Annotated in this window: 39 protein-coding genes; 26 read left to right on the top strand and 13 right to left on the bottom strand. The window is 60.6% G+C overall.

Translation table 11 applies throughout. From position 1 onward, the window contains the following. From FNA46_RS14600 to FNA46_RS14640, 9 genes are all read left to right on the top strand, one after another. Positions 1-998, top strand: a 998-nt coding sequence (locus FNA46_RS14600; protein WP_143125950.1) for an ABC transporter substrate-binding protein, incomplete at its 5' end; no start/stop codon positions are given. Next, the gene (locus FNA46_RS14605) at positions 941-1,984 is read left to right on the top strand and encodes an ABC transporter permease (RefSeq protein ID WP_246103092.1); all 1,044 of its coding nucleotides are present in this window, start codon (positions 941-943) and stop codon (positions 1,982-1,984) included. The genes FNA46_RS14600 and FNA46_RS14605, both read left to right, overlap by 58 nt. After that, entirely contained in the window at positions 1,984-2,844 is an 861-nt protein-coding gene (locus FNA46_RS14610) for an ABC transporter permease (RefSeq protein WP_143125951.1), read from the top strand. Before FNA46_RS14605 ends, FNA46_RS14610 begins: the two co-directional genes overlap by 1 nt. A 10-nt stretch (positions 2,845-2,854) precedes the next feature. Beyond that, positions 2,855-3,643, top strand: a complete 789-nt coding sequence (locus tag FNA46_RS14615; protein WP_143125952.1) for an SDR family NAD(P)-dependent oxidoreductase — start codon at positions 2,855-2,857, stop codon at positions 3,641-3,643. Between the two features lie 14 nt (positions 3,644-3,657). Beyond that, a complete protein-coding gene (locus FNA46_RS14620) occupies positions 3,658-4,569 on the top strand; it encodes a polysaccharide deacetylase family protein (RefSeq protein WP_143125953.1) in 912 nt (303 codons plus the stop codon). Positions 4,570-4,579: 10 nt separating this feature from the next. Beyond that, positions 4,580-6,106 (top strand): gamma-glutamyltransferase family protein, encoded by a 1,527-nt coding sequence (locus FNA46_RS14625; protein ID WP_246103098.1) that lies wholly within the window; start codon positions 4,580-4,582, stop codon positions 6,104-6,106. Next, entirely contained in the window at positions 6,103-7,074 is a 972-nt protein-coding gene (locus tag FNA46_RS14630; protein WP_143125955.1) for an ABC transporter ATP-binding protein, read from the top strand. The genes FNA46_RS14625 and FNA46_RS14630 overlap by 4 nt, the downstream gene beginning before the upstream one ends. After that, a complete protein-coding gene (locus FNA46_RS14635; RefSeq protein ID WP_143125956.1) occupies positions 7,074-8,048 on the top strand; it encodes an ABC transporter ATP-binding protein in 975 nt (324 codons plus the stop codon). Before FNA46_RS14630 ends, FNA46_RS14635 begins: the two co-directional genes overlap by 1 nt. A 393-nt stretch (positions 8,049-8,441) precedes the next feature. Next, positions 8,442-9,350: a TCP-1/cpn60 chaperonin family protein gene (locus FNA46_RS14640; RefSeq protein ID WP_143125957.1), complete on the top strand. Its 909-nt coding sequence runs from the start codon at positions 8,442-8,444 to the stop codon at positions 9,348-9,350. A 176-nt stretch (positions 9,351-9,526) separates the two neighbouring features. On the opposite strand, the gene FNA46_RS14645 is transcribed toward FNA46_RS14640, so the two are convergent. The 8 genes from FNA46_RS14645 to FNA46_RS14675 form a co-directional block, all read right to left on the bottom strand. After that, a complete protein-coding gene (locus FNA46_RS14645; RefSeq protein WP_143125958.1) occupies positions 9,527-10,318 on the bottom strand; it encodes an ABC transporter ATP-binding protein in 792 nt (263 codons plus the stop codon). Beyond that, positions 10,303-10,716: an ABC transporter permease gene (locus FNA46_RS14650; RefSeq protein ID WP_246103106.1), complete on the bottom strand. Its 414-nt coding sequence runs from the start codon at positions 10,714-10,716 to the stop codon at positions 10,303-10,305. Before FNA46_RS14650 ends, FNA46_RS14645 begins: the two co-directional genes overlap by 16 nt. 26 nt (positions 10,717-10,742) lie before the next feature. Beyond that, entirely contained in the window at positions 10,743-10,919 is a 177-nt protein-coding gene (locus FNA46_RS26085) for a hypothetical protein (protein ID WP_185969866.1), read from the bottom strand. Positions 10,920-10,943: 24 nt separating this feature from the next. Beyond that, positions 10,944-12,533, bottom strand: a complete 1,590-nt coding sequence (locus FNA46_RS14655) for an ABC transporter substrate-binding protein (protein ID WP_143125960.1) — start codon at positions 12,531-12,533, stop codon at positions 10,944-10,946. A 153-nt stretch (positions 12,534-12,686) separates the two neighbouring features. Then, complete coding sequence (locus FNA46_RS14660; RefSeq protein WP_143125961.1) at positions 12,687-13,238, bottom strand: OsmC family protein; 552 nt, start codon at positions 13,236-13,238, stop codon at positions 12,687-12,689. Next, complete coding sequence (locus tag FNA46_RS14665; RefSeq protein ID WP_143125962.1) at positions 13,235-13,465, bottom strand: hypothetical protein; 231 nt, start codon at positions 13,463-13,465, stop codon at positions 13,235-13,237. The genes FNA46_RS14660 and FNA46_RS14665 overlap by 4 nt, the downstream gene beginning before the upstream one ends. A 685-nt stretch (positions 13,466-14,150) precedes the next feature. Then, positions 14,151-16,460: a molybdopterin-dependent oxidoreductase gene (locus FNA46_RS14670; RefSeq protein ID WP_143125963.1), complete on the bottom strand. Its 2,310-nt coding sequence runs from the start codon at positions 16,458-16,460 to the stop codon at positions 14,151-14,153. Beyond that, positions 16,457-17,149: an FCD domain-containing protein gene (locus tag FNA46_RS14675; protein WP_210245885.1), complete on the bottom strand. Its 693-nt coding sequence runs from the start codon at positions 17,147-17,149 to the stop codon at positions 16,457-16,459. Before FNA46_RS14675 ends, FNA46_RS14670 begins: the two co-directional genes overlap by 4 nt. A gap of 209 nt (positions 17,150-17,358) precedes the next feature. Here FNA46_RS14675 and FNA46_RS14680 point away from each other — a divergent pair, with 209 nt between their 5' ends. Genes FNA46_RS14680 through FNA46_RS14705 form a run of 6 tightly spaced genes read left to right on the top strand, consistent with a single transcriptional unit; the run spans position 17,359 to position 23,745 of the window. Further along, positions 17,359-18,810 (top strand): ABC transporter substrate-binding protein, encoded by a 1,452-nt coding sequence (locus tag FNA46_RS14680; RefSeq protein ID WP_246103100.1) that lies wholly within the window; start codon positions 17,359-17,361, stop codon positions 18,808-18,810. A gap of 7 nt (positions 18,811-18,817) precedes the next feature. Next, positions 18,818-19,657: an ABC transporter permease gene (locus FNA46_RS14685; RefSeq protein WP_143125965.1), complete on the top strand. Its 840-nt coding sequence runs from the start codon at positions 18,818-18,820 to the stop codon at positions 19,655-19,657. Positions 19,658-19,660: 3 nt separating this feature from the next. After that, the gene (locus FNA46_RS14690; protein ID WP_143125966.1) at positions 19,661-20,581 is read left to right on the top strand and encodes an ABC transporter permease; all 921 of its coding nucleotides are present in this window, start codon (positions 19,661-19,663) and stop codon (positions 20,579-20,581) included. Continuing rightward, positions 20,578-21,927 carry a M20 family metallopeptidase gene (locus tag FNA46_RS14695; RefSeq protein WP_143125967.1) on the top strand — a complete coding sequence of 450 codons (1,350 nt, stop codon included), beginning with the start codon at positions 20,578-20,580 and terminating at the stop codon, positions 21,925-21,927. Before FNA46_RS14690 ends, FNA46_RS14695 begins: the two co-directional genes overlap by 4 nt. Then, positions 21,924-22,910: an ornithine cyclodeaminase gene (locus tag FNA46_RS14700; RefSeq protein ID WP_143125968.1), complete on the top strand. Its 987-nt coding sequence runs from the start codon at positions 21,924-21,926 to the stop codon at positions 22,908-22,910. The genes FNA46_RS14695 and FNA46_RS14700 overlap by 4 nt, the downstream gene beginning before the upstream one ends. Before the next feature lie 25 nt (positions 22,911-22,935). Then, the gene (locus FNA46_RS14705; protein ID WP_143125969.1) at positions 22,936-23,745 is read left to right on the top strand and encodes a sulfurtransferase; all 810 of its coding nucleotides are present in this window, start codon (positions 22,936-22,938) and stop codon (positions 23,743-23,745) included. Here FNA46_RS14705 and FNA46_RS14710 read toward each other — a convergent pair whose 3' ends face one another. From FNA46_RS14710 to FNA46_RS14720, 3 genes are read right to left on the bottom strand one after another with little or no spacing between them, the layout of a single operon-like run. Beyond that, positions 23,746-25,095 carry an NAD(P)/FAD-dependent oxidoreductase gene (locus FNA46_RS14710; RefSeq protein WP_246103102.1) on the bottom strand — a complete coding sequence of 450 codons (1,350 nt, stop codon included), beginning with the start codon at positions 25,093-25,095 and terminating at the stop codon, positions 23,746-23,748. Between the two features lies 1 nt (position 25,096). Continuing rightward, complete coding sequence (locus FNA46_RS14715) at positions 25,097-25,798, bottom strand: SDR family NAD(P)-dependent oxidoreductase (protein WP_143125970.1); 702 nt, start codon at positions 25,796-25,798, stop codon at positions 25,097-25,099. A gap of 23 nt (positions 25,799-25,821) precedes the next feature. After that, a complete protein-coding gene (locus tag FNA46_RS14720; protein ID WP_143125971.1) occupies positions 25,822-27,666 on the bottom strand; it encodes an ABC transporter ATP-binding protein in 1,845 nt (614 codons plus the stop codon). Positions 27,667-27,833: 167 nt separating this feature from the next. Between FNA46_RS14720 and FNA46_RS14725 the strand changes: the two genes are divergently transcribed. The 5 genes from FNA46_RS14725 (at position 27,834) to FNA46_RS14745 (ending at position 35,481) form a co-directional block, all read left to right on the top strand. After that, positions 27,834-28,850: a 1-aminocyclopropane-1-carboxylate deaminase/D-cysteine desulfhydrase gene (locus FNA46_RS14725; RefSeq protein ID WP_143125972.1), complete on the top strand. Its 1,017-nt coding sequence runs from the start codon at positions 27,834-27,836 to the stop codon at positions 28,848-28,850. Between the two features lie 3 nt (positions 28,851-28,853). Next, entirely contained in the window at positions 28,854-30,884 is a 2,031-nt protein-coding gene (locus FNA46_RS14730) for a hydantoinase/oxoprolinase family protein (protein WP_143125973.1), read from the top strand. Then, entirely contained in the window at positions 30,881-32,467 is a 1,587-nt protein-coding gene (locus tag FNA46_RS14735) for a hydantoinase B/oxoprolinase family protein (RefSeq protein ID WP_143125974.1), read from the top strand. The genes FNA46_RS14730 and FNA46_RS14735 overlap by 4 nt, the downstream gene beginning before the upstream one ends. Before the next feature lie 741 nt (positions 32,468-33,208). Next, a complete protein-coding gene (locus FNA46_RS14740; protein ID WP_143125975.1) occupies positions 33,209-34,774 on the top strand; it encodes an FAD-dependent monooxygenase in 1,566 nt (521 codons plus the stop codon). A gap of 506 nt (positions 34,775-35,280) precedes the next feature. Then, on the top strand, positions 35,281-35,481 hold the full coding sequence (locus tag FNA46_RS14745) for a hypothetical protein (protein WP_143125976.1): 201 nt from the start codon (positions 35,281-35,283) through the stop codon (positions 35,479-35,481). Between the two features lie 242 nt (positions 35,482-35,723). Here FNA46_RS14745 and FNA46_RS14750 read toward each other — a convergent pair whose 3' ends face one another. Beyond that, on the bottom strand, positions 35,724-36,272 hold the full coding sequence (locus FNA46_RS14750; protein WP_143125977.1) for a TetR/AcrR family transcriptional regulator: 549 nt from the start codon (positions 36,270-36,272) through the stop codon (positions 35,724-35,726). A gap of 113 nt (positions 36,273-36,385) precedes the next feature. Between FNA46_RS14750 and FNA46_RS14755 the strand changes: the two genes are divergently transcribed. The 5 genes from FNA46_RS14755 (at position 36,386) to FNA46_RS14775 (ending at position 41,213) form a co-directional block, all read left to right on the top strand. Next, the gene (locus FNA46_RS14755) at positions 36,386-37,174 is read left to right on the top strand and encodes an SDR family NAD(P)-dependent oxidoreductase (protein WP_143125978.1); all 789 of its coding nucleotides are present in this window, start codon (positions 36,386-36,388) and stop codon (positions 37,172-37,174) included. Positions 37,175-37,228: 54 nt separating this feature from the next. Beyond that, positions 37,229-38,323 (top strand): alkene reductase, encoded by a 1,095-nt coding sequence (locus FNA46_RS14760; protein ID WP_143125979.1) that lies wholly within the window; start codon positions 37,229-37,231, stop codon positions 38,321-38,323. 114 nt (positions 38,324-38,437) lie between these two features. Next, positions 38,438-39,262, top strand: coding sequence for an oxidoreductase (locus FNA46_RS14765; RefSeq protein ID WP_143125980.1), 825 nt, complete (start codon positions 38,438-38,440; stop codon positions 39,260-39,262). A 66-nt stretch (positions 39,263-39,328) separates the two neighbouring features. Then, a complete protein-coding gene (locus FNA46_RS14770) occupies positions 39,329-40,177 on the top strand; it encodes an alpha/beta fold hydrolase (protein WP_425468762.1) in 849 nt (282 codons plus the stop codon). A 31-nt stretch (positions 40,178-40,208) separates the two neighbouring features. Beyond that, positions 40,209-41,213 (top strand): NADP-dependent oxidoreductase, encoded by a 1,005-nt coding sequence (locus FNA46_RS14775; protein ID WP_143125982.1) that lies wholly within the window; start codon positions 40,209-40,211, stop codon positions 41,211-41,213. 168 nt (positions 41,214-41,381) lie between these two features. On the opposite strand, the gene FNA46_RS14780 is transcribed toward FNA46_RS14775, so the two are convergent. After that, positions 41,382-41,864, bottom strand: coding sequence for an SDR family NAD(P)-dependent oxidoreductase (locus FNA46_RS14780; RefSeq protein ID WP_246103104.1), 483 nt, complete (start codon positions 41,862-41,864; stop codon positions 41,382-41,384). Between the two features lie 116 nt (positions 41,865-41,980). Between FNA46_RS14780 and FNA46_RS14785 the strand changes: the two genes are divergently transcribed. Beyond that, the gene (locus tag FNA46_RS14785; RefSeq protein WP_210245886.1) at positions 41,981-43,045 is read left to right on the top strand and encodes a GlxA family transcriptional regulator; all 1,065 of its coding nucleotides are present in this window, start codon (positions 41,981-41,983) and stop codon (positions 43,043-43,045) included. Positions 43,046-43,454 lie beyond the last annotated feature (409 nt).

Below are 43,454 nucleotides of genomic sequence, written 5' to 3' on the forward strand. Positions count from 1 at the left end.
TCGAGGCCAAGGGCAACGACGCCTTCAATGCAGCGCCAGTCGGATCCGGTCCCTACAAGTTCGTGTCATGGCAAAAGGGTGTTTCCGTAGCTCTCTCTCGCAATGACGACTACTGGGGCAAGAAGGGTCCGTTTGCGAAGGCGGAGTTCCGGGCCGTGCCGGATGCGGCCACCCGCCTTGCCAATCTTCAGGCGGGCACCACCGATCTGGCGGTTGGTCTTGATGTCGATCTTGCCGCGCAGCTGAAATCCTCGGCAACCGCCAAGCCGCTTTCGGTCCTAACCGAGCGCGTCGGCTATGTGAAACTGAACCCAAACGTTGCGCCCTTCAACGACAAGCGCGTCCGCGAAGCCGTCGCCCGCTCGATCGACAAGGAAGGGATTGTCAACGGCCTGCTAGGTGGTGTCGACAAGCCAGTCGCTCAAATGGTGACCACCTCGCATTTCGGCTATGTCGATGGCGTCGAAGGCTATGCCTTCGATCCGGCCAAGGCCAAGCAACTGGTGAAGGAGGCGGGAGCCGCAGGCAAGGCCGTGACCTTTGCCACGGCACCGGCATTCGACCAGCGGATCGTGCAGGCCATTGCCCAGATGATCGGCGAGACCGGGCTGACAGTTAACATCGAAATGACGGATATGGCGACCTATCTGAAGCGCGCCCAGAGCGAGCCCGCCGCGCAGCCCTCCATCGCGTTTGGCCGCTGGTCCTGCGCTTGCCAGGATGCCGATGGCGTTCTGTTCCCGCTGCTCCACTCATCCAGCTCGTGGTCATCCGTCTCCAACCCGGAGATCAACAAGCTTCTTGAGGACGCCCGCAACACGCTGGACGAAAAGCGCCGCGTCGAAGACTACAAGACCGTCAGCACCTGGATGGCCAAGGAAGCACCGATCGTTCCGGTCTATCAGGCGGCCATCGTTTATGGCGCGGCCAAGAAGCTCGAATGGCAGCCGACAGCAAACGAAAGCCTGTTCCTCAACCGGATGACCTGGAAGGACTGACGGAATTGCAGGCAGGCCGCATCCTCGGCCTGCCTCCCAAACCAGAAACGGAATTCCCGGTGCCGGCCTTTTTCCTCAAGCGCATTTTTCAGGCCTTTATTGCCATTCTCGGCGTGGTCACCCTTATCTTCTTCCTGCAAAGGATGACGGGTGATCCGGTGCTTCTGCTCGTGCCGCAGAATGCGACCCGCGAAGATATAGAGGCCATGCGCTCGGCACTCGGTTTCGACCGGCCGCTCATCACACAATATTGGGATTATCTTTCCGGCATCCTGTTGCTCGATTTCGGACGCTCCTACGTGCAGAACGAACCGGTTTGGACGCTGATTGCCAGCCGCCTGCCCTATACGCTGATGCTGGCGGGCGGAGCGCTCACCGTAGCCTTCGGGCTCGGCATTCCGCTTGGGGTGACCATGGCGGTGCGGCGGGGACGCGCCGAGGCCAAAGCCATGATGGGGCTTGTGCTGGCGGGTCAATCCATGCCGACCTTCTGGAGCGCCATTCTGATGATTATGGTCTTTGCAGTCTGGCTTGGCTGGCTGCCGCCCTCAGGCGCACGCGACTGGCAGAGCCTGATCATGCCCTCGATCGTGCTCGGGCTACTCTCTATGGCAACCTTTGCCCGCGTTTCGCGGACCGCCGTCCTGGACGAACTGGAAAAGGACTATGTGCGCACCGGCCGCGCCAAGGGCCTGCCCATGCTGCGTATTGTGATGCGCCATCTGCTGCGCAATGCGGCGATCCCCGTCGTGACAGTCGCGGCGCTGGAAATCGCCAATCTTCTGGCTGGCGCGGTGATCGTTGAGACGGTGTTTGCCTGGCCGGGTCTGGGGCAGTTGACGGTGCAAGCAATCAGCGCGCGCGATTTCATGCTGGTTCAGGGCGTCGTTCTGCTGGGAGCAACTACCGCCATCGTCCTCAACCTGATTGCCGATATTCTCTATAGTCTCATTGATCCGCGCATCCGCATGGAAGGAAGCGCCTGATGGCAGCGACGACCGCCACAACGCCTCGCCCTACCAAGCGCTCCATTCCGTGGACGGTACTGCCGTTTGCAGCCATTCTGGTCGCCTTGCTGTTGATCGCGATCTTGGCTCCACTGGTTGCGCCGATGGACCCCAACACGCAGAACCTTTTGGCGCGGCTGAAAGCACCGGGGTTCCAGGCACGCGGCATGACCTATTTCCTCGGTTCTGACGAACTGGGCCGTGATGTGCTGAGCCGCCTGATTTATGGTGCACGGGTTTCGCTGCTGGTCGCTTTCGCCTCCGTGACCCTATCAGGCATTTTCGGCACCGTCGTCGGCATGATCGCCGCCTTCTATCGCGGCTGGACTGAAACGCTCATCATGCGGCTGGTGGATATTGTCCTGTCGGTTCCGGCGATCCTGCTTGCCATCATCACGGTTGCGGTGCTGGGACCGAGCTTTGCAAATGTCGTGATCGTGCTTTCCATGACCCGTTGGCCCCGCTATGCGCGTGTCGCCTATGGGCAAACGCTTTCCGTCGCCAATATGCCCTATGTGCGCCTATCCCGCTTCATGGGGGCGGGGTGGCTGCGGCTTCTCTCACGCCACATCCTGCCCAACATTGCCGGTGCGCTGATCGTTGTCGCGACGCTGGAGTTCGGCCTGATGGTTCTGTTCGAAGCGGGCCTGTCCTTCCTCGGTCTCGGCGTGCAACCGCCAACCGCAAGCTGGGGTGCCATGCTGGCGACCGGCCGCAATTACGTGGCGACCGCCTGGTGGATCGCCACATTCCCCGGACTGGCGCTGTTCCTGCTGGTTCTTTCCATCAATCTCATCGGCGACCACATCCGTGACCGCCTCGATCCCCGCGGCAGGTAGGAGTTAGTCCATGAATTTCGTCAATGAGTTTCAGGGTAAGAAGGTTATCGTCACCGGCGCTGGCGGCATTATCGGCGGGTGGATCGCGGAAGCCTTTGCAAGGGAAGGTGCGCTCGTCTGCCTGACGGATCGCAGTCTGGAGCGGATTGAAAACCGCAAGGCCTCACTTGACGGCAAGGGACATCTGGCGCTGGCCGCCGACCTCACGGATGCGGCTTCGCTCATTGCATTTGCCGATCACGTGGCCAAGGCCTGGGGTGCGCCGGATATTCTCGTCAACAATGCCGGTATCTACCCCTCCGGCTTCCTGCTCGATATCTCGTTCGACGACTGGGACGCGATCTTCGACATCAATCTGCGCGCACCCTTCATTCTGTCGCAGCTTTTCGCCAAGCAAATGATTGCCGCCGGCAAGGGCGGATCGATCGTCAACATCTCTTCGGGTGCCGCCCGCAAGATGCGCACCACCGTCGTCCCCTATTGCACGTCGAAGACGGCCCTCGACCGGCTGACGAAGGGCTTTGCGATCGAGCTTGCGGAATATGGCATCCGGGTGAATGCGGTGGAGCCGGGCTTTGCCGCCGGCAGTGATGTCAGCGCTCTGACGCAGGATCACGTCTCCAACGTAACCGCCTCCATTCCGCTCGGACGCGCCTCCTCTGCCGCCGATGTCGGTGCCGCCGTGCTCTACGTTAGCTCCGAGGCCGCAGCCTACATGACCGGTGCCACGATCACCGTCGATGGCGGCAATTCCATCGGTTCGCAGGTGGTTTTCCAGGCGAAGAAAAAAGCGCTTTGACAGGGAGTTGAATTGTGTCCGATCCACTCTCGACCAAATTCCCCTGGCCTGCCTATCAGTGGCCTGAGGGCAAACAATCCGCCGTCCTGCTGTCGGTCGATGTCGATGCGCATGTGCCCTACATGTGGGCGCATCGCGATGGCGTACCCGACCGGCTCGGCACGCTGGAAATCCGCCGCTTCGGGCCGCGCACCGGGATCTACCGTTTGCTTGATCTGTTTGCGCGCTATGATGTGCGCGCGAGCTTCTATGTGCCCGCCCTGACCGCCGAGGCCTATCCCGAAATGCTCCCGGCCATTCTCGAGGGCGGCCACGAGATTGGCCTGCATGGCTATTTCCACGAGATCGTTGCCGATGCCAGCGACGCGGAATTCACCGGCGCGCTCGAGGCCAGTCTCGAGTTGTTCCGCAGAGAGATCGGTCGCGCACCGGTCGGCTTCCGCTCCCCGGCCTGGGAGATGACGCCGCATATGCTCTCCGAAATCCGCGGAGTGGGCTTGGCCTACGATTCCTCGCTGTCCGGCTTCGACCATCCTTACGAGATCGATGGCATGGTGGAAATCCCGGTCCAGTGGGCGCTGGATGACGCCATCTTCTTCAAGTTCGAGGGCGGTGGCCGCGACAAGTGGCCCTATCAGTCCGGGCAGGCGGTCCTTCAGGATTGGATCAGCGAATGGCAGGCCCTGCACCGGTTCGGCGGCCTTTTCACCTTGACGGTTCACGACTGGATTTCCGGTCGCGGCCAGCGCATCGCGCTTCTTGAAAAGCTGCTCGACACGATCACCGCCGCCCCGGACAGCTGGATTGCGACGGCTGAGGAGATCGCAGCCCATCACGCCTCTTCGACCAATGTCAGAAAACATGCAGTTGGCCCAGAGATACCGGCAGCCATCGGAAACCGGAGGTTCGGGCAGAGCCATGGCTGAGGAGTGGAACGTGAGCAAGCAGGCGAGCCGCAGCACCGGAGGCCTGGTCGCCTGTCAAAACTGGCTGGCCTCCGAAGCGGGTGCGGCGGTGCTTCGGCGCGGCGGCAATGCCATGGACGCGGCCGTGACCACGGCCCTGACGCTGAGCGTGGTGGAGCCATGGTTGTCAGGCATTGGCGGTGGCGGTTTTCTGCTGCGGGCGGATGGTGCAACGGGAGAGGTGGACGCCCTCGACTTCAATGTCCGGTCCTCCCGCAATCTCGATCCCAAAGATTATCCGCTCGCCTCCGGGCGCGATGGAGACTGGTTCAACTGGCCGCAGGTGCAAGGGGACCGGAACCTGATCGGCTATGGTTCGATCTGTGTCCCCGGTGCCATTGCCGGCCTTTCGGAAGCCTTGGCCAAATTCGGCACGATCAGCTTTGCCGAGGCGCTGCAGCCCGCCATCGAGCACGCTGAAAAGGGGCTGGTCATCGACTGGTTCACCAGTCTCTGTCTTGCCATCGATGCCGAAGGTCTTGCGCGTTTTCCGGCATCGGCTTCTCTTTTTCTCGATAATGGCAGGGCACCCCGCGTGCCGGAAACAGGCAAGAGCCGGACGATCCCCATGCCGCGCAAGGCCACTATGCTGGAGCGGCTGGCGCAATACGGTGCACGCGACTTCTACGAGGGCGAAACAGCCCACATGATCGTGTCAGACCTTCAGGCCGGGGGATCACCGATTGATCTGGGCGAGATGCGCAATTACAAGCCCCACTGGTCCAAGCCATTAGCGATTGACTTCCATGGCCTGAGGGTCAATGCCATGCCGGGACTATCCGGTGGTCCAACGCTGGTCGCGGCCTTGGCCGAGCTCAACAAGACCCTGCCGGATCAGGATGCGCTTTCCAGCAGCACGGCGCTGGCCTTTGCCCGCGCGATCCGACGCGCCTCGGAGCACCGGCTGAAGACGCTGGGGCATGGCAGCGCTGGCGAAAGCTGCACGACCCATATCAGCGTCGTGGACAGCCAAGGCACCATGGTGTCGCTCACCAACACGCTTCTCTCCCGTTTCGGGTCGAAGGTGGTGCTACCCTCTCTGGACCTGTTGATGAACAACGGCATGATGTGGTTCGACCCTCGCCCCGGCCAGCCCAATTCCATCGCGCCCGGCGTGCAGCCGCTCGCCAATATGTGTCCCATCATCGCCACCGAAAACGGCCGGCCGAAACTGGCTCTCGGGGCCGCGGGCGGGCGTCAGATCATGCCCGCAGTGGCACAGATCCTCTCTTATGTCGCAGCCTATGGTCACTCGCTGGAGGAGGCCTTCCATATGCCACGTCTCGATGCGAGTGGTGTCACTCTGCGAGTGAATGAAATCGCTCGGCACGATATCGCAGCCCGGCTCGGCAAGGAGTTCCCGGTCGAGATCATTGCCGACACGCTTTATCCGGTGAACTTCGCCATTCCCTCTGCCGTCATGCGGGAGGGGGAGGAGAATATCGGCATGGCGCATCCGCGCCATCCTTGGGCTGCGGTGGGAAGGCAAGAGGCATGAGCCATCCCCTTCTCAGCGTAGACGAACTGCGGGTGACGATTGGCGGCCAGCCGGTGGTGGATGGCATCAGCTTTGACATTGCTCAGGGCGAGATCCTTTCGCTCGTCGGCGAATCCGGTTGCGGCAAGTCTATGACGGCGTTTTCCGTCATGGGACTTTTGCCGCGCGCGGCGCGTCTTTCAGGCGGTCGGGTGATGCTGGACGGCACGGAACTGAGCGCACTGACGGAAACCGAGCTTCAGGCATTGCGCGGCAACGAACTCGCCATGATCTTTCAGGAGCCCGTCGCCTCGCTGAACCCGCTGATGAAGATCGGTCGCCAGATCGAGGAAAGCCTTATCGTCCACCGCGGTCTCGAAGGGCGCGAAGCCAGACGTGCCGCGATCGACATGCTGGCGGAAGTGGGCATTCCCGAGCCGGAGATCCGCGCCGGGCAATATCCGTTCGAACTCTCGGGCGGCATGTGTCAGCGTGCCATGATCGCCATGGCGCTGATCTGTCGTCCGCGCCTGCTGATTGCCGACGAGCCGACGACGGCGCTGGATGTGACCATCCAGGCGCAGATCCTGGATCTGATGAAGAAGCTGCGCGACGAGACGGGCACGGCCATTCTTCTGATTACCCATGACATGGGCGTGGTGGCCGAGATGGCTGACCGCGTGGCTGTGATGTATGCTGGTCGCGTGATCGAGACCGCCCCGGTCGACGCGCTCTTTGCTCGGCAGGAACATCCTTATACCCGGCTGCTTCTGAAGACCATTCCGCGGCTCGATGGTGAGCCGAAGGAGACACTGCCTGTCATCGAGGGCCTGGTGCCGGATATCGGTCAATGGCCAGAAGGGTGCCGGTTCAGCCCGCGTTGCCCACTGGCCAACGACGCCTGCCGCAAAGCTGTACCGCCTCTGGCGAGCCGACGGGACATCGGCAGCACGGCCTGCTGGCATGCCGAACAGGTAGGAGCGATCTGATGGTAGAGCCTCTTCTCTCGGTGAGCGACCTGAAAGTGCACTACCCCATCCGCGGTGGTCTGTTCGGTCGACCGGTCGGTTACGTGAAGGCCGTCGACGGCATCGATATCTCGATCGCGCCGGGGGAAAGCGTTGCCCTTGTTGGCGAATCCGGCTGCGGCAAGTCAACTCTCGGTGCCGCAATCCTTGGAATGACCCGGCCGACAGCGGGAGAAATCCGGTTTGACGGCAAGCCGGTGATCCATGGCGAGGCTTCGAGAGCGCGCAACCTGTCGCGCGATATCCAGATCGTCTTCCAGGACCCGGCGTCAGCGCTCAACCCGAAACTTTCGATCGGTGAAAGCATTGCCGAGCCGCTGGCGATCCATGGCGTCGGAACTGCTGCAGAAAGAAAAACGCGCGTCGAGGAATTATTGGGCCTTGTCGGTCTGCATGCCGGCCATGCGACGCGCAAGCCCAATGCCTTTTCCGGCGGGCAGAGGCAGCGCATCGTCATTGCCCGTGCCCTTGCGCTGAACCCCAAACTGTTGATTCTGGATGAGCCTGTGTCGGCGCTTGATGTCTCCATCCGCTCGCAAATCCTGAACCTGCTGCTCGATCTTCAGAAACATTTCGGCCTCTCCTACCTCTTCATCAGTCATGATCTATCGGTGGTGCGGCACTTTGCCGATCGGGTTGCGGTCATGTATCTGGGGCATATCGTTGAAACCGGCGCGACGCAGGATGTCTTCGCCAACCCTGTTCATCCCTACACTGAGGCCCTTCTCTCCGCGGTGCCCTTGCCGGATCCGATGGCACAGCGCACCCGCCGACGCATCATCCTGAAAGGTGATCTGCCGAGTCCAGCCAATCCTCCAAAGGGCTGCAAATTCGTCACCCGCTGTCCGCTGGCGCAATCGGTCTGCCATGAGAGGCAGCCGGAACTGCGTCGGGTTGCGCATGCTCACGCCTCAGCCTGCCATCTGCGCGCATGATAAATCGAGTGTTTTTGATTGAGGCGAGCCAGAAGACGGTGCAGCTTGATTTTGCAAGCAGCGTCAATTGCGATGTGTGGGGTTGGACCAAGAACGGCAGCGACCATGAGTTGCGGGGCTAATTTGCGGCGCATATCTCGCGTTTTATGTAGCGCTTCAAGACCGAAAATGTCGATGGCATTGCATGTTCTTGCGGCGATCGAACCACCGACCCGTTATTCAACAGCAAAGGAACGGCACTGCTTGGTTTCCAGCCTTTCTCCTCTCAAGAGGCCTTGCAGAATCCGATGGCCGGCAAACGGGTAGTCGAGATGCAGTTCGTCGATCATCCTCAAGGAAGCCGACATTCTCGGCATCGTTGCCTGATACTGCGTAGATAAGGGGTGAAGTGAAATGACTGCAAAAGATGGTAAATTTTCTGTCGACGCCCGTCAGCGCCTGCTGCGTGGTGTCGACCTTCTTGCCGACGCGGTCAAGGTGACGCTCGGCCCCAAAGGGCAGAATGTCGTCATCGAGAAGTCGTTCGGCGCACACCGGATCACCAACGACGGCGTATCGGTTGCCAAGGAGATCGAACTGGAAGACAAGTTCGAAAACCTCGGTGCCCAATTGCTGTGCGAGGTCGCCTCCAAGACCAATGACCTGGCCGGAGACGAAACCACCACGGTCGTTGATGGTGGCGGCAGCAAAGCCGAGATCGAAGCCCGCGTGGCCCTGATCAAGGCACAGATCGAAGAAACCTCATCCGATTACGACCGTGAAAAACTGCAGGAGCGGGTCGCAAAGTTGGCCGGCGGCGTGGCGGTCATCCGGGTTGGCGGCTCGACGGAAATCGAGGTCAAGGAACGCAAGGATCGCGTCGATGATGCCCTCAATGCCACGCGGGCAGCGATCGAGGAAGGGATCGTACCGGGCGGCGGTGTCGCCTCGTTCCGGGCGCGGGAAGGCCTGACGGGCCTCAAGAATGAGAATGTGGATATTCAGGCGGGCATCCAGATTGTCATCAAGGCTCTTGAAGCCCCAATCCGCCAGATCGCCGAGAACGCCGGCGTGGAAGGCTCCATCGTCGTGGGCAAGATCGCCGAAAACCCGTCGCCGACCTTCGGGTTCAACGCGCAATCGGAAAAGTTTGTCGATCTGCTGGAGGAAGGCATTGTTGATCCCGCCAAGGTCGTCCGCACGGCCCTGCAGGACGCGGCATCGGTTGCCGGTCTTCTCATCACCACCGAGGCCTTGATCGTCGAATTGCCGAAAGAAAAGTCTGCCGTTCCCGCGGCACCCGGCGGCGGTTACGACTTCTAAATCAAGCTTGGAGGACGACGCCAGACGCATAAATCTGGCGGCGTCCTTTTGTGCTGAGTGCGGACCCACAACGTCATCCGCACGGCTGGGACTGTTTCGAAGCGTATGGTCGCATCCGAGAGCATCGCGCTTTCGAAGCCCGGGCTCTGCTCCACAGCGCAAGATCCGATAGAACCTCACTTACGCTTGGCAAGAAGGTCCGTTATGTCACGACGGGTGGCCACGAAGTCGGCGTCATCGCGATGACGCGGCCGATCGCTGGCAATGTCGAAGATCCTGGAAATTCGGCCCGGACGCGGCTCCATGAGCACGACCCGGTCCGACAGGTAAATCGCCTCTTCAACATCATGCGTCACCATGACGACCGTACTTCTCTCCTTCTGCCAGATCGCCAGCAACTCATCCTGAAGATGACTGCGCGTCAGGGAGTCCAGTGCGCCAAGCGGTTCGTCAAGCAGCAACAGCGGCGGGCGAGGTGCAAGCCCTCGGGCGATCGCGGCCCGCTGCGACATGCCTCCGGAAAGCTCATGCGGCAGGGCTTTTTCAAAGCCGGCAAGACCGACGAGATCGATCAGGTATTGCACCCTTTCCCGCTTTTCCGCCGCAGAGCCCGCGACACTGTGGAGACTGAGCGCAATGTTTTTCTCGACACTGAACCAGGGAAGCAGCCGATGGTCCTGAAAGACGATGCCGCGCTTCAGGCTCGGCCGATCAATGACTTCACCATCGACCTTGATGTGACCGCTATCCGGCCCATCCAGTCCCGCCAGGAAGCGTAACAGCGTCGACTTGCCGCACCCGCTCGGCCCGACAATGCTGATGAACTCGCCAGACCCGATGTCCAACGAGACATTGTCGAGCGCGTGGACAGTGCGGTTTTCGACATGAAAGGTTTTCGAGACGTCGGCAACCCGAACGGAGCCGGCATCAGAAGCCGTCGCACGATAAAGGGTCAAGCTATCCGCCATGATACGAGCCTCCTTGAGAATCCGATGATGAGCCGGTCAAGGGCGAACCCGATGAGGGCCAAGAACAGAACGCCGAGCAGCACCTGGTCCATGCGGGCATATTCGCGGGCCGCGGCGAGATAGGCTCCAAGGCCGTCGCCCATGCCGTTTATGTAACCGGTGCCAATCAGATACTCTGCGCCAAAGGTTCCCAGCCAGGCAATGTTCAGGGACAGTTCCAGGCCCGCGAGGATCGCAGGCAGGGCAGCCGGCAGAACGATCTTCGTCAGCGTCGCGCGGCGATCAAGTTCGAAGACCCTGCCAATCTCGCGAAAGGGTGCCGGCACATTCTGACAGCCGGCCTGGGCGGCCAGCGCCATTGGGAAAAAGGCGCCAAGCGAAATCAATATGATCTTCATCGTCTCGCCATTGCCGAACCAGGCGCTCAGCAACGGAATCCACGCGAGATGATGGTATCCGGCTCATATTCGACAAGTCGGATACAGCGATCGTGGTCGGGTATCTTCAGACCTTCCACAAGTGCGCGCTGCACCGCCTCGATCACCTCAAGACGACGGCCGCCGATCCAGCCCTGCCGCGTTTCAATGCGTGTTGCAGGCATTCGAGCCTCTCCCCCTAGATCAATTCAACCCTTGAACCAGGCGCGAGAAAGATTGCCGCCGAGACCTTCGGCGCCCTGTGCATAGTCGCGAACCCTGACGCTGCCGACGACCGGCTGGATCGGCGAAACCAGATTGATCACCGGAAGATCACGCGCAATGATCACCTGAAAATCCCTGAAATACTGAGCGCGCTTGTCGAGATCCGGCTCCGCCGACGCTGCTTCCAGCAGGCGATCCACCTCCGGGTCTTCGTAGTGGCTGGCATTCGAGAAGGGCAGTCCAATCTTGAAATTCTTGCTCCAGTAGACGCGCTGGACGCCGGCTGTCGGATCAAAAGTATTCGACAGTGACTCGACCGAAAGATCCCAGGCGCGATCGGTGTAGACGACCTTCACATAGGTCGCGAAATCGAACTTCTGGATATCGGGCTCGATGCCGATCTTCGAGAGTGCCTGGGCGATGAAATCGGAATATGTCTGCGGGTTGAAGGGATTGGTCGTAACACGAAGCTTGAACCGCTTGCCGCCCTCCTTGCGCGGGAAACCGGCCTCGTCCAGAAGCTTTTCTGCAAGCTTGGTATCGAAGGTCACAAACGGAATATCCGGGTTGTGAAACTTCGGAAGACCCGGACTGATGGGTGTCGGGGAGGGAATGGCATAACCGTACAGGACGACGTTGATCAGCGCTTTGATATCGATAGCGTGCGCTATGGCCTGGCGGACTTTCAACTCCTTGAGATAGGGGTTTTCCAGATTGATCACCAGCTGGTTCTGCTGCCCGGCATAGGCATAGATCCGATCATCCACGTTGAGGGTCTTGATTGATTTCAGCCTCTCCAGATCAGCCAGCGGAACGGGATTGGGGCCGATGTCCGCTTCGCCGGTTTCGAGCGCGGCGGCGCGTGCACCAGCATCATTGACGAGCCGGATGATGACACGGTCGAGATAAGGGCGCGGCGCATCCCAATAAATGGGGTTCTTTTCCAGGAGAAGATGGCTGCCGGGCACCCACTCCTTCAGAACGAAGGGGCCGCTGCCAATAATCTGATCCGGTTTGGGATTATCGGTGGGCTTGAACGTTTCGAAGATGTGTTTCGGCACGATGGGCGATTCAGATCCCGCCAGCGCGGTGATCAGTCCCGGCGATGGCTTGGCGAGCTTCAACTTGGCAACCAGCGGGTCGGAACTGTCGACCGCGACGACCTGCGCGAAGATCGCACGTCCGCGCGGATGCGCCTCCTTCAGGCGGAAGATGGTGAAGGCGACGTCTGCCGATGTGAGAGGCGTGCCGTCGTGGAATTTGACGCCCTCCCGAAGCCTGAAGACATATTCAAGGCCATCAGGCGAGATCGTCCACTCCTTGGCCAAGGACGGCTTTGGGGTGAGGTCATAATCATAGGTCAGCAAGCCATCGAAAATCTTGGAGCCGATGAACTGCGGGCCACCGGCGCTGGTGTTGATCGCGACAAGCTGGGTTGGCTCCGGAAAATAGACGATCTTCAGGGTGCCGCCGGCAACCGGCGCTTCAGAGGCGGCAAAGCCGCCGCCAGGCATGGCGACGAATGCCCCTGCGGCAAGGGCGATTTTGTGGAAATCACGGCGGGAGAGGGTCAAGATTCAGTCCTTCATGTTGAGGGCAGGAGGTAGCGCAGTTGCAACTGGTCCTTCGGAGGGCGCGTGGCTCACGCGTTCGTTCCGGCCCGAGACGGGCCATCGAATGAAATCGGAGGACGCCCGGTCACAGTTCGACGGACGTCGGAGCAAGGGTCAGGCAGCGTCAGCTGCCGGTGCGGTGGGCTGGTGATGATCCACCGTGCCCACCACGTCCGTGCCACGTTTCAAGAGATTGAGAATGGGGCAGAACTTTTCCACCGCCGCGGTGACCTTTCCGATCTGTTCGGCCGTCGCTGATGAGACGAGTGTCACCGTATAGGCGATGTTATGCGGATAAACCGGGATTGCTTCATGACCCGCCGATCCTCCACGCGGATCGATGACTGCGGAGACGTCCGCTTTCAGCGAATCCAGCGGCACGCCCTGATCTGCCGCATGAATCAAATAGGTATGCGTCAGGCAACTGGAGAGTGCGCCCAGCAGCAATTCCGGAGAGGAAGGACCGAGGTCGTATCCCGCAAAATCGAGAGGGCTATCCGTAATGACCTGAAAATCACGGATGCGAATGCGCCGCACGCCGCTGCGTCCTTCTGCGGTTGCGGCCGCCTTGAGCGTGACAGGACCCGTTTCCCCGCTTGTTATGCGGCTGCGGCGGACACGCACTGCTTCTCTCTTCTGGCTGAGATAGTCATTCAGCGTTGTCACGCATTCTCTCCATTGTCACTGTATACGACATGATGCTTGCGACCGAGAGCGAAGATGATTCCGATCAACCCGGCGGCCAGAAGCAGGGCCTGCAAGGATTGGGGAACCTCAACAGGTGAGAAACCAAGCGCCACAGCCGCACCAAGAAGAAGAACTCCTGCAAGAGTGACCCGGCAGAGCGGCACATAACGGGCCAGTGTTTTCATAGTCGTTTCGGCAATCTGCATATGTCTATCCGTGAAGACCAAAGGCGCGAAAGATCGCGTGGTTCGCCCGGTTCCAGAGCTGATCTGGCACTCGCTTGTCGGCAACGAGCTGGCTGCCTACCGATGATAATTTCGGACAACATGGAGCGTTGTTCAAAGGCGAGAAATGTCCGTTCACAATACCAGCGAAAACGGCTTCCTATTTATCTATCATTTTAATAGAAAATTTGTTCCGCGGCTGAAATATGGGCCAGACGGCAATCATCAGAGACATTCTATGCGCTGGAAATCTAGGCCGAACGACGGTGCAAGGTGATCGTCACCGATCGCAATCAGGGGCACATATTCGTCAAGCACGATCACGCGTCGCCTTCATTCGTCCGCTGACCGCTTCACGAGGCACCGACACCAGCGAAAGATATAGGGGAAGCACAAGATCCAGGCCGCCTGATCAAGTGTGTCCGCTGAGGTCACAGCTTGGATAAGCATAACTCAATGTACACTTTGTCGCGGGTACGAATGTCGTGCTTGCAAGGTCATTGATGCACCGTGGCTCCGGGCCGCCGCACAATGCGCGGCACACTAAAAGACAGCGGTTATCTCGCCTCACGCCGCCTGGCAGGGTCGCATCCCGGCTTTCGCGCGGTGCGATAAATCTATTGCGGCCGCCCTACATCACAAGAGCCGACAACGTCGGGCCCAATTGTCATGCTTGGAATTCCGGGTGTTCGAAAGCCAGGACAGCCCTCGCTTCTGTGGGGTCGAGCCTTCGGATGGCGACGAGGCAAGTTTGGGCGCTGCAGCCTTGCGACAACGACGAAGCCGGAATATCGAGCGTGACAGCGTTGGGATTGCCGTGCCGTTCGATATTGCGGTCCCAATCGATGTCAAGCCAGGCACCGGTGGATAGCCGCGCGACACCTGGCATGATCGCGTTCGAAACCACCGCCACGGAAATCAGTCGACCGCGACCGTTGGAAACCTCGACGAGATCGCCCTCTGCAATACCACGTGCGACGGCATCCAAAGGTTGAATATGGATCGGCTCTCGACCTGCGATCTTGCCGGCCTTGCTGTGCGGACTGGCATCGAGTTGGCTGTGCAGCCGACGCACGGGTTGATCAGAGATCAGATGCAGTGTGGTTGCATCTCTGCCAGACGCCCCCAGCCATTCCGGCGGCTCAAACCATGTAGGATGGCCCGGACAATCGGCCAGGGAAAAGCCTTCAATTGTCTCGGAAAAGATCTCGATGCGCCCCGACGGCGTCGGAACAGGGTGCTCGACGGGCGATCCGCGAAATGCCTCCAGCATGACAACCGGCGCGGCGGAAGACCCAAGATCCAGCAGGCCCGTGTCCCAAAATGCTTCGAAATCCGGCAGAGCGATGTTACTGGCGGCTGCATTTTCTTTCGAGACCGCATAGATACGGCGCAGCCACCCCTTCTCGTCGAGGCCATCGGAAAAATCGATATCCATGCGCCTGGCCAGATCATCGAAGATGTCGAAATCGTTGCGCGACTGGCCGAAAGGGTCCTCCACCTTCTTCATCGCCACGACAAAATCCTCGCCGCTTGCGGCGCCGATGTCGTTGCGTTCCAACGAGGTCGTGACCGGCAGGACGATATCCGCCAGTTTTGCCGTCGCCGTCCAGTAGGGCTCGTTGACGACGATCGTTTCTGGCTTCTCCCAGGCCTTCAGCAACCGGTTGAGATCCTGGTGATGATGGAAGGGGTTGCCGCCCGCCCAGTAGACCAGCCTGATATCGGGATAGCTGTACACCTTGCCGTTATAGGTGAAGCTTTCGCCCGGATTGAGCAGCATATCGGCAATACGTGCGACCGGGATGAAGGTCTTGACCGGGTTTCGGCCTTGCGGGACATCTCCGAACTTGAAGCGGACATTGTCATTGCCGACCGAATTCATCGCACCGTAGCCGAGGCCGAATCCACCTCCCGGTAGGCCGATCTGTCCAAGCATGGCGGCCAGCGTTATGGCCATCCAGAAGGGTTGCTCGCCATGCACGGCGCGCTGCAGCGACCAGGACACGTTGAGCATCGTCCGGCTTCCGGCCATTTCTCTCGCAAGCGTCGCGATACGTTCCACTGGGACGCCACAGATTGCGGATGCCCATGCGGGTGTCTTGGGGTCGCCATCCGTCTCCCCCAGGAGATAGGGTCTGAACCGATCGTAGCCAACACAGTGGCTGTTCAGGAAATTAAGGTCGGCGAGCCGCTCTGTTTCCAGCACGTAAGCCAGGGCCAGCATCAGCGCCACATCGGTATTGGGGCGGATTGCCAGCCATTCGCTCGTCACCGGCATATTGTCGGAGACGGGGCTGATGTTGACGAAGCGCGTGCCGGCCTGCGCCATGCCCCGCATTCCTGCGACGACGCGATGACGGCCGGGGCCACCTTGCGATATCTGGGCGTTTTTGACGGGCACGCCACCAAAGGTGACGAACAACTCCGTCTCCTTTGCCATCACGTCCCAAGACGTGTGCTGATTGAAAAGGCTACTGAAACCGTCGATCACATGCGGCAGGATGACCTTGCCCGCCCCCAGACTGTAACTGTCGACATGGCTGACATAGCCGCCGATCAGGTTCAGGAAGCGGTGGACCTGGCTTTGTGCGTGATGAAAGCGACCGGCGCTTGCCCAGCCGTAAGATCCGCCGAAGATCGCCTCGTTGCCGAATTCTTCGCGGATCCGTTGGAACTCGCCCGCCAGTCGGTCAAGCGCGACATCCCATTCCACCTCGACGAACGGCTCGCGACCGCGAAGATGAGGGTTGGAACCCGGACCGTTCTCCAGCCAGCTCTTGCGGATGGAAGGCTTTGCGATCCGGACCTGCCTGAGATCGTTGGCCGCCATGTGGAGGCCGATTGGTGACGGATCCGGATCTTCCACAGTCCCCGTTATGGACAGGTCACCATTGCCGCTTCGCGCAATGTCGTAAACGCCCCAATGACTGGCAGTGTGGGTCTTGCTGCTGGGTAACCTGTCGGGGAGCTTCACTTCACGGCCACCAACTGCGCTTCGCGCCGGCCAAGGGCTTCGAGGACGATCCGTGCGCCGTCTTCTATCGCGTGCTCGATCGCCGCGCGCGCCTCCTCGGCCTGCCCCTTCTGAAGGGCGTGCATCAGATCATCGTAGTTGTGGTGCTCATTCGATGCCGACTGGGCTTCCGGATAAAGGTAGTTGAAGCCGGGGCCAGCCTTCAGCCACAGCATTTCAATGACGCCGAGCAGCGTCGGCATGCGGGCCGCCGCATAGAGTACGAAGCGAAACTCCTTGTTCAGCGTGAGAGCCAGATGCTGATCCTTGTCGGCCTTGGCCGAGAGATATTTCTTCAACAGCGCCTGCATCTGCCCGATGTCCTGCGCACCGATCTGGGTGGCCGCCTTGAATGCGGCAAGACCCTCGACCGATTTGCGGATCTCGGAAATCTCTGAATACTGGGCGACAGTCATTGTCGGCACACGGAAGGACTGTGCGGGCTCCGCCGTCAGGACACCGGAGGCTGCAAAACGAACAAGCGCCTCCCGCACGGGCGTGATGCTCATACCGAGCGATTCAGCCAGATCCTTCGTGACCAGCCGCGTTCCGGGCTCCAGCCGCCCTTCGATCAGAGCCGCGCGAATTTCCTCTTCAACATGGGTGACAAGGCTCTTTCTCGGGGCTGCATTGAACAAAGCTGTACTCACATCTTCCTCACTTTTGGAAAATTTGCCCGTTTTTTAACACGGATTCAAAATTGCCCATATCTTGCTCAGAAAGAATATATCATATATCGTCATCTCATCAACAGCCCGCCAGCATGAGGCCGGAGGGCGCGACGTGGATATGAGATACAAACCCCAGAGGAAGTGAAGGCCCGATGAGAAAATTTGCCGCTCTCGCTCTTGCAGCGTCAATGCTACTGCCCATCACCGCTGCAATCGCAGAGGCTGCCAACCTGACTGTCGGGCGCGGCGCCTCCACCACCGCCATGGATCCCGGCTTCCTCAAGGAAAGCGCGACGATCGTCGATAACATCTTCGACACGCTCGTCATGCGCGACAAGGAGATGAAACTTGTTCCGGGCCTCGCCACGTCCTGGACCGCCATCGACGACACCACCTGGGAATTCAAGCTGCGTCCCAACGTGAAGTTCCACAATGGCGAGGTGATGGATGCAGAGGCCGTCAAGTTCACCATCGATCGCGTTCTCGATCCGGCCGCAAAGTCACCGACCGTCTCCTATATCCGCACGATCGACAGCGTCTCTGTCGTCGATCCGCTGACGGTCCGCATCAAGACGAAGGGTCCCGATCCGCTCCTGCCAACCCGCATGAGCCGCTATCCGGCCTATATCGTTCCGCCGAAATACGTGAAGGAAGTCGGCAATGACGTCTTCGCCCGCAAGCCGGTCGGCACAGGCCCCTACAAGTTCGTTGAATTCATCCCGGACCAGCATGTCATCCTGGAAGCCAACAAGGACTACTGGCGCGGCGCCCCTTCGATCGACAAGGTCACATGGCGTGCCATTCCAGACGGCACCGCCCGCATCACGGCGCTTCTGACCGGCGAAGTCGATCTGATCGAGAACGTGCCGGTCGATATCGCACCGATGGTCAAGGCAAGCCCGGATGCCGATCTCGTGCAGGTCAAGAACGGTGGCCTCACCATCTATCTCGGCTTGGTGATGAGCGAGAAGCCGCTGGATAACGTCAAGGTCCGCCAGGCGCTCAACATGGCGATCGACCGCCAGTCGATCGTGACCAACATCCTGCAGGGCATGGCCTCGCCGCGCGGCACGCAGGTCGGTGCCGCCGACTTCGGTTACAAGGATGTGCCGGTTACCCCGTATGATCCGAAGAAGGCAAAGGCGCTGCTTGCAGAAGCAGGCTTCCCGAACGGCTTCTCGATCAAGGTGCAGTCGACCCACCGCTACATGAAGGACAGTGAGGTGGCCCAGGCGATTGCCCAGCAATTCGGCGATATCGGCGTCAAGGTCGATCAGGAAGTCCTCGACTGGTCCGTCTATACGCAGCAGGTTCCGCGCAAGGGACCGATCTTCATGCTCGGCTGGGGCTCCACCCAGACGCTGGATGCCGACGCTGCGGTCTATGCCATCTTCAAGACCGGCGAACCCTACTCCACGGCCTCCATTCCGGCATTGGACAAGCTGCTCGATGAAAGCCGCTCGATCGTGGACCCGACCAAGCGGGCGGCAGTTTTCAACCAGATCCAGGATCTGGCCGTCGAACAGGTGCCCGTCATCCCGCTCTACCAGGAAGATGCGCTTTACGCCAAGGCGAAATCGGTGACTTTCGAGGGCCGTCCGGACGCGCGTATCCCGATCTTCGACATCAAGAAGCAGTAAGGTCAGCATGACACGGTTCTGGAATGTCAGGGAAAACGCGGACGCCCTGTTCGCCGGGTTCCTGCTGGTAACGGTTCTGGCGCTCTGCGTCCTCGTGCCACTGCTGTGGCCGATCGATCCGGTGCGCGGCACCCTTACCGCGACATTCAAGCCACCACTCTCCGTCATCGGCGGAGAGTGGCATCCGCTGGGAACTGACCAGCTCGGGCGAGACCTTTTCGCCCGGCTGGGACTTGGCACGGCGATATCGCTGTCCATCGTTCTCGCCGCCTCTGCCATCTCGGTGGTGCTTGGCACGACACTCGGCATGATCGCCGGTTATTACCGCGGCTGGTTCGACATCATCATCATGCGCGCCGTCGACGTCCAGCTTGCCATTCCGTTCATTCTCCTCATCCTGCTGATCGTTGCCGTCATCGGCCCCAGCATGGGCAATCTGGTTGTCGTGCTCGGCGTCACCGGCTGGGCGGTCTTTGCCCGTGTCGCGCGGGCAAAGACGCTCGAAATCCGCGAGCTGGAATATATCGACGCCTCACGCTCCATCGGCCTGTCGGACATGGTCATCATCTTTCGCCATGTCCTGCCCAACATCGTCGGGCCGATCACGGTCCTGATGACACTCGACCTGCCGCGGCTGATCATTCTGGAAGCCTCCGTCGGCTTTCTCGGGCTGGGCGTGCGGCCGCCGACCCCGACGCTTGGCAACCTGATCGGTGAAGGCCGCGCCTTTATCCTGCTCGCCAACTGGCTGGTTCTCTACCCGGGCCTCGTCATCGGCGCGCTGGTGATTGGCTGCAACCTCATCGGCGACTGGCTCGTGCGGCGTGCCGACAGCAGGAATACGTAAGCCATGAAGACCCTGAGCTTCATCACCGGACGCGCACTGCAAGGCCTTGTCGTCATGTTTGGCGTCTCGGCCATCGTCTTCTTCGCCCTGTTTCTGACCGGCGATCCGGCGGCGATGATGATGTCGCCGGACGCTTCGCGCGCAGAACTCGAAGCCTTCCGTCAGGCGATGGGATTCAACGATCCAATCTGGGTCCAGTATGGCCGCTTTCTGGCAAGCGCTTTAACCGGCGAACTGGGAACCTCCTTGCGCTTCCAGCGTCCCGCGCTCGGCCTTTTGATCGAACGCCTGCCGGCGACAGCCCTTCTGGCCATGACGGCGCTGCTGTGGAGCTCGCTGCTGGGGTTCGTGCTCGGCACCATCGCGGCCATTCGCAAGAACAGCGCCATTGATTTTGCCATCCGCATCATCTCGCTGCTCGGCCAGGCCATTCCCGTCTTCTGGCTGGCATTGCTGCTGATCATCTTCTTCTCGCTGAAACTGCGCTGGTTGCCGTCGAGTGGCATCGGCTCGGCTGCGCACCTCATCATGCCGTCGATCGCGCTCGGCGCCTATTATCTCAGCGCCATCACCCGCTTGGTCAGGGCGAGCCTGATCGAGGTTCTGGGAGAAAATTACATCCGCACCGCGCGCGCCAAGGGCATTTCGTCGTGGCGGATCATCGTGCACCATGCGCTGCGCAACGCGCTGATCCCGGTCATCACCGTCCAGGGCATGTATTTTGCCTCGCTGCTGGGGGGCGCTCTGGTGACGGAGATGATTTTTGCCTGGCCTGGCATTGGGCGTCTTGCCGTCGAAGCGATCCAGAACCGTGACTTCCCCGTCGTGCAGGCCGTCGTCTTGTTTGCTGCCGCCGTCTTCGTCATCGTCAACTTTCTCGTTGATCTCGCCTATGTCTGGCTGAACCCGAGGATCAGGCTGTGATTTCAGACGCGACATTCGAGGCCGCCCTCGACCTGACAAGCCAATGGTGCGCCATTCCGTCGGTCAGGGGGGATGAAAAGCAGCTGCGCCGTCAGGCCGACGCCGTCACCGACTGGTTGAAGACGGAGCTCGGCGCATCGATTGTCTCCGCAGCATCCTCGCGCGGTCGCCCGCCGGTGCTTCACGCCCGCCTGGATGTCGGGTCACCGCTGACTGTCATCCTCTACAACATGTATGATGTAATGCCGGCCACGCCGGAGGGCTGGTCCGTCGATCCGTTCCAAGGCGGCATCGTCGCTTTCGACGGCATCGGCGAAAGTTTCGTCGCCCGTGGCGCGGAAAACAACAAGGGGCCTCTCGCCGGCATGCTGCATGCCATCAAGGCGCTGCTGGATAGAGGCAAGCTGCGCGTCAACGTCGAAATCCTTGTCGATGGCGAGGAAGAAAGCGGCAGCGGCGCGATGCGTGACTATCTCGCCGATCCTGACTGCCCCGTCCGCACAAGCGCCTCCGCCATCTTCCCGTCCTTCTGCGAATATGGCGGCGGGGCGCCGCGCGTTTATCTGGGCTTTTCGGGCATTGCCAAGGGCGAAGTGCGCGTCGATGGCGGCCCGTGGGGCGGCCCGAAGGCGGCCATCCATTCCAGCAATGCACCCTGGATCGCCAACCCCGTGAGCCGCCTGCTCGAGGCCTTGTCCCTGATTGGCAAGCCGCCAACCGGGGAACTGGCGAAAATTGCCCTTGATGACGAAGCGATCGGCATCGTCACCACACTGGCGAGGACCTTTGATCCGGTGGCAGAACTGCGCTTTCGCAACACGGAAGCCTTGTCGCTGGACGGCAGTGCGCAAGTGCTGCTCGAGCATGTGCTGTCTACGGCATCGTTTAACCTGTCGAGCCTGGAAAGCCTGCCCTTGCGTGCAGACGGCGTCATCCCCCATGGCGCCCGCGCAAGCTTCGAACTGCGCACGCCACCATCGCTGGACCCCGCCGATTTTCTCGCCGACTACCGCCGGAGGCTGGGTGCCGTCCCTGGCGCGGTTCTCAATGTCGCCGACAGCTATCCGGGCTTTCGCTTTGCCGCCGATGCGCCAGGGGTTGCGGCACTTCTGAAAAGCTACGAGACGACGGCGAATTCCGCGCCGCAGATCTGGCCCTGGGCGATCGGTGCTGCGCCTGCCTATGCCTTTGCGCCGCACGCCCAATCCTTTTTGCTCGCGGGTGCCGGCCGCGGCGGCAATGCGCACGGGATCGACGAATTCATGACGCTCGAAGGCTTTCGCCGCTTCATGCAGTCGATCGCGACTTGGCTCGACCTCATGGGCCGCGAGGCTGAGGCCGCATGAGCACGATCCGGCATCTCTCTCGCGACGATGCCATCAAGGCCGGCGCTCTCGATTGGGCGGCGGCACTCGAGGACGTGCGCGCGACGATCCGGCTCCTGCGCGACGGCAAGGCGGGCATGGTTGCCGAAAGCGTCATGCCGCTCGGGGCCGACCCGCGCAACAAGGCCTATGGCCTGCCCGCCTTCGTCGGCGGCGCGTATGACGCGGCGGGCCTCAAATGGACCGTGCACCGGGCCGAACCGATCGGCGATCTGCCGAGTATCAGCAGCACGACCATCATCAACCGCCTTGCCGATGGGGCACCCATCGGGAGCGTCGAGAGCGCCCTTCTCACCCGCATGCGCACAGCCGCCGTGTCGGCTGCGGCGATACGTGCGTTGAAGCCCGGCGGCCTACGCTCCGCTGCGCTTCTCGGGGCCGGTGCTCACGCGCAGACGCATCTCGACATGCTGTTCTCGCTGTTTCCGAAGATCGAGACGATCCACCTCTGGAACCGCACGCCGGCGCATCTCGACAGGTTGATCGGCAAGGCCAGTTCCCCCTCAGCAACCCGGCTCTTGCCCCACGCCGATCTCGCCGAGGCCGTCGCAGACGCCGATGTCATCATCTGCTGCACATCGGCGCCTCAACCGTTCATCGGCCCGTCAGTAGTCAAGCCCGGCAGGCTGATCATGCAGGTCGGTTTCCACGAAGTGATGTTCGAGACCATCGCGGCGACCGATATCGTCACCGTCGATCTCTGGGGTGATTTTGCGGAAAAGAGCGCCAAGAGCCTTTTCCAGATGTATCGCGCCGGCCAATTTCCGGCCGAGCGCGTGGCGGCGGACCTTCCAGCCATTCTCCTGGATGGCTGGAAGCCACCGGCGGATGCATCGCTCTATTTTTCGAGCTTCGGGCTCAACGTCTTCGACATCGCCTTTGCAGCCCGCATCCTCAGACATGCGCAGGCCCTGAACATCGGAACGCTGCTGCCCTCCATTTGATCAATGCCCATACAAGGAAACGGCCATGCTCATCACTGCCGCCGAACTCATCAGCAAGCTGCCGGAAGGCCGGCTGGTTCCTGTCGATGTCCGCCCGGAAACCGCCTGGCGCGACGCCAGCATTCCCGGCGCGGTAAGCCTCAATGTCTATGACTATTTCATTCCCGAAAGCGACGAAGCGGGCATTGCCGGCATGGCCGCTGGCGCACGCGAGGCTTTTGATCGTCTCGGTCTGGGCAAGGATCGCGTGCCGGTCTTTTTCGAGGAGCAGACGGGAATGATCTCGCCGCGCGGCCTGTGGTTCTACGAACTGGTCGGGCTCGAAGGCGGTCTCATCCTGGATGGCGGCATCGAGGCCTGGAAAGCGGCGGGCGGCGATATCGCTCCGGGTGCGGGCTTACCGGATGCCATCCGGCAATCGGACGGCGATGTCGCCTTTCATCGTGAACTGGCCGCCTCCACCGAAGAGGTTCTCCGGCATGAAGCCGACATCTTCGACGTGCGCCGCCGCACGGAATTCGAAGGCACCTTCCTGCATCCCTGCTGCGCCCGTGCCGGCCGCATCCCGCATTCGCATTTCGCCTTCTACGAAGACATGCTGCGGGACGGGAAATACCGTCCCGCCGACGAGATCCGCGAGATCGCCGAAAGGGCCGGCCTGTCACCGGATCGCGAGATCATCACCTATTGCCACCGCGGCGCCCGTGCGGCGACGGCGCTTTACGGCCTGAAGCTGGCAGGCTTCGACAGGGTGAAGATCTATGTCGGCTCCTGGCACGAATGGGCCGGCAATGCGGCCCTGCCCCTGGAAATCGGGCCGGCCGAGGAAGTCTAGCTAGAGCCAGCTTTGGATCTCGATCGGGCTGCCATCGCTGAAACGTGAGAAGCGGAACGGCGTCGGATCGACGCAGGGCGTTCGGTCCGTCACGATCTCGGACAAGAGGCGCCCCGCCCCCGGACCGATGCCGAAACCATGGCCGGAGAAGCCGGTGCTGATCACAAGGCCCGGCAACGCCTCAACCTTCGAGATCACAGGGATCACATCCGGCATGGTATCGATCATGCCGCCCCATTTCTGCAGGATCGGCACGTCGCGAAAGGCCGGGATGCCGACCTTCAGATGGGCTTCGACCCGTGCCAGCAGGTCCAGATCCGGCGTCGGATCGAGCACCCGGATCGTCTCGTAAATGCTCTCTTTGTCCAGACCGCGATGGCGGTATTCGACCAGCTCGTCGAAAAACGGCCTGCCGAAGCGCAGTTTCAGCGATTTCCGTTCCAGCCGGAAGGCTGGCATGAACTGCCTGAAGAAGCGAAAACTGTCCGGCACGATATCGGCGAGGCTGGTGGCCGAGGACGCGACGGTGAAACCACCATCGAGCCGCTTGCGGATGGCGAAATCCGAAAAGCCCATTGTCGTCTCGATCCCTGCATCGACAGGTGCCGTCCGCAAGACGGAAGAAAGAACTTTCAACTGCGGCAGGCGCACCCCATGCCGCGAGAGGAAATGCGAAGACCAGGCACCGCCGGCAACGATCACCGTCGAGGCTCGTATGCGGCCCTTCTCGGTCACTACGCCGGAAACCCTGCCCGCTTCGATATCGAGACCACGCACGGCGCATTGCTGAAGAAGGATGGCGCCTGCCGCCTGCGCTGCGCAGGCGATGGCGGGTGCGGCAAGCTGTGGCTCGGCCCCTGCATCTTCCAGCACGTGGAGGCCGCCTAACACCGTGCGGTTCAGATCCCGCACGAAGCCCGCGACCTGCGCAGGATCGAGGATTCGCGCATCAATGCCGAATCCGCGTGCAGCCAGCGCCCAGCGCTGATGGCGATCGCGCGCCTCGGGCGTCTTTGCGGCATAGACGATCCCGCGCCTGCGATAGCCCACATCCACCCCGGTTTCCTGGCGCAACGTGTCCCAGATGGCGTGGGACTGCAGCATCAGCGGCAGCTCGCGCAGGTCGCGGCCGGCAAGCCTCACCCAGCCCCAATTGCGGCCGGACTGTTCGCCGCCGATCTCGCCCTTTTCGAGAAGGGCAACGCGAATTCCTTGCCGGGCGAGAAAGAAGGCGGCGGAAACGCCGATGATGCCGCCACCGACGATCGCCACATCGACCACATTGGGATGCGTTTCGGAATCAGCGACGGGGGTCATGGCCGGGCCGCGATGAAGGAGGGGAGCGTTCATGTCAGTAGCAGTCTTCCACGCTGAAATGCACCGGAATTTCGGCAATGCTCGCTGTCCTGGGAAGTTCGAGGACCATATGAACGATCCGGGCTAGATCTTCCGGTTGGGTCAATTCCGTGCTGTCGCGATTGGCGAGGGCATTTCCCATGTCGGTCGCGACAAAGCTCGGACAGATGATCGTCGAGCGAACACCGCTATCCTTGCCGCACTGGCGAAGGCCATGCCCCAAGGCGACCGCTGCAAATTTCGACATGGCATAGAGGCCGGAGCCGGCGGATTTGACCCGCTTGCCGGAGAGAGACGCGACCGTCACCACGCGACCGGCGGCTGCCTTTTCCAGATGCGGCCAGGCGCGTTGAGAAAGCCGCATCGGCGATTTGACATTGACGTTGAAGATCAGGTCGAAGTCGGCGTCTTCTGCTTCCAGCACGGATTTCGGGATCATCATGCCCGCATTGTGCACCAGTCCATCCAGCCTGCCGAAATGGCTGATCGTCTGATCCACCCAGGTCCGCTCGCTTTGCGGATCAAGCGCATCGAAACGGCAGACCAAGGCACTCGGGTTGCCGGCAAAGACGGAGGCTTCGGGCGTGCGCACCCCAAGGCTCACGGCCCAGCCTTCGGCAAGAAGCTTTTCCGCGATGGCAGCGCCGATCCCGCGCGAGGCGCCGCTGATCATCGCAACCCGGTTCTGCGTCGACATGTCTCTATTTCCTTTCCCAAGCATCAGGCCGCGGCTGCCGCATTGCTCAAATCCTCGCCGAAGACCTGCACCAGATGCCCGGGCGACACTTCGCGATAAGCCCGCTTCGGCACGGCATAGGACAAGGGTCTGACGGGGCTCTTGATCTCGTCATTGCTGAGGCCGCGGCGGATGCCACGCCGGCTTGGGTCGGGGATCGGCACCGCTTCCAGAAGGCGCCGCGTGTAGGGGTGCTGAGGATTTTCGAAGATCGAGCGGCGCGGCCCGATCTCGACGATCTCACCCAGATACATGACCGCGACGCGGTGGCTCATCCGCTCGACCACCGCCATGTCATGCGAGATGAACAGATAGGCAAGGCCCATGCTTTCCTGCAGGTCGAGCATCAGGTTGATGACCTGCGCCTTGATCGAGACATCGAGCGCCGACACGGCCTCGTCCGCAACGATGACCTGCGGCGCCATGGCAAGCGCCCGGGCGATACACAGGCGCTGCCGCTGGCCGCCGGAAAACTCGTGCGGGAAGCGACCGGCCATGTCCGGCTGCAGCCCGACCTTGACCATCAGGTCGGCCACCTGTTCGCGGGCGTCCTTCTTGTCCGAGGCAATATGATGGGCAAGCAGCGGCTCTGCAATCGCATCCCCCACCTCGATGCGCGGATTGAGCGACGCGAAGGGATCCTGAAAAATCATCTGGATATGGCGGCGCATGTCGCGCAGTTGCTTGCCGGAGAGATCAAGGATCTCCCTGCCCTCAAGCTTGACCGATCCGGAATTGGCATCGAGCAGGCGCATGATCGCGCGGCCCGTCGTCGATTTGCCGCAGCCGCTCTCGCCGACCAGTGCCAGTGTTTCGCCCGCCTTCAGATCGAAGGAGACGTTCTCTACCGCATGCACCCGGCCCGAAACGGCGCCCAGAAAGCCACCACCGATATCAAACCGGGCGGTGAGATCGCGGACCTCAAGCAGCGGAACCGGTTCTGCCGATACCGTATCTGCAACAGCAGGCATCTCGACAGGATCACCGCTTTCCACGTCGATCAGCGGGAACCGGACCGGGCCGGGCTCGCCAGCCATTGAACCGAGCTTCGGCACCGCGGACAGGAGTGCCCTGGTGTAGGCGCGCTGCGGATCGGCAAAAATGTCTTCCGTCGCCCCGCGCTCGATCGCTTCGCCCTTGTACATGACGATCGTGCGGTCGGCAATTTCGGCGACAACACCCATGTCGTGGGTAATGAAGAGAACGCCCATGCCCTCCTCTTCCTGCAAGAGCTTGATGAGTTCGAGGATCTGCGCCTGGATCGTCACGTCGAGCGCCGTCGTCGGCTCGTCGGCGATCAGGAGGCGCGGACGGCAGGCCAGTGCCATCGCAATCATAATGCGCTGACGCATGCCGCCGGACAGCTGATGCGGATATTCCTCCATGCGCTTTGCCGCAGACGGGATGCGAACCTTCTCCATCAGCGCGAGCGTTTCCTTGACGGCCGCCTTCAGGGACAGGCCGCGATGGGCGACAAGCACTTCGGATATCTGGTCGCTGATCGTCAGCGACGGATTGAGGCTGGTCATCGGCTCCTGAAAGATCATCGCGATGCGATTGCCCCGAATATCGCGCATCCTGCCTTCGGAAAGCTTCAGCAGGTCCTGCCCCTCCAGCCTGACCTCCCCTTCGATGCGGCAGGTCGCGGGCTGATAGAGACGCATGAGCGACATGGCCGTCACGCTTTTGCCCGACCCGCTTTCGCCAACCAGCGCCACCGTCTCTCCGGCAGCGACATCGAAGGACACGTCGCGAACAACCGGCAGCCAGACGCCCTTGCGCCGGAACGAGGTTTTCAGGCTGGACACGCGGATGACGGGCTCTGCCATATCAGCTCCTTTCGAGGTCGTCAGACGGTCGGTGGGTACATCTGCCTCAATCTGTTGCATGCCACAAATAAAAGCACCTTGCCAGTCAGGATACAGGATATATGATATATTTTGATTGCATGCGCCGACACGCCGACAGGCAGTGGTCGAGACACGAGGAGCATTTCATGAAACTTGAAGACATCCCCCGCCTCTCCCTCGGCTTTTTGCCGACACCGATCGAAAAGATGGAGCGCCTGAGCAGCGAGCTCGGCATCTTTCTCTCCGTAAAGCGCGACGATTTCACGGGCTTCGGTGGCGGCGGCAACAAGGTGCGCAAGCTCGAATATCTGATGGCGGATGCGGTTGCGCAGGGCGTGAACGTGTTGATCACCACCGGGGGACATCAGTCCAACCATGCCCGCATGACCGCGGCCGCCGCCCGCAAATTCGGCATGAAGCCGATCCTCGTCCTGCGCGGCAACCGCCCGGATCTGTATCAGGGCAATCTGCTTCTCGATCACCTGTTCGGGGCCGAGATCGATTTCCTCGATCCGGACGCCTATTTTACTGAGATCAATCCGCGCATGGATCATCATGCAGCGGAAGCCGAAGCCCGCGGCGAAAAGGCCTATATCATCCCGCTCGGCGGCGCCTCCGCGCTGGGTGCCATGGGCTATGTGAATGCCGTGAAGGAACTTGCCGAGCAATATGCCGCCACGGGCACCGCGACGCCCGATTATATCGTCGCGCCGGTCGGTTCGGGCGGCACGCTGGCCGGCCTGCATGTCGGTTGCGCCATGTTCATGCCAAAGACGGAAGTGATCGGCATCGCCGTGACCGGGAGTGCCGTTCCCTTCAGCGAGCGTATCGCCGTGATGGCCAATGCTGCAGCCGAGTTTCTCGACGATGACCGGCGCTGGACGGCGGACGAGATCCGCATCGAGAATGACTATATCGGCCCCGGCTATTCCATTCCCTCCGAGGCCGGCAATGCAGCGATCAAGCTCGCCGGCAACAAGGAAGGCGTGCTGCTTGATCCCGTTTATACCGGCAAGGCCTTCGCCGGCATCATGGGCTGCGTCGAGGCAGGGAGCATCGCCAGGGGGAGCTCGGTTCTCTTTATCCATTGCGGCGGCTCGCCCGCGCTCTATCCCTTCGCCGGTCAGCTGACCAGCGATCTCACCACCGCAACGGCAGGCTGAACCATGGTCTACCGCATTGGATGTGACGTCGGCGGCACTTTCACCGACCTTTGCCTCTTCGAAGAGGAAACCGGCAAGACCTTCTTCGTGAAGACGCCAACGACGACCGGTCATCAGGCGACGGCCGTGGTCCATGCCGCCCGCACGGCGCTTGGCATGGCTGGCATCGCCGCAAATGAGCTGTCCGGTTTTGCCCATGGCACGACCGTTGCCACCAATGCGATCCTGGAGCGGCGCGGCGCCCGTACCGCGCTTCTCATCACCCGCGGCTTTCGCGATGTCCTGGCCATCGGCCGCCAGACGCGTGCCCATCTCTACGACCAGTATGCACGCAAGCCGGAGCCGCTCGTGCCCCGCGAATTCGTCTACGAGATCCGCGAGCGGCTCGCGCCTGACGGCACAGTCACTGAAGCTCTCGACGAGGAGACGGTCCGTGACGCCATCAGCGCGATGCTCACCGCCGGCATCGAGACCGTCGCGATCTCGTTCCTGCATTCCTACGCGAATCCGGCGCACGAACGGCGTGCCGCCGAAATCGTTCACGCCATGGCGCCCGAGCTCAAAATCTCGATCTCCTCCGACGTTCTCGCAGAACCTGGCGAGTTCGAGCGCACCTCGACGACGGTCATGAACGCCTATCTGATGCCGCCCCTGAAGGACTATCTCGAGCGCATCGCCAATACGCTGGTTTCCGACGGCGTGACGGTGGAACCCGCGATCATGCAATCGGGCGGCGGCGTCATGCCGATCGAAACCGCAAGCGGCGTCAAGGCCGTTCATACTTGCCTGTCCGGTCCGGCAGCCGGGATGATCGGCGCCCGCCGCTTCGCCGAAGCCGCCGGCTACAAGAATGTCGTGACGATCGACATGGGCGGCACCAGCTTCGATGTCGGCCTGATCGAGGATGGCCAGATCCTCACCCGCTACGAGAGCGAGATCGAGGGCTTTCCGCTGCGCGTGCCGATGTTCGACATCATCACGCTCGGCGCCGGTGGCGGATCGATCGCCCATGTCGATGCCGGCGGCCTCCTGAAGGTCGGTCCGGAAAGCGCCGGCGCAAGACCAGGCCCCGCCGCCTACGGCAAGGGGGGCGAGCGCCCGACCGTGACCGACGCCAATGTCCTTCTCGGTCGCCTGCGACCGGGCCGCGAGATCGGCGGCGGGATCGTCATCGACAGGGAGAGGGCCGCAAGGGCCGTGGAAACCCACGTCGCCGGTCCGCTCGGCATCTCCGTCGAGGAGGCGGCGGTCGGCATCCTGCAGGTGGTCAACGCCGCCATGGTGCGCGGCATGCGGCGCATTACCGTGGAACGCGGGCTTGAGCCGCGGGATTTTGCCGTGATGGCCTTCGGCGGCGCCGGTCCGTTGCATGCGGTCGATCTCTGCGCCGAATTGGATGTCGAGACCGTCATCGTGCCGCCCTCGCCGGGCCTGCTCTGCGGGATCGGCCTCCTGCTTGCGCCGTGGAAGCACGACGAGACATCGATGATCTCCGGCCTGACCGATGGCATGTCCAACTCCGATATCCGCACGGCGATCGAGATACTGGTGAGCAAGATCATCGATCAGGCGAACAGGGACAGGATCGACTTCAAGTCGGTGACGCTGTCTCCCGTCCTGGAAATGCGCTATCGCGGCCAGGGGCACCAGTTGCCGATCCACTGGACCGCGGATGGGCTTGACGCTGCGGTGGAGGCGTTTCACCAGGCCCACCAGCGCAGCTTCGGTTACGCCCGGCGCGGGGAGAGCATCGAGATTTCCATGCTGCGTCTCAGTGCCAGCGCCCCACCACCATCCGACCGACTGCCGGTTCCCACCATCACCGCCAGCGACGACCCGGTGATCGCTCGCTCACCGCTGTGGTTCGAGGGCGCCATGGTCGAGGTTCCTGTCTACGATCGCGCCAAGCTCGCGATCGGAACAGAACTTCAAGGACCGCTGATCATCGAGCAGCATGACACGACGTTGATCGTCGGCGCCCAGACGCTCGTCGTCGATAGCCATGGCAATCTCATCATCAGGATGCAGAAATGAAGAACGACACCATTCTGGCCGAAGTCGTCCGCCACGGTCTGCAGGCGGTTGCGGAAGAAATGGGGGCGGCCCTGATCCGCACCGCCCATTCGATCAACATCCGCGACCGTCGCGACTTTTCCTGCGGCGTGTTCGATGCAAAGGGCCAGCTCATCGCGCAGGCCGAGCACATTCCCGTCCATCTCGGCCTGATTGCCGGCGTCGTCAGTCGCACGATCGAAAACCTCGGCGAAGACATCGCCGCCGCAACGATGGTCGTCACCAATGATCCTTGGCTCACCGGTTCGCACCTGCCCGACGTCGTCGTCATAGCGCCTGTCGATGCCGAAGACGGCCGCCGCCTTGGCTACGTCGCCAACATGGCGCATCAGGTCGACCTCGGCGGCTTCGCGCCGGGAAGCCTGGCGCTCGGCACCGTTGACATCACGCAGGAAGGCCTGCGCGTACCGCCGATGGTGCTGATGCGCAATGGAACGGTGGAGCATTCGACGCTTGCGCTGTTCAAGCTGGCGAGCCGCACGCCCGACATGGTGGCGGGTGATCTTCTGGCCCAGGCCGCCGCCAACACGACCGGTGCGCGTCGTCTCGCCGCCCTCATCGAACGCACAGGAGAGGAGCGGTTTCACACGGCCGTGACGACCTTGCTCGCGACCACCGAAAAGCGACTGGAAAACGCGTTTCGTGCCCTGGAAGGGCGCAAAGGTCAGTTTTCCGATACGCTCGAATGGCATGAGGCCGGGAAAGACGTGGACCTCACGGTCGCGGTCAATCTCACCATCACCGATGGCACCCTGCATGCCGACTTTACCGGCACGTCCGGACAGGTGGCGGGACCGGTCAACGCGCCGGTCTTCCTGACGGCAAGCTGTGTGCTTTACGTGGTCAAGGCCATGCTCGATCCCGACATCCCCTCGAATGCCGGACTGTTTCGCCGGATCGTGCTGAAGACCCCGGAACGATCGATCGTCGATGCCGCCGCGCCCTCGCCCGTCGCGCTCTGCACCTCGATCACCAGCCAGCGCATCACCGATGCCCTGATCGGCGCATTCAACCAGATCCGGCCGGACATGCCCATAGCCGCATCGACCGGCAGCATGAATGCGCTCATCCTCGGTGGAACAGATCCGGCCACCGGCCGCTCCTACTCCTACGTGGAAACCTATGCCGGCGGCCAGGGCGGCCTTACAGGCAAGGCTGGCGCCAGCGGCGTCCACTGCCACATGACCAATACCGCCAATTCACCCGTGGAACTGATCGAGCGGGCATATCCGCTGACGGTCCTCGACTACGGCTTGATCGACGGTAGCGGTGGCGCCGGCGAATTCTGCGGCGGCCTCGGTCTTCGAAGAACCATTCTGGTCAATGCGGATTCGGTTCTCACGGTTCATCTCGACCGCACACGGCACCAACCCTGGGGCGTCATGGGCGGATCGTCGGCTCGTGGATCGCGGATCCGCATTTTGGATGCGGACGGAGAACGCAGTCTGCCGGGCAAGAGTACGACCAGCGTGAAGGCAGGCACGACCATTACGATGGAAACAGCCGGCGGAGGTGGATGGGGAAACGGTAACAAACGAGTATGATGGTGCATCGCTGCCGAACCCCGGAACCTATGACACGCGATCAAAGATAAAGAGCTTACCACTTGGGGAGCCACATTTGAAGGGTGTCCGACAGAATACTTAAAGCGGAAGGTTGTGATAGTCTGGATCAGCTAATCTGTTGTTCCGATACATGCTCTTGAGCGGATTGGAACCGCCGGCCCGCCATTACGTCGGATACATGCCGGCAGATAAACAAGGCATATCAAGAATTTAGTATGGTTGGAACGTCCGGAAAGGTGCCGGGAGCGAACTGTACGATGCTAGAGTCCTGAAGGCGATAGCGGACATCCAGATATCGGGGAATGTCGTCCGAGTTCGGCCCGAAGCGGTCATCACGGGCCGAAGGGATAAGGGCAGCTTCGCGCCTTCTTTTCGGACGTTAAGGTAGATGGGCTAGCCGCCTATAAGCAGCCGGCCTGCTTGCCAAGTCCGCTTAGCGTTGATGTCCGCCATCGAGATCAATTCAGCGACAATCTCTTGACGCCGAGCCTGTTAACGCGTAATCGGCGCTTGTCGAAAATGGTGGACCGGTTTTTTGGTGAGCCCCGGTCAGCTTCTGGTTGATGCCGGAGGCCACAATCCAGCCCTCGGGCCGCGGACCACGACGGAATCCGGACGCGCTACGTCCGCTCCGTTGGCATGTCTGCAACGACACTTCTTCGGAGCATCGCAGCCGTTCTTATCCGCGTGGCTTACAGCTACCTCGACAAGGACACTACAATGCACGACACCCAGGTTATCATCATCGGCGGCAGCCTCGTTGGCCTTTCCGCCGCGACGTTCCTCGCTTGGCGCGGCGTCAAAACAATCGTCATCGAAAAGCATCGTGGAAGCGCGCTGCATCCCCGTGCAACTGGTTTCACTGAACATACGCTCGAATTCTTTCGCGCCATCGGCATCGCCGACCAAATTCCCGTTGTCGATCCAAATTTCCGGCTGCGGCGTGCAACCGTTGAGAGCCTGGTGGGGGCAGTGATAGACGAGGCTGCTTGGACGCCCTCGACAAACACAGCACCAGCCGGTCTAAAGAGGGCTCTGTCGCCCGCAGGCATGGCAGGCTTTGCGCAGGACAAGCTTGAGCCAATCCTTAGGCATCGCGCGACAGAGCTCGGAGCGGAGCTACGTCTCGGCACTGAATTGATTTCCTTTGAAGACACGGGCGAAGGCGTCGCGGCAACTGTGCGCGAGCGGGAAACCGGGCGTAAATACTCGCTGTCGGCTCCATATATGATTGCCGCCGACGGCGCGGAAAGCAAGGTGCGTGAAGCGCTCGGGATCGGACGCCGTGGCGTAGGCCACATCATGAACATCAATTCCGTGTTGTTCAATTGCCCAGCGGCCGACAAATATCTTGATCGTGGTTTCCGTCAGTTCGAGATCGACCAAGAAGACTTCAAGGCTTTCCTGACAACCTACGGCGACGGTCGTTGGGTGTTGATGTTCTACGGCGGCGACCCGAAGCCAGCCGAGGATTATGCCGATGACATTCGACGTGCTCTCGGTGCGGACCTTGATTTCGAGATTATTACCTCTGGTACCTGGGAGATGGCTGGGCGGATCGCTGACATCTATTCGAAAGGTAGGATATTCTTGGCGGGCGATGCGGCTCATCAGCTCCCACCAACGCGCGGAGGGTTCGGGGCAAATACGGGCATAGATGATGTCTGGAATCTAGCCTGGAAACTGGAAATGGTGATGGACGGCATTTCCAAGCCGTCGCTGCTGGGGAGTTATTCTCAAGAGAGGCAGCCTATCGGCTGGCTTCGCCACCAGCAGACGTTCGCACGGCAAGACTATGCCCGCTATGTGGACAATGCCTTTGCGGGCGTAAAACTTTATGGCGACGAGGCGATGGAACTCGGCCAACTCCACCGTTCGGAAATCATCATCGGGACAGATGGCAAGCTGCCTGCCGCGGCACATCCTGACGAATGGAAAGGGCAACCCGGAACGCGGGCACCCCACCTGTGGCTCGACGGAGATAAACGAAAGTCAACTATCGACATGTTCACACGTGGCTTTACCCTGATCACGGAAAGCTTCTTCTGGGCGGCGGCCGCTGAAGCAGCGCGTGCAGAAACCGGCTTTTCGTTTGAAATCGTCCGTTTCGGCGGCCAGATCCACGTCGAAGACGTCCAGTCATTCTCCGAGGCGTTCGGCACTGGTGCCGATGGCGCGGCACTCATTCGTCCGGATGGGCTTATCTGCTGGCGCACCCCGCTCTCCCCGGACATGGCGTCGGAAGATCTGTCGACTATCCTTCGGCAGGTGGCTGCCCTGGCCTAGCAAGGAAAATGGGCGTGGTAGTCCCTTCAAGAGATTCTGCTACCACGTCCGCATTTCACTCCGATATCGACTGATATATCGGCCTAGATCTCGTCGCGGAAACGGGTGGCTGGAAGGCAATTACACCGGGGCAGCCCACTTTCTGATGTATAAAAGTGTATCTGCCTCTGACCACCCCGACTTAGACCAGTTAGCAGTATGCCCGCTTCGGGCCAAACGCGGACCTCATAACCATGTGCGTGGATATCCGCTTTCGCCGTTCGGCAACCTGTCATAGGACAGTCCGCTTACGGCCCCTTCCAGCCTGCACCCTCGAAGCAGTTCGTGTCTCCTATTGGCGCAGAGGAGACGTGACGCCAACAGGGAGTCATGTCTGCTTTTGGCCATCCGAATAGATGACCTCTACGACGGAGATGAAGGCGCGAAGAGGAAGACACCTCTCGGGCCGATAATGTTGAAAAACTAATTTGCATGTTATTGTGCCTCCTCGCGGGAGGAACTGACCCATGATCCTGCTGTTTTCTATTATCGGCATCGTGACCGGCTTAGGTCTTGTGGCCGTCGCCGTTTGGTTCGGGCTTTATCCATCCATAGCCAACCGGAAGTCTTCGCTTCCTGAGCCTAGCGGTAACTCCAATGAGCCAAATTCTACGAACATCCACAGCAATTGCCGGGATGGGAAGCATGTGATTCAATCGTCGCATTGATTTGCGGAGATTGAGCGATGATGGGATGTCAGGAAGCTCCGGCGCAGCCCTCTTATGACTTCTACATTGATGATCACGTCCCCACCGAGCACCTGTTGCGCGGCATAGACCGTCAACTCGAACTCGATAGCCTTTGAGACTTCACTTGGGAGGCCGAGAACGAGCGATAAATCTGTCCGGCCGGAAACGAACCGAAGCAGTTCCATCGCACTTAAGATACGCCAAGATCGGGGATCACGGCCCTAGCCGACATTTGCGTCGATCCAGGCGCGCGTCTGCTCAAGAACCTCGTCTGATAACTGAGGATCATCGACCGACCTGGCTAGGATGACGGCTCCGACCATGGCCGCCCAGCTTCCGATCGCTGCACAGCGGGCGTCGGCTGAGCCTTGGTCTGAGAGCGCCTGTTCAATACGCGCGATCTGGGTGCGCAGCCCCTCTGCTAGGGCAGCTTTGGCTGCGGGCGTCTGGTGGCGAATGGCCGCAGCGAGGCCTGCGGTCGGACACCCATTGCCGGGATTGTCCCGGTGGCGCGGCGCCAGATAGGAGCGGACGAAGTCGCTGAAGGTGCCGTCTTCGAAACTGTCTGCCGCAAGCGCATGCGCCAACGCCTGGGCGACCAGATCGTCCTTTGAGGTGAAGTGGCCATAAAAGCCGCCATGGGTCATGCCAGCTGCCTTCATGACCTCCGCGACACTGACCGCATCGAATCCCTTATCCTTAAACAACCGGCTCGCGACGTCCAGGATCCGGCGCCGGTTCTCCGCCATCTGTTCTCGGCTGACTTTCATTTTCAAAATTCTCCGAGCTGGCCATTGACATTTACATGATGGCCATCATATTTAGATTCAATCATGATGATTGTCATGAATATAGGATCAACCTTAGAAAAGAGCAATCCAAAATGAGTGAGATTCCCGCAGTCCTGATCACCGGCGCCTCAACGGGCATTGGCGCAACCTATGCCGATCGCTTTGCGCGTCGCGGCCATGATCTCGTGCTGGTCGCTCGAGACGTGGTGCGCATGGAGGCGCTTGCGAACCGTCTGCGCCAGGAAACCGGCGTCGCCATCGACATCCTCCCGGCCGATCTCACCAAGGCTGAGGATTTGGCCAAGGTCGAGACCAGGCTGCGTGACGACACCCGCATCGGCATTCTCGTCAACAATGCCGGAACTGCGATCGGCAAAAGCTTTGTCGAGCAGAGCGTCGACGACATGACCCGGCTTATTGCGCTCAATGCCACCGCACTCGTCCGCCTTTCCAGCGCTATTGCGCCCCGTCTTGCCAATGCACGCGAAGGCGCGATCATCAACATCGGTTCGGTCGTCGGACTTGCTCCGGAATTCGGCATGACCGTTTATGGCGCGACCAAGGCCTTTGTGCTGTTCCTGTCACAGGGTCTCGCCCACGAGCTCGGGTCCAAGGGCGTCTATATCCAGGCGGTCCTTCCCGCCACGACCCGCACCGAGATCTGGGATCACGTCGGCGCCGACGTGAACGCCATGAGCAATGTCATGGAAGTGGGCGATCTGGTGGATGCCGCTCTCGTCGGCTTAGACCGCCGCGAACCGGTGACGATCCCGCCGCTGCACGACGGCGGCCAGTGGGACAGGGTCGATGGCGCGCGCAAGTCCATGCTCGGCAATCTCGTCAATGCACTTCCCGCTGAACGCTATCGCACGACAGCTTGAGCTTTCCGACATCAATGAATCCACTCCGATAAATAGAAGTTTCGCAGGTATATCATGACCAAAACCAAGCTTTTCGAGCCATACACTCTCGGCTCTGTTACTCTTTCAAACCGGGTGGTTATGGCGCCCCTCACGCGCAACCGAGCGGGTGCGGGCCTCGTGCCGAGCGAACTTGCTGCTGAGTATTATGGCCAGCGCGCGAGCGCTGGACTCATCATCACCGAAGCTACACAAGTTTCCAGGCAGGCACAGGGCTACCAGGATACGCCCGGGCTCTACACACCGGAGCAGATTGCAGGCTGGAAGAGGGTGACAGACGCGGTTCATGCCAAGGGTGGACGGATATTCGTTCAGCTCTGGCATGTTGGTCGCATCAGCCATGTCGATCTACTTGGCGGTGATGCACCGGTCGCACCCTCAGCGATCCGTGCGGCAACCAAGACGTTTGTGAACAACGGTTTCGCTGATGTGTCCGAGCCGCGTGCCCTTGAGCTTGATGAGCTTCCGGGCATCGTCGACGACTTCCGCAAGGCTGCCGCCAATGCCATCAAGGCTGGTTTCGATGGTGTCGAGGTTCATGGCGCCAACGGTTATCTGCTAGAGCAGTTCGCAAAGGACGGTGCCAATGTCCGCACTGATGCCTATGGCGGATCCGTGGAAAACCGCGCGCGCCTGATGCTTGAAGTGACCGCTGCGGTGGCGCAGGAAATCGGGCCGGAGCGCACCGGGATCCGGATTTCGCCGGTCTCGCCTGCCAATGGGATTTCCAGCAGCGATCCCCAGACGCAGTACGACTATATCGTCGACCAGCTTGATGCGCTCGGAATCGCCTATATCCATCTCGTCGAAGGCGCCACCGGCGGACCGCGCGATGTCGCTCCGTTTGATTATGGCTCGCTGCGCAAGCGGTTTAGCAAGACGTATATCGCCAACAACGGCTATGATCTCGAACTTGCGACCCAGCAGCTTGCCGACGGCAAGGGGGACCTGTTTGCCTTTGGCAAACCGTTCATCGCCAATCCCGATCTGGTAGAACGTCTGCAACTCGGCGCACCTCTGAACCAGATTGATCCTGCCACGATCTATGGTGGTGGCGCTGTGGGTTATACCGACTATCCGCGATTTGCCGACACAACCTCCGACAATTGAGCCATCACGAGGGCCGCGCCTTTGCACGGCCCTATCATGCCGATCGCCACCAATTCCTGACAACTTCACAAGGCTGTGCGGACTGATGTCGCAAGCCAGATCGAGAACACAGCCATGGCAACCTTCGCATCAAAAGGACAGAAGACCGCATTTGTCACCGGTGCCTCAAGCGGCATCGGCAAAGCGGCAGCATTGGCGCTCAGCCGGGCGGGTTACCGGGTGATCGGCACGAGCCGCAAGGCGGCACCCGGCGAGATTAGCGACGGCATACGCATGATCGCTTGCGACGTGACCTCGAACGCTTCCGTTGCTGCCGCGGTGGCGCTGGTCCATGCAGAACTGGGCCGCATCGATCTCCTGGTTAACAATGCCGGCTACGCAGTATCAGGGGCTGCGGAGGAAAGCTCGATCGAGCAGGTTCGTGCGCTGTTTGACACCAATTTCCTGGGCGTGGTGCGGGTGACGAATGCGGTTCTTCCGATGATGCGACAGCAGGGCTATGGACGGATCCTGAATATCGGCTCGGTCGTCGGGCTCATTCCTGGTCCCTTCGGCGCTTACTACACGGCGAGCAAGCATGCGATCGAGGGCTATTCTGAATCCCTGGACCATGAAGTGCGGCCGTTCGGCATCCGGGTTGCGGTCATCGAGCCATGGGCCACCAAGACATCCATCGAAGCCAACTCACCACAAGGCGATCGTCCTGTCGCTGCATACAGCCAGACATTCGCCCGCTACCAGGCCGCGTTCGCTGCAGCGATGGCGGGCGGTGACACGGCGGAGGATGTCGCGGTGACCATCCTTACAGCAGCCCAAGCTCGGAAGCCGCGTCTGCGCTACCCCTCGGGCAAAGATGCCCGACAGACCGCGTTTGCCCGCCGTTTCCTCCCTCGTGCGCTGTTTGATCGCATTTTGCGCAAGCAGTTCAACATCGCCTGAAACCTTGTTCTCACTCCATCGCCCCAAGTGCGGGCAACGAGTAGACCCATCATGACGGACGCATCCATGACGACCGCATCGACACATTGCTACCGCTACTCTCCCAACCTGTTCGTCACCGTGGGCGATATACGCTTTGCCTATCGCGAGCTTGGTCCGCGCGGTGGTGTGCCACTGGTTCTGCTCAATCATTGGGGTGCGGTACTGGACAATTTCGACCCGCGGATTGTCGACGGACTTGCTGTCTGCCATCACATCATCGCGCTGGACTATCGGGGCATCGGCCTTTCCGGCGGAGCGGCTCCCCTGACCATCGATGAGATGGCCCGCGATGTCATCGCCGTCGTCGGTAAACTCGGCTTCTCTACGGTTGATCTCATGGGCTTTTCGCTGGGTGGTTTCGTTGCCCAGGATATTGCGCTGAAAGCACCAGCTCTGGTGCGCAAGCTAATCCTAACGGGAACGGGTCCTGCGGGTGGATCCGGTATTGAACGGGTCGGAGCCGTTTCCTGGCCCCTGATGCTCAAGGGCATGCTCACGTTGCGCGACCCGAAGACCTACCTGTTCTTCACCTCAACCGCCAATGGCCGTCGAGCAGCGAAGGACTTTCTTGACCGGTTGAAAGAGCGCACACTCGATCGGGACATGGGCCCGACACCTCGTGCCTTCCTGCGACAGCTTGCAGCGATCAAGGACTGGGGACGTCAGACACAGCAGGATCTGGAGCGCATACGCATTCCAGTTCTCGTGGTCAACGGCGACCATGATATCATGGTGCCGACGTCCAACAGCCGCGATTTGGTGCGACGCCTCCCGAATGCAGAACTCGTAATTTACCCAGATGCCGGCCATGGCGGCATATTCCAATACCATGCTGAGTTCGTTCCGAAAGCTCTGGCTTTCCTGGCCGCCTGACCCTGAACATAGTTCACACCGGAGACAACCTGTGAAAGCCTTCGTCGTCGACAAATACAAGAAAAAGGCCCCGCTACGGCTGGCCGACATGCCTGATCCGGTCATCGGCGCCAATGATGTCCTGGTTAGTATCCAGGCCACCGCGATGAACCTTCTGGATTCCAAGGTGCGCAACGGCGAGTTCAAGCTGTTCCTGCCCTATCGTCCACCTTTCATTCTCGGCCACGATCTGGCTGGAACAGTTATCCGCGTTGGTGCCAATGTTCGACAGTTCAAGGCAGGCGATGAGGTGTTTGCTCGCCCGCGTGACGGCCGGGCCGGTACCTTTGCAGACATGATTGCGGTCGACGCCGCAGACCTCGCGCTGAAGCCGACAAGCCTCTCCATGGAGCAGGCTGCCTCGATTCCCCTCGTCGGGTTGACCGCCTGGCAGGCGCTCGTCGAGGTCGGCAATGTCAAGCCTGGCCAGAAGGTGTTCATTCAGGCAGGTTCTGGTGGCGTCGGAACATTTGCAATCCAGCTTGCCAAACATCTCGGCGCGACAGTTGCTACCACGACCAGTACGGCGAATATCGAGCTTGTGAAAGGCCTCGGCGCTGATGTGGTGATCGACTACAAAAAGCAGGACTTCGAGCAGGTACTGTCCGGTTACGACCTGGTGCTGAACAGCCAGGATGCCAAGACGCTGGCCAAGTCGGTGAACGTCCTGAAACCGGGCGGAAAGCTGATCTCGATCTCCGGCCCGCCGGACGTTCCCTTCGCCAGGTCGCTGAAAATGAACCTCTTCTTCCCTTTCATCATGCACATGCTCAGCCGCAGCATCATGAAGAAGGCAAAGAGCCGGGGCGTCGACTATTCCTTCTTGTTCATGCGCGCGGACGGACAGCAACTGGGCGAGATTGCCAAACTGATCGACGCCAGCGTGATCCGTCCGGTTGTGGACAAAGTGTTTCCTTTCGCGCAGACGGCGGATGCCTTGGCCTATGTCGAAACCGGGCGCGCCAAGGGAAAGATTGTCGTTGCCGTCTCGGAGTGAACGCCTAACGAGAGGCTTTACCTCGCGCGCGTGGTCCTGACCGCCTATCATCTTGCCCGAGACGCTCCATACGGACACATCTACAAAATCTGGGCGACAAAGCCAGGACGGTTCACGCAGAGCCCGCGCATGATGAAACGCCCCAACCAAACACCGAGTATCGGCCAATCAGGCGCTGTAACCGCCGTCAACATTGAGGATCGTCCCACTTATGAATGAAGCGCTGGGACTTGCCAGGAAATTGATTGCAGCGGCGGCCTCTTCCGCAGTTCCCAGGCGCTTCATCGCATTAGCTTCCATCTCTGCTTCGCGTCGAGCGAGCGGGGCGCTCGCGAAAATAGCATCTACTGCACCAAGCTGAACGACATTGACGGTTATTCCTCGCGAGCCAAGATCGTGTGCGGCCCCCTTGCAAAAGCCCACCATCGCGGCGCGCGTAGCGGCATAATCGGCTAGGCCGGGCGTCCCAACTCGGTCGGCCACGCTGGAGCCGACTACAATGACGCGGCCATGGTCATTCATGCCCTTTATAGACGTACGAACGACTGCAATTGCGGCCCTGACATTGATTGCAACTTGCATATCGAGAGCATCCTCGTCCAGATCGGGATCGTCTATCTGCCATTCAAGCCGTCGATCGTAATTCACCACGAGGATATCAAGGTCTTATGCTTTGATGTTTTCATTTCTGAGGGCCTTGATGCATTGTTGAGGCAAATATACCGCTCCGCTGCCAGGCGCTTCAGATGGCAAATTGGACATCCTTCATGCAAAACTCGCCAACCGACATCTCAACTCGTAGGTTGAATATTGCTGTGATCGCCGTGGAGGGGAGCCTGCTGTCCGCCATCGCAGGACTTGCAGATCTGTTCTGGATCACCAACCAGGCACTGCGGGCGCCGCCGTCGGGATCTACCGAGGGCTTGCCCAATCACACCCAGATATTCTTTAGCACGACGATCGTCAGCGCTGACGGGAAGTCGCCTCGTGCCGCTCAAGGGCGCAGTATCCCCGTAGACTGTTCGTTCGACGAACTCGGTCCATGCGATATCGCGCTTGTCACCGGCATGGCATTGGGGCCCGATCATCTTCCGCCCGTATCCAATTCGATCGAGAAGGCGGCGGAATGGCTTCGGACCAGACATAAGCAGGGCACCGTCGTTGGTGGAGCCTGCGCAGGAACATTCATCGTCGGCGAAGCCGGACTTCTTGATGGTCGACGCTGCACGACGACGTGGTGGCTACATCACGCGTTCAAGCGGCGTTTCCCAAAAGCGCGACCGGTGTGGGGCACGGCAGTCGAGGAGCAGGACCGCGTGATCACGACGGGCGGACCGCTATCGTGGATCGACCTGGCGCTGCACGTTATCAAGCGTACTGCCGGCCCGGAGATCGCCAAGCTTGCGGCTGATGTGTCGGTCGCTGATACCTTGCCGATGCCGCAGATGATCTATGCGCCGCGCGGTTACGTCAATGCAGCCGACCCTTTGCTGCTGCAGGCGGAAGAGATCATACGTCATGCAGGTCCGGGAATGACGGCAGAAGCACTTGCCGGCGCACTGAACCTCAGCGAACGGACACTGCACCGGCGGCTGAAGGACCTCACCAACGAGTCGCCAAAAGGCTTCATGACGCGGGTCAGGATCGAGATGGCCTGCGTGCTTCTCGAAACGCCAGGAGCAAGCGTCAAACAGGTGGCGCAGCAGTGTGGGTATGGCGATGAGACGGCCTTCCGGCGCGCCTTTATCCAGTTGACCGGCATGACGCCGGCGGACTATCGGCGCTGGGCGGTGGGGCGACGTTTGCGAACAGAGCAACGTGAGTTTGAATAGAGGGCGCAGGCTTCAAAGAGGAAAGCGCCCGGACAACTTCAAGTCAGCGGCGGCGCACTTTCTCCGTAGCGACCTTGCATTCGAACGCATCTGCGAGTGTGTGTTTGATCGCATGCAGGGAATATGAGGTAGCTTCGGATTTAGGTCCGATTTTGGAAGGCTGAAAACACAAATTTCATGAGCGAATTGAAGGCGCAAAGAGGTCATTGTGTGGGCCGCGAGTCACTCATCAAAATCGTGTTGCCAGCATCTTGCTCTTCATGAGGTTCGAACCGGCAAGCTTAGGCTTGCGATCTGGAAATCATTGAGAATTTAATCCTCTCAAGCTGCAGTGCCTCAAGATGAAGGGCGTTCAGATCCTAAAATTCGTCAGCCGATGCAGGTGAACCGTGAATAGCCCCGAGTTTCG

The organism is Affinirhizobium straminoryzae, from assembly GCF_007004135.1.
GTDB lineage: Bacteria > Pseudomonadota > Alphaproteobacteria > Rhizobiales > Rhizobiaceae > Neorhizobium > Neorhizobium straminoryzae.

Coding starts and splice junctions, on each gene's coding strand:
- FNA46_RS14610 (WP_143125951.1), top strand. CDS start 1,984: ATGGCAGCGACGACCGCCACAACGCCTCGCCCTACCAAGCGCTCCATT.
- FNA46_RS14640 (WP_143125957.1), top strand. CDS start 8,442: ATGACTGCAAAAGATGGTAAATTTTCTGTCGACGCCCGTCAGCGCCTG.
- FNA46_RS14735 (WP_143125974.1), top strand. CDS start 30,881: ATGAAGAACGACACCATTCTGGCCGAAGTCGTCCGCCACGGTCTGCAG.
- FNA46_RS14710 (WP_246103102.1), bottom strand. CDS start 25,095: ATGAACGCTCCCCTCCTTCATCGCGGCCCGGCCATGACCCCCGTCGCT.
- FNA46_RS14650 (WP_246103106.1), bottom strand. CDS start 10,716: ATGAAGATCATATTGATTTCGCTTGGCGCCTTTTTCCCAATGGCGCTG.
- FNA46_RS14745 (WP_143125976.1), top strand. CDS start 35,281: ATGATCCTGCTGTTTTCTATTATCGGCATCGTGACCGGCTTAGGTCTT.
- FNA46_RS14750 (WP_143125977.1), bottom strand. CDS start 36,272: ATGAAAGTCAGCCGAGAACAGATGGCGGAGAACCGGCGCCGGATCCTG.
- FNA46_RS14705 (WP_143125969.1), top strand. CDS start 22,936: ATGCTCATCACTGCCGCCGAACTCATCAGCAAGCTGCCGGAAGGCCGG.
- FNA46_RS14615 (WP_143125952.1), top strand. CDS start 2,855: ATGAATTTCGTCAATGAGTTTCAGGGTAAGAAGGTTATCGTCACCGGC.
- FNA46_RS14700 (WP_143125968.1), top strand. CDS start 21,924: ATGAGCACGATCCGGCATCTCTCTCGCGACGATGCCATCAAGGCCGGC.
- FNA46_RS26085 (WP_185969866.1), bottom strand. CDS start 10,919: ATGCCTGCAACACGCATTGAAACGCGGCAGGGCTGGATCGGCGGCCGT.
- FNA46_RS14645 (WP_143125958.1), bottom strand. CDS start 10,318: ATGGCGGATAGCTTGACCCTTTATCGTGCGACGGCTTCTGATGCCGGC.
- FNA46_RS14785 (WP_210245886.1), top strand. CDS start 41,981: ATGCAAAACTCGCCAACCGACATCTCAACTCGTAGGTTGAATATTGCT.
- FNA46_RS14630 (WP_143125955.1), top strand. CDS start 6,103: ATGAGCCATCCCCTTCTCAGCGTAGACGAACTGCGGGTGACGATTGGC.
- FNA46_RS14605 (WP_246103092.1), top strand. CDS start 941: ATGGCAGCCGACAGCAAACGAAAGCCTGTTCCTCAACCGGATGACCTG.
- FNA46_RS14635 (WP_143125956.1), top strand. CDS start 7,074: ATGGTAGAGCCTCTTCTCTCGGTGAGCGACCTGAAAGTGCACTACCCC.
- FNA46_RS14715 (WP_143125970.1), bottom strand. CDS start 25,798: ATGTCGACGCAGAACCGGGTTGCGATGATCAGCGGCGCCTCGCGCGGG.
- FNA46_RS14685 (WP_143125965.1), top strand. CDS start 18,818: ATGACACGGTTCTGGAATGTCAGGGAAAACGCGGACGCCCTGTTCGCC.
- FNA46_RS14755 (WP_143125978.1), top strand. CDS start 36,386: ATGAGTGAGATTCCCGCAGTCCTGATCACCGGCGCCTCAACGGGCATT.
- FNA46_RS14740 (WP_143125975.1), top strand. CDS start 33,209: ATGCACGACACCCAGGTTATCATCATCGGCGGCAGCCTCGTTGGCCTT.
- FNA46_RS14690 (WP_143125966.1), top strand. CDS start 19,661: ATGAAGACCCTGAGCTTCATCACCGGACGCGCACTGCAAGGCCTTGTC.
- FNA46_RS14680 (WP_246103100.1), top strand. CDS start 17,359: ATGCTACTGCCCATCACCGCTGCAATCGCAGAGGCTGCCAACCTGACT.
- FNA46_RS14770 (WP_425468762.1), top strand. CDS start 39,329: ATGACGACCGCATCGACACATTGCTACCGCTACTCTCCCAACCTGTTC.
- FNA46_RS14725 (WP_143125972.1), top strand. CDS start 27,834: ATGAAACTTGAAGACATCCCCCGCCTCTCCCTCGGCTTTTTGCCGACA.
- FNA46_RS14665 (WP_143125962.1), bottom strand. CDS start 13,465: ATGCAGATTGCCGAAACGACTATGAAAACACTGGCCCGTTATGTGCCG.
- FNA46_RS14760 (WP_143125979.1), top strand. CDS start 37,229: ATGACCAAAACCAAGCTTTTCGAGCCATACACTCTCGGCTCTGTTACT.
- FNA46_RS14730 (WP_143125973.1), top strand. CDS start 28,854: ATGGTCTACCGCATTGGATGTGACGTCGGCGGCACTTTCACCGACCTT.
- FNA46_RS14720 (WP_143125971.1), bottom strand. CDS start 27,666: ATGGCAGAGCCCGTCATCCGCGTGTCCAGCCTGAAAACCTCGTTCCGG.
- FNA46_RS14765 (WP_143125980.1), top strand. CDS start 38,438: ATGGCAACCTTCGCATCAAAAGGACAGAAGACCGCATTTGTCACCGGT.